Genomic DNA, 46,864 nt, shown 5'->3' on the forward strand with positions numbered 1-46,864 from the left:
CAGCCTTTAAAACATGACCACCGTCAAAGACGGTGGTTTTTTAGACTGAAATAAATAATTACAGTCTCTACATTCCATTTACTTAATTGCGACTAAAGATTAATGTTGTAACATTCTCCCATAAAACTCATCTTTTTACAGAGCAACCTACATTGTTTTGATTCTTAATTCCAAACTTTCTTAAAATAGTTTCAAGTAAGCACCATTTTGTAAATGCCGATTGGATTAAGTTAAGACCAATAAATACTGTAAACCACATCCAATTTGGGTTCACATAAACGGTAAGTACAACGCTCAATAAAACCATTGTACCTACAATAACTCTAAAATACGTGTTTAACATTTTTATTTAATTTAAGATTAGATAAATTTCTCAATAGGAACAACAACTGCCTTTATTGGGTTGTTGGTTTCTAAATTTGAATTGAATTCTTCTATATATTGAAATAACACTTCAATATGATCGTCCTCTGTAAAAGAAAAAAACAATCGTGATTCATTACCAGTCTTCTCGCCTACAAACCAACTTGAAGCCGTTAAAATTGAAGCTCCATTTTTATAACCATCAATATCTGAACTACTAAAGTTTTCAATATTTGCTTTTTTGAACAGTTTTAAAACCTCATTCTGAAACTGTTCTACCGCTGTTACTATTACTAATTTCATTACTTATAATTTTTGCGTTCAATCATATAATACACCAAAGGAACGACCAGTAGGGTTAATACTGTTGACACGATAGTTCCTCCCATCAACGATATGGCCAAACCTTGAAAAATAGGGTCAAATAAAATTACGAATGCACCTATTACCACCGTTCCAGCGGTTAGCAAAATGGGTGTTGTACGTACTGCGCCAGCTTCAATTGCGGCTTGTTTTAGCGGCACACCTTCCGCTGTCCTTAAATTGATGAAATCAATGAGCAGTACAGAGTTTCTTACCATAATTCCTGCTAAAGCGATCATACCAATGAATGATGTCGCTGTAAAGAATGCTCCCATGAGCCAGTGTCCGAGAATAATTCCAATTAAAGATAATGGAATGGCAACCATCATCACTACTGGTGCTTTAAAGTTTTGGAACCAGCCTACAATTAAAATATAAATCAAGATAATAGCGCCTAAAAAGGCGATTCCTAAATCTCTAAATACCTCCAAGGTTATTTGCCATTCACCATCCCATTTCACCGTATAATCATCTTCAAAATCTGGCTGCCCCAAATACATTTCGTTTATTTCATATCCTTGAGGTAGCGGTATGTCTTTTAGCTTCTTCTCCATTCCTAAAATGGCATATGCAGGACTTTCTAAATCACCAGCCATATCAGCCATTACATACACTACACGTTTTTGATTTTTACGGTAAATGCTTTTAGCCGTAATAGTTTCACTAATAGTTACTAAATCCGCTATTGGTACCATATTGCTTTGTTTCGACTTTACTTTTAACTGTGAAATGTCCATAACGGTCGATTTTTCCTTTTCATCTAAAGCCAATACTAATCCTACTTGGTTTACTGCATCTTCATCATACAAATTGGTAATAGCTCTATTGGACAATGCCATATTCATCGTAAAGGCAATTTGCTTTGGTGCTACACCATATAGCATCGCTTTTTCCTTATTAATTTCAAATTGATATTCGGTTTGGTCATCTTCAACCATCCAATCGATATCAACCACATCTTCTGTGTTTTTTAAGATGTCTTGAACATTGTTTGCAATCTTTATCTGCTCACTGTAATCCGGTCCATAAACTTCAGCAACAATTGTTGATAATACTGGTGGTCCTGGCGGCACTTCTACTAATTTTACATTGGCATTATATTTTGCAGCAATCTTTTGAATGTCTGGTCTAAACAATTTGGCAATATCGTGGCTTTGGGCACTACGCTCACCTTTGTCCAATAGATTGACTTGAATATCTGCCATGTTGCTTCCACCACGCAAATCGTAATGACGTACCAAACCGTTAAACGTAATTGGTGCGGACGTACCAATGTAATTCTGGTAATTCACTACTTCTGGTCGTGATGACAAATATTGTGCAATCTCTTGCGTTACAACGCCTGTACGCTCTAAGGTTGTACCTTCTGGCATATCAATAACCACTTGGAATTCATTCTTATTATCAAAAGGCAACATTTTTACAGCAACTGAATTAGTAAAAAACAAAGCCATAGTTCCCATTAAAACAGCGAACGTACCACCTAAAAACAACCAACGCTTTCCTTTACTCTCCAAAAGTGGTCTTTCAAATTTGTTATAAATCTTGTAAATGCGCGTATCCTCAATGGCTTTTTCCGGTTTTTCTTCAACGCCTTTCTTGTCTTTTTCCCTTAAGAAAATATATCCTAAATATGGTGTAATTGTTAAAGCGACGAATAATGAAAGAATCATTGCAATAGATGCACCAATTGGCATTGGCGCCATATACGGCCCCATTAATCCTGAAACAAAAGCCATGGGCAATACCGAAGCAATTACGGTAAATGTGGCGAGTATCGTTGGATTCCCAACTTCGTTAATGGCATAGAGCGCAGCTTGTTTAAAAGGTAAGCGTTTCATCTTAAAATGCCTGTGCATATTCTCTGCGATGATAATCGAGTCATCAACGACGATTCCCGTAACAAAAACCAATGCAAACAATGTGATTCGATTTAAAGTATAATCGAGCATATAATAACTTAAGAGCGTTAATGCAAACGTAATTGGAACTGATAAAAACACAACCAATCCACCTCGCCAACCCATTGCGAGCATTACAACAATTGTAACTGCGATGATAGAACCTATAAGGTGTAATAATAATTCTGATACTTTGTGTGAAGCCGTTTCACCATAATTTCTTGTAATTTCAACGTGTACGTCATCAGGAATTAAGTTTTTTCGTAGATGTTCCACTTTATCGATAATTACTTCCGCTATTTTCATTGCATCAGCACCTTTGCGCTTCGCCACCGAAATGGTTACGGCAGGGTATTCAGATTTATAGGTGGAAGCTTTTTCACTCCCTTTACCAAAACCTAAACTGACATAGTTCTGCGGAACTTCCGGACCATCAATAATGGTTGCTACTTGTTTTAAGTAAATAGGCTGATTTTGTTGTACGCCAACCACTAAATTTTCGACATCAGTTACCGATTCTAAGAACTTTCCTGTATTGACCAAAAATTCGGTATCATTCTTATCAAAACTCCCTGAATTTAACTGTGAGTTATTGGCTTTTATCATTTCAGAAACAGACAAAAAATCCAATCCGCTTGACGCTAGTTTATCTTTATCTAAAACCACACGCAACTGACGGTTTCTTCCACCAATTTTGTGTGTGATTGCAACATCATTCACCTTTTTTATTTCCGCCTCTAACTCTTGAGCCATTTGACTTAATTGGTAATCGTCGTAATTTTCGCTCCATAATGTTAAACCTAGCATTGGCACATCATCAATAGCGCGTGTTTTCACAAGAGGAAACGTAACACCTTGCGGCATTTGATCCATGTGTTTATTGATTTCATTGTAGAGTTTTACAAATGAACGTTCGATATCTTCGCCCACATAAAATTGAACAATGACCATTCCTTGCTCTTTCATCGAAGTAGAATACACATATTCTACACCTTTTATGTTCGAAATTAACTGCTCTAAAGGTTTGATGACTCTTGACTCTACTTCCGTTGGACTTGCACCTGGATAACCTACAAAAATATCTGCCATTGGCACATCTATTTGTGGTTCTTCCTCACGTGGAATTAAAAACGAACTGTAAACACCAACAACCATAAATACAATCATTAAAAGCACCGTAAGCTTCGACTGTATAAAGATTTTTGCAATTTTTCCTGCGATTCCTTCTTTCATTTTGCTATGGTTATTGAATTGCTATTTTTACACCGTTATAAAGTTTTCCATCTGCAGAAACTATATACGTTTCGTCGGCTGATAAACCAGATAATACTTCTACCTGATTCCCGAAGGTTCTGCCTAAACGCAACCAACGTAACAATGCTGTATTGCTCTCGCTTACCGTATAGACACCTGATAGTTGACCATTGTTTATAATGACATTTTTTGGTATCAGAATCATTTCAGTTGTCGTTTTTTTCTCAACAGGAAATTGAACGGATGCAAACATTCCTGATAGGATATTAGCATCAGTTCTATTTAGGGCAATTTTCACTAAATATTGTCCTCCTGTATTTTTTGCAGAAGTGCTAATTTCAGCTACGTTTCCTTTCAATGTTTTATTGATAGATTTTACCAAAATATCAACTTCAACACCCTGCTTTATCTGAGAAATTTCAGTTTCTGGAACCATTGCCATCACTTCAAAGTCTCCTAGGGATTCTATGGATAGTAATGGCTGGCCTGGATTAGCCATACCTCCTTCCTCAACTGTTTTAGCAGTAATAACACCGCTAAATGGTGCTGTAATATTGGTGTAGGCATATTGAGAGTTAACTTCGTTTTTCATCTGCTTTGCCGACTCCAAACGGGCTTTTGCCATTTCATAACGTGCCGTCATATCATCAAGTTCCTTTTGTGAGGCACTATTATCTGCAAAGAGATTTTGAAAACGGTTATAGTCTTTTTGGGCATTGTTAAAGGCTACGGTAGCTTCTGTAATACCAGCATTTACTTGGGCACTTTTGGCCTGTAAATCAGCATTATTAATAGCTACCAACAATTGACCTTTTTTTACTTTGTCTCCAACATTTACGTTCACCTTGTTAACATAACCCATCATTCTGGTGCTTAAATCTGCACTATTTACTGATTGGATTTTACCACTAACAGATAAGAATGGATTATTATTAGATTCTGACACTTTACTAACCTGCACTTTGATTTCAGAAGCATTATCTGCAACAGGTTTTTTGTCATCTCTACCACAACTCGCCAAAAGTAAAGTGACAGATAACGTAAGGATTGTATATGTTTTTTTCATTTTAATGATTATTCTTTGGTTAAAAATTGTAAATAAGCTTTTGCGTAATTGAATTCGAAAATGGTTTGGTAATATTCTAGTTGTTTTTGAGCATATTGTGTTTCTGCCAATAATAAATCGGATGTTTTTTCAAGTCCTTCTTTAAATCTATTGCCTCTAATACGTAAGGATTCTTTTGATTGCTCCATTGCCAAGGCTGTTAAATTCAGTTTGTTTTTAGCATCTAGCAATGCTCGTTTTGCCTTGTTCAATTCTAAATTGCTCTGTGAAACATATTGATCATATTCCAGTTTAGATTTTTCAAATTCAGCCTTACTTTTTTGTGCTTTTCCAAAACGCTTAGAACCTTGAAAAATATCCCAACTTAATTGTGCTCCAAATAAGTACCCATTAGCATTACCTTGAAAAATTTGATCATCATAAAGTTCATAACTTCCAAAGGCATTCAATCTTGGTAAAAACGTCATCTTATCAGCTTTGTTCAATGATTCATAAGCATTGCTAGCCAGTTGCATTGCTTTGATGTCTGCACGGTTTTCCGAAACTTTTTCACTGGTTTCAACATTGATGGTGGTGACCGATAAGCTGTCACTTGGTTGATAGATGGCATAGGTTTTATCATTCATCAAAAATGACAAGTAATTTGACGCATTTTGTACATTGCTTTTTGCAGTCTGCAATTGGTTTTGAACTTCGATAACTCGCACTTCTACAATCAAAACATCTGCACGTTGCAGGTAGCCTTGCTTAAAACTATTGTCTGCCAATTTTTTATTTGCCAAAGCAGTTTGTAAAGCTTTTTCCAAAACTTCAACACCTTTATATGCCAATTGTAATTGCATGTATGCTTTTTCGACTTCCAGCTTTAAATATTCACTTGTTCTTTGCTGCTTCAAAGACATTGCTTCCATTTTTGACTTTGCCGCTTTGCGTTGGTAGATGCCATCGAAGTTGATTAATGGTTGTTGGATTTCGAACTTTGTGGCAAAGTTTTCAATTTGTGAAGGGTTGTTTAATAAAGTAGGATTGAAATCGTTTTGGGTTAAAATTTCTTGATTCAGTTTAGAACCAAAAGCCATTAACGGATTTGTAGTTGCAATACCTGTATGACTTGCTGTGATACTTGGTAGAAATACAGCATTGGTTTGTCTATAATCTGCTTTGGCAGCATTAAATTCTTCTTCAGAAACCCTTATAGAAGTATTATTTTCTGATACTTTGAATAAGGCTTCTGTTTTCGTTATTGGAATAGCTTGTTGGGCTGTGATAATTTTAGACCAAAGCAAAAATGATATAGTAAATAGATAAATTATCTTTTTCATTAATTATTAATTTGTGAGACAAAATTACGTTAGCTAATAACTAATGTCTGTAACATAGGTTACCATAGAGAAAAAGAAATCTGTTTTGATATGGATTAGATTCTAAAGAGGTAAAGCTTCAATGAATTTATTCTATCTTTTAGTAAGATATACTTTGAAGATTTGATTGCTAGCTATGCTTTGAGTGCCGTTGTTTCTAAAAAAAATATTTTCGCTGGAACTTTCAATACCTCCATAGATGTAACCAATTAAAGTTTTCCCCTTTGTAAAGGCATTTAAATCAACAATTTCATTTTCTAAGTAGATCGTCTCGTTAGATGCAGGAATAAATTCGGCACCAGAGCCTAAGAAAGCTGGCATTTTTATTCCCAAATCTTTTTCAATCATTAATCCATCAGGATTTCTAACTACCATACTTATTGTTTTAACAAATGGAACATCATCATCTTTAACGAGCTTTCCATTTTCATCGTAATGATATTGGCTTAGGCCACCAAAAAAAACCGTATTCATTTCTTTTGTTTCAGAATTATAAATTGGGACTTTTGCGCTATGATACTGACTTAAAAGTTGATTAAAGTCGTTATTCACTTGGTAACCAGTTTCGTTCACATCGACGGTATTTAGCCAAGGTATATTTGCATCGTATTGAAATACTCCACTAAACATTGTAAATCCTTTTGTGTCATCTGGAAAGATTTGTGGAACCATATTGTAGTCTCTTCTATGTAAATTTTGTTCATCTTTAATGGCAGAATATTCTTGAATTGATAGATTAGTACCATCATCAACTATTTTGAAGGTTCTAATTTCATTTGTGTACTCTTGAGTAAATCCAGGACCGTGATTTGGACCCATTGGATTATATCTTCCTTCAAAATATTGACCACCGCACAAATAAAAAGTATCGTTCAATAGACCTAGTTGACCTCCTGTTACCGCCAAATTATAATCTGCAATTTGTCTAAAATAGGATGTGATATTTGACTTGTTTATAATCGCATTTACTAACCCATCTATATCTATTGCGGTTAAATTTGGATAAGTAATATGATTTCTTTTTGTATCACTATATCCGTAACCTCCTATTACATATAGTGTATTGTTTCTTTGATGAAATTCTTGGTTTGTAGATTGCAGTTGTTCAAAAATAGTTGCTGGTAAAACGTCTAAATCTGCTTGCCAAGTTTTTTTAGTAACAGGATCTATTACAAAAGCTGAAGTATTATTTTCTTTTTTCAAGAATGCTTCAAAAGGTCTTCGTTTGTGTAAACCGTCTATTCTACCTCCTACAATTAGCCATTTACCATCAGTAGTTTTTCCTAATGAGTATGATTGAATTCCTGGTGCTTCATTTATTGAAAATGGCTCTACTTGTATCGTAAATTGCTCTTGAGCAGAATTATAGCCTACTAAAAAGAATAAAAAAAACAAAGATAGATAAATGTTGTATTTCATATTTTGCACCTTGATTTTACTAGAAATTTTTATTAAAACTAATTACATTGTTCGTGACTATCGTTTGTGATAGAATCAAATTCTTCTTGTGTCAAAAATTGAGGCTCGTAGGTACTGCCAGAATTTTCGATTGCAGATACAAAACTTCTTAAATGATTACGCGAACCACATTGTAGTCTTCCGAAAACAGATATTATTTCTGTATTGTTAGTGGCATTGATATTTGTTTCTAAATCTACAATATCTAAATCTTCAATAGTTGCACCTATTTGTAGTGCATTAGCTTGACTTATCGCTCCATCAATTACAAATTGATTATATAAATTTTGCATATCTTGATTTACGAATTCGCCAAAAGGTAAAATAGTATATTTAATATTATATTGAATTAACAAACCTTCGACTGAATCCATATGGGTCTGTTCACTATTTTTAATATTAGCAAATTGATTCACAGACCATAGATTGTCTAAATAAGCATAAGTGTCTCTAGCCAATTTTTCTTCTTCTAGCATAAACAGCGAAGCAGCTTTATCTGCTTCGGTTAATGTTTGGTTGGTTGTATCATCGTTAATATCGTCATTATTATCACTACATGCCGATAAAAAAGCGAGTGATATAGCTAATATTAGAACAGGAATTGCTCGGATAAATAGTGGCTTTCTCATCTTTTTTTATTTTAAATTAACACCATAAATTTCTGAAATAATAAGGTATAAGTCAGCTACATTTGTTACACAATTGAACAAAAAAAGAGAGCCAACAACTCTCTTTTTTCAAGATATTAATCAAATATCTTACTAACCAACCAAAAAACTAACAATCACATCAGTTAACTTTTCTAGTGCCTCCATGTCCACCAGCAACAACGATCATTATTTTTATACTTAAATAGATAAATTTGAAGAACTGGATGATAGGATTCATCATTTTAAATCTTTGATATTTTGATATTCTTTGTGTCATGATTTTTATATTTTTTATTCAGGAATCAGCCACCAAAAAGGTCGCATTTTAGCCTTGTAAATAAAGGCATAGTGTAAGGCCAATTTTAGCCAATGACCTGCTAAACCAATTTCTCCAAAAGTTTTTCCCAATTGTCTTCCTTGTGTTTTTGGATATTTTTCATAATCTGGAACTATTGGGTATGTCGTTATACTTACACCACTTCCTTTTGTCATTCCAAAACCAGCAGAGGCAATACAGGCTGCTCCCATATTTCCCATAGAACCTTTGTGATTTAAAGATTCTTTTCCATTTTTAATCGTATCAATAATGTTATCGGCTACCAATTTTGCGGTTATTCCGGAAGGCATTCCTGTTCTTGGTGGTGCAGGTGAAATATCTGTTCCGTTTTTACTTTTTCTTGGTTTAGAAATGGCATGAGGTGGCGCAAAAGCAATGCCTGGTGCAAAAATGTTTTTATAACTTGGGTTTTGATAGGTTTCTGGCCAATCTCTAACAGACCATTCTTCATACGGTTTAGGCGTATAATCTGCATCGACTATCATAAAACCTTTAAAGAGTTTTTCTGTAATGTCATTTTTATTTTTATCGTATGCCTTAAAACCGTGACCAGAAAATGATGGGATTAGCATTGCAAAATCATAGGTTTCGGTTTTATATTCACCTTCTAGATTTTCGTAATGAGCTACACCATCTTCAATTTTATTTACACCTGCTCCAAGAATCCACTTAATGTCTCTGTCTTCAAAAATCATCTCTACCATCTCGCTTGATTTCATGGTCATACTACCATAACTCAATAACATACCATCCATCCCAAAATCGCCTAATTTATGTTCGTTAGCAATCCATGTGACTTCAGCCATATCACGTACGTTATGACGGTGTAATTCCTTTTCCACATTTAAAATATACTCAAAAGCTGCGCCTTGGCAGGTAGATTTGGCATGACCTGTGCCAATTAAAATTTTAGCTTTTTTACCTTGTTTCATTTCTTGAATCAGGGCATTTAACCCATCCCACGCATGGTCTGCATGTGTATAGGTACATACTGAATAGGTTTTGTTTTTGCCAGGAATTAATCCTTCGGTTGCTTCAAAATTTAATCTAGGACCAGTCGCGTTAATCAAGTAGTCATAAGTTACCTTTTCTTGTTGTCCTTTGTTTTCTCCAGTAACATATTCTGCCAACACATAAGGCTTTTTTTCCGCTTTATCACCTTCAGGAAAAAATGAAATCGCTTTTGCTTGTTTATAACCTATGTTTTTCTTTTTATATAATGGTGCTAACGGGAACAGAATTTTTTCAGACTTCATTCTACCGATACCAACCCAAATATTGGATGGAATCCATTGGTAATTACTGTTAGGCGACACGACTAAAACTTCGTGTTCTTTAGATAGTTTTCTGCGCAAATGTGCTGCTGCAACATGACCAGATATACCTGCTCCTAAAATGACAATTTTAGACATTTTAAAATTTTCAATAAAGGTAATTTTCTTTTCAAAGCTTCACAGTAACTTTGGTTACACAAGTGGTTCAATTTGTCTTTTTTACATCTCGAAACAACCAAACCCCATATTAGCTTGGGTTAGTATAACACAACTTTTTTACTTAATTAATAACACCTTGTATCCTAACTTCTGACAAACCAATATTTTTCATCTTTTCTTTTCCATCAATCAACTCTTTTACCAAAATAACATCATTCTCTATAAGCTGATGCTTTTCCTTTTTACTTAAAGTCGTTAATGTTGTTACAGGGTACAAGTCTAAAGAGTCTATATTAGCTTTCAATCCATTATTTTTTGGGTAATCCCAACTTAACAATGTTAATCCAACACATTTTGCATAGTTAATGGCGTCTTCTGTAAAACGGGTATTTGTAACCAACCAGCCCTGTTTAAGATGTGTGTTATGTTTTGAATTTGAATTCCATACTTTTTGAATATCTAAAAATCGAGAATTAATATATAATGGTATTTTTACATTGCTCGTGGCTTTGGCATCAGAATGAAATTTACATTCAATAGCATATACATTTCCATCTTTTTCTGCCAATACGTCAATTTCGTGTGTGATGCACTCACCATTTAAAATAACGCTGACTTTGGTATTATATCCTTTTTCCTGTAATAAGGCACCAACCAACCTTTCAAACGGACAACCTGTTGGTCCTAAATCGAAAAGTGCACGTTTTAAACTATAGCGCGAAGCAGAAATCTTATTGTATTGTTTCAATAAGGAAAATGCTCTTTTATAGATTTCGTTTGAAGAAATGCCATCATAGATGTAGGGTTGCATTTTATCTGAGATAATTTTTACTTCATTTTTTAAAGTGCCACAGGATTGAAGTGATTGTTTTAATTTTTGAATGGAAAAAGGCTCGATTTCCTCAGTATTTTTCTTTACTAGTAGTTGCTTCTCTAACATGATTTGATAGTTTTAAAAACGTAATGTTTCGGTCATAACTCCAAAACGGACTATAGATAATTGTCGTTCAAAATAAATATTGTAATAATCTATTCCGTGATGTAATTGAACAAATAACCCAATGTCTTCTAAAAATTTTGGATGGTAATAAAAGGTAAGGCTTCCGTTAAATCTTTTTAAATCAAAAACATCCATATTATTAAAATTGTCCAACAATATTGTTACTTCAGCTTTTAGAGAAAAATTGGCTCTTTTATTTTCATGAGTCGATAATGGAAACTTAAACGCTGTAAATGTATTGTGCCACCTTAAACCGCTATACTGTCCTTTTAATTCTTGTAACATCCAACTTTTTGGGTGAATTTCAATAGAACTTTTGAAGGTTTTTATAGCTTTTATCTTGTTGCTATATTTCGTATTAAGAAAACCTAATTCAAAAAAGTTAGTGGCGAAATTTCCAGATTGCAGATTGATCGTACTGTCTTCATTATAAAAATTACCATCCTGTCCATTGGAATGGTGTGCTAATTTACCAAATAGAACCAAACAGTTAAGCTTATCTGTTTTATTGGCAACATAGTAAAAAGATATCTGTGGAATATAGCTTGGTGTACGAACAGGAAATGACTCTTCATTAAACATCCTGATAATTATTTGGGCTGTTAACACAGCCATTAACTTCGAGTCTTTTCGTTCTCTTACAACAAATGACGGATTGACATTGGCTTCAAACATTAGGGGTTCAATATTTCCAATATCAGTTGGAAAAGTGATATAACTATCGGTTTGATTAATTAAAGCTATTTTGTGCAAATCCAGATGTGGTATTGTGTCCTCATCTTTTTGAGAAAAAGCAAAATGGAACGTGAATAGGGTCAATATATAAATTACGTATCTCATTGAGTCCTTTCACCGAGCCACCATTTTGGCTTGACCTGAGTTTTAACCAATCCAAACTTTTTAATGGAATGTGTTTCAATATGAGCAATTAAATCTTCCACTGAATCGGTTACAAATAGTAGTTTCATGTCTTCTAGACTGATACTCTCATTTTCTGCCATTAATTGAATATGTTGACATAATTCTCTGTGATATTCCGAATCGAAAATAACTACAGGGAAATCTTGAATTACTTTGGTTTGAATTAACGTTAATGCCTCAAACAATTCATCTAAAGTGCCAATCCCTCCCGGCATGATTACAAAAGCATAAGAATACTTTACAAGAATTACTTTTCTTAAAAAGAAGTATGGAATATTAATCCATTTGTGTAAATAAGGATTTGGTTTTTGTTCAAAAGGTAAAATAATATTGCATCCAACCGAGTTTCTACCAGCTTCAAAGGCACCTTTATTGGCAGCTTCCATAATTCCTGGTCCACCACCTGTCATTACCGTAAATCCTATTTTTGCCAAAGCTGCTCCTATTTTTTCGGCATTTATATAATACTCTGAATCTTTTGTAAATCGAGCAGAACCAAATACTGTTACACAAGGCCCAATAAAATGCATTTTTCTAAAGGCTTTAATGAAATTAAAAAAGACTTTAAAAGCAAAGGATAATTCCTTAAATCGAGATAAAGGGCCACGTACAAATAAAGATTCGTCTTTAGATAATTTGATGTTTTTTACTAGTTCCATACCTCATGTGTTAAGTCGTTTTCTTGTAACTCCAAACTGCTAATCCATTCATAATTAATGCATAAAGAAGCGTTTTAGATAGTTGTGGAAGAATATCCATAAAACCAGAGCCTTTAAGCATTACCATTCGCATCACTTGAACAAAGTATTTTATTGGGTTAAATTCGGTAATGATTTGAGCCCATTTTGGCATACTTTCAATTGGTGTAAATAAGCCACTCATCAAAATAAAAATAACGATAAAAAACCAAGCAATGAACATAGCTTGTTGCTGTGTATCTGTGAAATTCGAAATGAATAAGCCAATCCCTAAAACCACAAAAATATAAATGGATGTATAGAAATACATAAGTGCTAAACTACCAACCATTGGAACATCAAAAATGATTTTTGAAATTATTAATCCTATGGTTAATAAACCCATTCCAATTACCCAAAATGGAAATAGCTTTCCTATTATGAACTGACTTTTTTTAATTGGTGTTACATTGATTTGCTCTAAAGTGCCTATTTCCTTTTCACGAACGATATTCATTCCTGAAAGAAACAACGTAATCATTGTAACTAATAAAACCAATATACCTGGAACCATAAAAGTTTTATAATTTAAGGTTTCGTTATACCAGAACAATGGAATTTTGTCGATGTTAGCAGACATTCTTTGACTGTCTGAAGCTTGCAACAAATCAATTTTTAAATGTTGATTAAACCCTTGAACTATCTGGGTTACATATACATTTTCAACACCAGCAGCAGCACCATCAATAGCATTGATGGTAACGCCTAAATTGATGTGTTTTTCTTTTTGTAAATCACGTTGAAAATAGCGTGGAATTTCTAAAACGACATCAACTTCTCCCTTCAGCATAGCAGAACTTGCTAATTCTTCCGAAGGAAAATCTGTTAAAACATCAAAATAGGTTGAGGCATTGAATTTTTCTATCAATGCTCTTGATGTTGACGTATGGTCATTGTCGACATAGGCAAATTTGATGTTCTTGACTTCAAAAGTGGCTGCATTCGATAGAATAACCAGTTGCAATAAAGGCAAAACAAAGATGATGGGAAGCATTCCCTTGTTTCTAAAGATTTGCTTAAACTCTTTTTGTATAATGTATAGGATTGTTTTCATTACTCCAACCTAATTTTATATTTCTTCACGCTCAATGCAATAAAAAACACGGCCATTCCTAATAAAATCAGAGTTTCTTTCCATATATATTGTAATCCTACACCTTTGAGCATTATCCCTTTAATTATAATGATGAACCATTTCGCAGGAATGATATTGCTAATTATTTGAAGTGGTACTGGCATACTCGAAATAGGAAAAATAAAACCAGACAACAATATCACTGGAAGCATTAATCCCATTAATGAAATCATCATTGCGGTTTGCTGTGTCGCAGAAATAGTCGAAATTAAAATCCCTAAAGCCAGAGCACTTATTATAAAAAGGATGCTTTCTAAAGCCAACAGAAATAGACTTCCCTGAACTGGCATTTTGAAAATGAAAATGCTTAACGCAACTATGACAACAGCGTTGATAATGGATAGGAAAATATATGGAAATACCTTGCCAACAATCACTTGAAATGGTTTTAGCGGTGAAACCAATAAAATTTCCATCGTGCCTAATTCTTTTTCCCGTGTTATGGAAATGGATGTCATCATTGCTGAAACCAACATTAAAATAATGGTCATTACACCAGGAACGAACATATAGACACTTTTTAATTCAGGGTTGTAAACCATGCGTGTTTGTGGTACTATCTGATATGTAATTGTAATGTCTTTGTTTAATTTTTTTTGATACTGCTGAAGTATAGCATTTACATAATTGCTTATTGTGTTTGCGGTATTTGGGTCTGTGGCATCCGTTATAATTTGAACGGTTGCTTTGTGCTCTTTTATTAATTTTTGGCTGAAATCTTTTTCAAAATTTAAAACTGCTTTTACCTGTCCTTTTTGAAAAACAGAAGCAATGTCTGCCTCACGAGTAACCATTTGTTTGATACTGAAATATTTTGAAGCAGAAATTTTATTGATGATTTCTGTTGTAGTCGCATCTTTTGAATGGTCTAATATGGCTATATCTACATTATTGATTTCATTGGTAATTGCAAAACCAAACAGCATAATTTGAGCAATTGGCATTCCGAAGAGTATAAACAACGAACGTCTATCTCTAAAGATGTGGTAGAATTCTTTTTTTATGAAGCCAATAAATCGTTTCATCCTCTTGCCAGTTTTAAAAACACATCATTCATATTGTTAGCCTTGAACTGTTCTTTTAGTTTTTTTGGTGTATCCAAAGCTTCAATTTTTCCATTAACCATAATAGAAACACGATCACAATATTCGGCTTCATCCATATAATGTGTGGTTACAAAAATGGTGGTGCCTTGATTGGCTGCTTTGTAAATCATTTCCCAAAACTGACGTCTGGTAATTGGGTCAACACCTCCAGTAGGTTCATCTAAAAAGACAATCTTTGGGTCGTGTAACAAGGCTACAGAAAAAGATATTTTTTGTTTCCACCCTAAAGGCAAAGAACCGACCAACTGTTTGGCTACTTTCTCCAGTCCTAATTCTTCAATTAACGCATCAGACTTCTCTTGTATTCTTTTTCTTGATAGTCCATAAATCCCTCCAAAAAATGTAATATTTTCTCTAACAGTTAGGTCATCATACAAAGCAAATTTTTGACTCATATAGCCAATATTTTTCTTGATGTTCTCTGCATTTGTAAACACATCAAAACCTGCAACAGTAGCATTTCCAGAGGTTGGATTAGAAATACCAATCAGCATTTTCATTGCTGTGGTTTTTCCTGCGCCATTTGCACCTAAAAAACCAAATATCTCGCCTTTTTCAACCTCGAAAGTAATCGCATTTACTGCTGTGAATTCGCCAAATGTTTTGGTTAATCCTTCTACTTGTATAACTTTGTTATTGCTCATTATTTTGCTAACTCCATAAAGGTGTCTTCAATGGTGGCATTCGTTTTTTCAATTTCGATGTTGGATAGATTTTCTGATTCTAAATACATCTTTAATTCCTTTGGATTAAAACCTTCTCTACTGTCTGTATAATGCACAAACTCTCCAAAAGGATATACGCTATGATTAAATTCATACGCATTTAAACTATTGATTAATTGATACATATTATTTGCGCGTACGTTATAAAGTTGCTTTGGAAAATGCTTAACAATAGCTTTAGGCGTATCAATTTCTAAAATTTTACCGTCTTGAATAAGTGCTATCCTATCACATAAAGCCGCCTCGTCCATATACGGTGTGGACACCAAAATAGTAATGTCCTTTTGTTGCAAACGTTTGAGCATTTCCCAAAATTCCTTTCTGGAAACTGGGTCAACTCCTGTTGTTGGTTCGTCCAAAAACAATACTTTGGGTTTATGAATCAGTGCACAGCATAACGCAAGTTTTTGCTTCATTCCACCAGAAAGCTTTCCTGCCCTACGGTCTTTAAATGGTGCTATCTGTACATAGATATCTTTTATTAACTCGTAGTTTTCTTCGATGGTTGTTCCAAAAATGGTTGCGAAAAAATTCAGGTTTTCTTCAACGGTTAAATCTTGATATAATGAAAATTTCCCAGGCATATAACCAACGCTGTTCCTAATCTTTTTATAATCTGAAACCACATCATAACCAGCAACGGTTGCAGTACCTTCATCTGCAAATAAAAGTGTTGTTAAAATCCTAAAAAGTGTGGTTTTGCCAGCACCATCTGGACCAATAAGTCCGAATAGCTCGCCCGGTTTTACTTCAAAGGAAATGTCCTGCAAGGCTTTTACATTTTTATAGGATTTTGATATGTTGGAAATAGAGATACTCATTACTTTATCAAAATAAAATTACTATCAGTTATAGCATTCACTTCGTGCTTAACATCTTTTGCAATCATTACATATTCTCCAGATTTTAATGTAACATCTCCAGATTTCTCTTTATAAATAGCTTTTCCAGAAACGCAAATTAAAATTGCCGGCACATTACTAACGTGTTCTTTTAATTGCTCTCCAGAAGCGATTTGCAATGATATCACCTTTCCTTCTTCAGCGTTAAGTAATAATTTTGTCTGTACATCTTTATCTTCGGTATGTAAATCTTTTAGATTCATTTTTGGATAATTATTTTTAGATTGATTAGTTATGCTTTCTGTGCTTTTACAGCCTGTTAATAATAGTATTCCGAGTAATACAATTAGATCTTTCATATGTGTTTATGTTTAATTATTTGTGTTTATCCATAGTTCTGCCGGCATTCCTATTTTTAGGCTGCCATCGTTAGCTACATCTACTTTTACAGCATATACCAATGCAACACGCTCTTCTTTGGTTTGAATGATTTTTGGTGTAAATTCTGCTTCTGAAGCTATCCAGCTAATTTTACCAACATAAGATTTCATCGCATCTGCATCATCAATTTTTACTGTAACTTCTTGTCCTATTTTTAAGCTTGCCAGTTGGTTTTCAATTATATACACGCGCAATTGCATCGTGCTTAAATCGGCAATTTTATAAAGGGGTTTTCCAAAAGACGTAATTTCGTCAGCCTCTGCGTATTTTGCCAAAACAGTTCCGCTAACTGGATTGATGATTTTACTTTTTTGGATTTGGTCCTCAATTAGTTTTAACTGAACATCGATACCTTTCAATTCGTTGACCACAGGTGCGTTTTGTATTTCTACATTTCTAATCTGGTTATTGAGGACATCGATTTCTCCTAGAACATCATCCAATTGTTTCTGCGTTCCTGCGCTGTCTTTTATAAGGTTTTCAGTTCGTGTTTTGTTAGTGTTGGCAGTTTTTAATTTGGCGTTCAGCACATTTATTTGAGACAATACGCCTTTAGATTTTGAACTAATAACCGCTTTAGAAACCTCTAATTGCTCACGTTTTAGTGACAATGGAATGGTGTCGATATAACCTATGAATTTGTCTTTTTCAATCGTATTGCCTTCATCAATATCAAACTGCATTAATTTCCCATTATTTTCGGCTGAAACTGTTATTTCTGTGGCTTCAAAATTTCCATAACCGTCAGCTTTTTCGTTTCCATTTCCACAGGACGTAAAACTTAAAATGTTGATGATTAATCCTAAAATTGTGCTGTATGTTTTCATGTGTTTATATTTATTATTTTTTTGGTCACATGCTGTTCGCTATTAATCTTTCCTTTGAGTAATAAAACTTTTAACATGCTCGTTTCATCTTAAAATAATTATTGTCCTTTAATTGTATTATAGTTCGCTTTAGCGAGTTGTAACTGTATTTTATGTTGTACCAAGGTGTTTTCATCTTCGTATAAATTTGTTAGTTCTGTAATGTAGGCTGATGATGTGATAACACCCCTTTTCAACTGCGAATCTGCTGATTTGAGAACTTCTTTTCGAAGCTTGATAATCTCTAAATCTGAAGTGATGAACGCTTCAATTTTTTCGATTTCCCTTTGTTGCTGATTTAGTTCTGTATTGGTGTTTAGTTTGAAGGTTTCGGCTTCAGTATCTATAATATCTTTATTGATTGCCAGTGATTCGCGCTGTTTTTTGTTGGAATTCCAGTCGAATACATTCCAGTTCAGTTTCAGGCCAACTATATAAAAGGGCTGGAAGGAATTGTCGAGCATATTCAAACCGGGATTTCCGTAACCACCAGTTGCAAACCCAAGCAATTTGGGTGCATTTTGTTTGGTTATCAAGGCTTCATTATTATCAATTTCTTCTTTTTTAAGTTGAAATAACTCCTGTTCTGGTCGGTTCAATTCAGTTCTTGATAGTGTCTCCACCATAGGATTTTCAAACGTAGTTGAAGTGCTTAACGTTTGACCGATTATGCTTGAAAGTGATTCAATGAGTACTGTTCTATTGTTCTCAACATTTATAAACTGTTGGTTGATTTTCAACAATTCGGCTTCCAGAACTTTATCAGATGATGGTAAAAGAACACCATATTTAATACCTGATTTTACTTCGCTCAATTTGGCTTGTAAATTTGCCTGCCTTGCTTTGAGTAATACATCTGTTTCCTGCGATAATAAAATAGAGAAATAGAGTTGGTTTATTTTCTGTTTTAGCTGATATAGGTTGACTTCAACCTGTTTTTGTTTGGTTTTGAGTTGTGCAGATTTTACATTTAAAGAAGCATCCGTTGCTCCACCATTATAAATAAGTTGATTGACAGATAGCGTTGCACGATATTGGTCTTTATTGAGCGGTTCTATAGTTGAATTGGGAATGGAAATTTCAATCACATCTGACTGATACGTGGCCTGTGCATCGAAACTTAACTGCGGTAATTTTGAGTTGGAAACAACTTGTTTGTCCAATTGATTTTGTGCTTCAAGCAATTGGGTTTGTTTCACCAATGGGTAATTGACAGTTGCCAATTCATAGCATTCCTGAAGTGTTATGGTTTGTTGTCCAAAGATTGGAAATGCAATAAATAAGGCTACTAAAATGATGATAAACCGTTTCATTTTATGAGGGTTTTATTGAATTGATAATAAAATTGGCGACTTCTGTTTTACGACTTTCTACAAATTCTTTATAGCTTTTTTCATCTTTATCTGAAAAAGCTTTTATCAATGGTTTTCCCAGAAAAGGAAAAATATTGAGCGCAAGGATATTAAAGAACAATTGATCTGCATCAATGGGTTCTATTAGTCCTTGATTGATTTCGTCTTTCACTTTTGCTTTAAATTTTTCGAGATTTGGAAACCCTGTATTCTGTTTAAGTTTTACAATGAAATTCTCATTTCTATTGAGCTCTTGGATAATGAAATTCGGTAGATAAGGATGCTTCATCATAAAAGTTGTATAATCTAAGGTGAAGTGTCTAATCTTATCTTCAACCGAGGAATCGTCATTCAAAATTGCATTTAATTGTGGTGCCAAAAGTGAAAATGCTTGTTTGAAAACAGCTTCAAAAAGAAGTTGTTTACTTCGATAATAATAATGAAGCATCGCTTTGTTGATATTGGCCTTATCAGCAATTTCCTGCATTCGTGCGCCATCCATTCCTTTAGATTGAAATACGCTTTTTGCCGCCTCCAATATCTGTTCTTCTGTGTTTTCGTCCTTCTTCTTTTTCATAATTAACTATAAGGTTTAACCAACTGGTTAACAAATTTACAAAAAATAATCGAATGCTTTTCAGTTCGATTATTTTGATACTATAATCTTTCTAATTTATTTGTTCATTCTGTTCTTAATCAGCTTAATAGATATTAATCCGACAATACCTCCAATTGCTGAAACCAATAAATTTATTGTTAATAGAAAACTATTAAAGTTTCCAAACTTCATAATTGACCAAGGGTCAAATCCTACCCGTCCAAAAGTTTTGATTAATAAGATACTTCCAAAAACACCAATGAGCGTGTTTCCTGTTAAACCAAAAGTGTATTTTTTCCTAAAATAACCAAACAGATTTGCTGTTAGAATACCTATAAAAATACTAATTAATGAAATTAATGTTCCTGTCATATTCTTGTGGTTTTTAATTAATGCTCGCCATAGCCTACATCATCCATTTTTCCTCTAAACACACGATATTGAACAAACATATATACACCCACTAAAACAGCTGCAATAGCAAACCAATAGACGCCAACTGAAAGTCCGTATTCATGCGCGGCAACATTATATAGTGTTAAGTCTGGATTTACACTATTTGTTGAAGGCAACACCTTTGGGAAAATGGATGCTACTGTTGATGTTAGCCCTCCAAATAAAAATAGAGATGAAAACAAAAAACCCATACCATGTTTTTTGAAAGTCTTTACTTTAAACAACCCAAACAACCCAGTAAAAGTGATTGCTGGAAAAATCCATAACCAAGGGGTCTTTAAAAAATTATGGAATGGTTGAGGATCAATAATGTGCCAAATTAAAAGAGAAATAACAACCAATACAAGTAATGCAATATTAAAATTGAAAACGACTCTTTTCAGCTTTTCGTTTAAATCTGAATTGGTTTTAAAAATTACCCAATTAGCTCCATGAATGGTTAAAGCTACTACACCAACAACTCCTAATAAAACTGTAAACCAATCTAAAATACCCAAATGCTCTGTCTGTGGACTAAAGGTTGGATTCCATAGTGGTAAAAAGAAATAATGAGGTTCGTGAGTTGAAACCCCGTTTGTAACCATTCCTAAATTGACTCCTCTTACTACGTTCCCTAATGCTACACCAAAAAAGAGTGCTAGTAAAAAACTTGAAATCCCAAAGGCCTTATCCCAGATAGTTTCCCACATTTTATTATGAACTTGACCTCTTAATTCTAAACCAATAGCTCTAAAAATAAGCAACCATAAAATGATAATCAATGGCAAATAAAAACCACTAAAAGACGATGCATATAAGGTAGGAAATGCAAAAAAGAGCACTCCACCCGACGCAATTAGCCAGACTTCGTTAGCATCCCAAAATGGGCCAATAGCATTGGTAATTGCTTTTTTATCCTTTTCGGTTTTTGCAAAAAATAAGTGAATGATTCCTGCTCCAAAATCATAACCATCCAAAATCACATAAATAGTTAACATGGCCATTAAAACGATATACCAAAATAATTCCATAGTTAGTTGAGTTTTGAAGTTTCTGGTCCTTTATTAATTATTTTTCCTGCAAGCATTAAAAATAATAGTCCTAATAAAATATAAAGACCAATAAAACCGAGTAATGTAAATAATGTATTTCCAGATGATACAGTTGGCGAGATACCATCTGCTGTTTTTAATAGATTATAAACCAACCAAGGCTGTCTGCCTAATTCGGCAGTGTACCAACCTGTAGTGTTGGCTATATATGGAAATGGTAGCATGAACATTAACGTCCATAAAATCCATTTCGATTTATATAGTTTTTTTCTAAATAATTGAACGGTTGCCAATAGCATTAAAGCAATAAAAATAGTACCTAAACCTACCATAATATGATAGGCATAATACAGACCAGGAATATTGGTTGGATAGATGCTCTCATCAAATTCGTTTAAACCTTTTATCTGTGCATCCCAACGTTGATAGGTTAAGAAACTCAATACGTTTGGCACTGCTATTTTATTGTCCAATTTTTTATTTTCAGTATCAGGCTGACCAATTAAGATAATTTCTGAACCTGCATCTTCGGTTTCAAAGATACCTTCCATTGCGGCAAAGGTTACGGGTTGATGTTTCACCACATTTTTAGCAGCCCAATCTCCAGTAGGAAAAGCAACTAAAATACTTGAAATCAATCCGAAAATAACACCAGTTTTAACAAAAAGTTTCCCGAACTCACTATGTTTGTTATTCAATAAATAGAAGGCTCCAACTGCTGCAACCACAAAGGAAGACGTAATTATAGAACCCATTTGATTATGTAAAAATGATGGCAATAACCAAGGGTTAGAGAATAGTGCTCCAAAATTATTGAGCACGAACTTTCCGTTTTCTAAAATCTCATAGCCCACTGGATATTGCATCCAAGAATGGGTGGCTATTATTAAATAACCACTTGCCCAAGACCCTAAAAACACCAAAAATCCAGTTAGGAAATGTAATTTTTCCCCAAGTAATTTCTCTCCAAATAAAAAGAGTCCTAAAAAGGACGATTCTAAAAAGAAGGAAAACATACCTTCCATTGCAAGGGTTTGACCAATAATACCTCCTGTAAGTTCAGAAAACTTTGCCCAATTAGTTCCAAATTGGAATTCCATTGGGATTCCAGTAACGACTCCCATGGCGAAATTGAGTGCAAAAATCTTCATCCAGAATTTTGCTGCATCATTGTATTTATCAATTTTTGTTCTGAGGAATTTCCACTTAAAATAAACAATCATTAAAGATAGTCCCATGGTTAATTGCGGAAATAAGTAATGGAAAGTGATAGTAAACGCAAATTGCATTCTATCATAAAAGAGCATATCTTCCATATGAGGTAGCGTATTTTATTTGAACAAAAATAATAAAGTAACTTTGTCTTTTATGTTACTAAGGTTACTTAAACAGATGAAATTTCAACAATTACTCTTCTTTGCCTTACTCCCATCAAGCAGAAATTAGTAAACAAAAATTTGTATGATAAATTAGAAAATTTCAGAAATTCAGAAACCTATCTATAGTTTTTAAGCTTGTTGAATAGACTAGATTAATTAATAAGCCCTTTAACTGAAAAATCTAACCCTTGTAGACTAAAGTATAATGTTGAACAAATATCCTGAAATGATGATACAAAGTGTAACGACAGTAAAAAAGATTGCGATGAGTTTTAAAGTCATTACTTTTTTTAAGAGCATAGCTTCTGGTAATGACAAACCAACAACTCCCATCATAAAGGCGATTGCAGTTCCTAACGGAATTCCCTTAGCAACCAATACCTGAACTACAGGAAGTATGCCTGATGCGTTTGAATACATTGGTAAAGCTAAAATCGTAGCAATAGGAACAGCAAAAAAGTTATCCTTATCCATATATTTTTCAAAAAACTTTTCAGGAATATATCCGTGCATCAGTCCGCCAATTGCAATTCCGATAATTACATAAGGTATGATGCCTTTAAGTATCTTCATTACTTCTGCCCAAATGATTGGTAAGCGTTGTTTAAAGGTTTGTTTTTCTGCTTGAAAGATGTCTTGATCTCTTTGAGCATTTTCTAAAACTTCTTTTACCCAAGGTGTTAAATAGGATTCTAATTTTAATTTTTGAAGTATTAAACCAGAAATAGTTCCTAACAAAACACCACTTATTACATAAATTATGGTTGTTTTTAACCCGAATAGACCAACAAAAAGTCCGATAGCCACTTCATTAACCAAAGGCGAAGTAATTAAAAATGAAAAGGTGACACCTAATGGAATACCACCTCTTACAAAACCAATAAATAAAGGCACTGAAGAACAAGAGCAAAATGGGGTTACCACACCAAAAAGACTTGCCATTAGGTATTCTAATCCGTATAATTTATGTCGCGACAGGTAGTTTTTAACCTTGTCAATTGGAAAGTAGCTGTTGACGATTCCCATAAAAAAGATGACGACAAAAAGAAGTATTAAAATCTTTGTGGTATCATAGATAAAGAAATTTAAGGCTTCTGCAAGATGTTGTCCTTGTTTCATATTCAAGACATCATAAACCAACCAATCTGCTATATTTTGTATCCAATCAAACATTTTCAATCGTGCTAATAGTACCTGAAATTGAACAAGACAATTTTATAGTATTATAGATAGTGCCAAACTTTTCGATATTCTTTTTAAGTAAACCAGAATTCAATTTTTCATCGTTGCTGAAAATTGTGAGGTTGTAAATGATATTTTCCATTCTTGGTGGATTTTCAAGACGTGTTGCATTTACTTCAATAGTGGCTTTTGTATAGATAAATTTCATCATACCTGAAAACCGTTCCACATTTTTCAATATGCAGGAAGCAAAAGAACCCAAGAATAATTCGACAGGATTTGGCAAGATTTCGGCAGTTTTTGAAGTTGTGCCAAAATCTATATTCGATTGTTTTATGTGAACCACCCCATCTTGATTTGAAATGGATGAAGCCTTGATATTATAATTCATAGTATATTTTTGAATTAATTTAAAAGAGCCAAAACCTCATCTTTTGAAGGTACTCTACCTTTTATTGTAATCACATCATCTATTACCAAAGCTGGTGTGATTATTACATTAAATTTCATAATTTCCATTATGTCTTCAACTTTTTCAATTGTTGCATCAATGTTGTTTGCAGAAACAACATCTTTAACTACACCAGTCATTGATTGGCATTTTGGACAACCTGTCCCTAAAATTTTAATTACTTTAGTCATCATATTTATATTTGTTTATCGCCAATAGACGATAGGGTTGTTAAAAAAATATCAATCAAAAAATTGTTCGAATAAAGCTTTTGCTATGTTCCAGTTTTCTTTATTAATACAGTACTTTATTTTTGGAGGTTTTAATTCTCCTTGAATTAAACCGGCATTTTTTAGTTCCTTTAAATGCTGTGACACCGTGGATTGGGAAATCGGTAATATGTCAACCAAATCTCCAGTAAAGCAGCACGATTGATTTTCCAAGTATTTCAAAATAGCAATACGAGTAGGATGTCCTAACGCCTTAGCAAATTTTGCCAATGCTTCGGTATCTTCCTTATATTCTATATGCTCTAAACTTCTATTCATATTTCTTATCGCAAATTTACGATAGATATTTTCAATGCTATGTGACCAAAGTCACTTTTCTTCTAAATAATGCTCATTACTTTTGTAGCGTGAAGTTGATAACTGCTTTTATACTATCCCTTTTGCTCTTAAGTAGCAGTTTGCGGGTATCATTTATATATGAATGGTATATGCTGGATGTGGACAGCTTTATAGAACAACTTTGTGAAAATAAGGACAAGCCCGAAATGCAATGCGATGGTAAGTGCTACCTCACAAAGATAACCAACGATACTTCCAATGAAGATTCCAATAAAACCCCCGAAATCAAATGGGAAGCACAGGTGTACTGCACTATAGACAGTTCCACACCGGATGTCCCTCTTACTATTCCTCACAATAAAAATCGGTTTTGCTATATTTTGCTCCATAACGAAACCGTTGTTTCTTCTATTTTCCATCCGCCTCGGTATTCATAGTTTTTTAGGTTTTTAAGCTATTGCGGGTTCTTGTCTTACAAGTTCCCAGCATCGCTATAGTAAAGAATTATAAATAAATACTTATGAAAATAAAACATATAGTGCTATTAAGCACCCTAATGCCTATGTCTCTATTTGCGCAAAAGACCGAAAAAAGAGCGCAAGATACTACCTCCACTAAGGCGATAGAATTAAACACCGTTATTGTTACTGGAAAAGGAAAGACAGACCCAGTGCTTACGACGGTAAAAACAGAACTGACAAAAAAAGTGGTACAACCGAAAAATGTAGCCGATCTATTTAACGACATCAACGGTTTTTCACTAATAAAACGTGGTAATTATGCCATTGACCCCTCATTTAGAGCTTCTCAATATGAACAACTGAATATTCAATTCGACGGTGGCACTAAGGCAATGCACGCTTGTCCCAATCGAATGGATCCCATCACAACACACGTGGTGCCAGAAGATATTGAGCGTATCGAAGTCATAAAAGGACCGTACACGGTACGTTATGGTGCAACATTTGGTGGTATTGTGAACCTTGTGACCGAAAAACCCCAGCAGCTCGGTAATGGTTTACATGGAAGTGTGAGCAGTGGTTATGAAACCAACGGAAACGCACTGGTTACATCCTTGAAATTATACCAAATTACAGACACCTACGATATCACAGCAAATGGTGGTTATCGCGATTTTGGCAATTATAAGGATGGTGAAGGTACTGAAATTCCTTCAGCATTTAGAAGCTTAGATTACGGCTTACGATTGGGATACAACGTGAGTGATAACCAAAGAGTGCAGGCGCATTGGCGACAGTCCTTTGGACGTGATGTGCTTCACGCAGGTTTGCCTATGGATACCGAAGAGGACAATAGTTCTATACTTTCTTTGGATTATAAATTATCAAATATTAGTGATTTTGTAGAAGAAATAAATGCCAAAGCGTACTATTCTTATGTTGACCATATTATGTCCAATAACAGACGACCTTCTTTTATGATGACGGAAGCACTATCTATTATCGATGCTACAACCACTGGCGGAAAGGTAGAGTTAAAAATGAAACCTACTGAAAAGTGGATTCTTTATGGCGGTTTAGATGCATTGCTTATTGCTAGAGATGGTAGCAGAACGCGATTAGTTAAAAGAAATGCAATGGGAAATCTATTACCAGAACCAATTACTTTTCAGGATAAAATTTGGCAAGATTCTTATGTAAATGATTTTGGATTGTTTGTCGAGAACAAATATGCTTTTTCAGATAAAACATTACTAACTGCTGGATTGCGTTATGATTTGGTGATTTCGGAAACACAAGATCCGGAAAGCGATTTTCAAGAACTGTATCCTAATCTCGAACAGCGTGACGAGCATAATGTTTCAGCAACAGTTTCAATGAAACATAAAATTTCAAAAAAAAACAATATCGAAATTGCGTATGGTCGTGGTGTGCGATCTGCAAATATGATTGAACGTTACATCAATCATTTTACGGTAGGTCAGGACCCATTTGAATATGTTGGAAACCCCAATCTTGACGCCGAAGTAAACAACCAATTTGAAATAGGTTTTAAGGGAACTAAAAATTTCAACACAACGCAATTGAAATATAGCCTCTCTGGATATTATTCAATCTATGAAAATTATATTGTCCCAGTGGTGGACCCCACGTTGGAAAGAAAGTTTATGCCAAATGCCGAACCACAGGAAGTAAAGCGGTTTATCAACATAGACAATGCATATAAAACTGGTTTTGAAGCCAATGCAGCAGTACAATTTGCAGACTATTTCAATTTCAATATTGCTACGGCTTATGTATACACACGTAATAAAGACTTGGACGAGAGTTTACCTTTAACGCCACCACTTACTACACGATTGGGATTAGGTTATGAGCGCAAGAAGTTCTGGGCACAGCTGGATTATACCATCACATCTAGGCAAGATGAGATTTCAAGCAGTTTCAGGGAACAAGAAACGGCTGGTTATGAAACATTAGACGTACGTTTCGGTTTAAGGTCAGTGAAAGAGTTGAACATTGGTCTTGCTGTTCTAAACGTATTTGATGAAACGTATAATAATCACTTGAATTTCTCTTTTGTGAATCAAGCTGACTTTACAAGAGTACCTATTAATGACCCAGGAAGGAATTTTTCAATTTTTGTTCAGTACGGATTTTAATTTAGGAAAGCCCTTTTGAAAATATCAGAAGGGCTTTAAAAGTCTATTGAATGTAATCATTCTACATAGTTGAGTGATTATATAGAAGATTTAAGAGGAATCTTAATTTTCACTAAAACATCTGGCCAAAGTTTAGAAACTCCATCAGTGCCCTTATGAAGATCATAGCATTCTTTATTAAGTGCTTTTACCGCTTCTACCCCATTCCATTTTGATAAATCGAGTGATGAATTTATGGTTAATGTATCATTTTTAGCTACATAAGAATAGTTTACATTTTCTGATATATTATTCATTGTAAGACTCAAAGTACCTTGTTCATTGTAGGCACTTGTTATTTTGCCTTTAATTGTGTTTGTATGAAATGTATTAAAAAAAATATCACGTAATTTTTTATCTCGTATTTCTGAATTAGAATTAACAGATTGCGTGTTGATTGAGATTTCTCCATTTTTCATTAATTCTTCAACTGATTTAGCGTTTTTGCTAACTGTAAGCGTGTAATCTTCAAAAATTCCACTAACGCCAACACGTTCTGTAAATTTAAAAGCAGTCCAATGAACATAAACGCCAGAAGTGTCTATTTTGTAAATTTGCACTTCTTTCGTTTTTCCTTCTTTTGGAATAACATCTGTTTTACCTTTGTCTTCATTCTTACAAGAGACTGTGGTTGCAAGTGCTAGTACAATTACTATAATTTTTTTCATTTTCATTTTGTTTGTTTTTGAACTTTGTTTGAGTTGTTCTTTTTTGCTTTTTTTGCCTTCAAAAAGTCGGAATAGAAACAATGCGTAAGAGGTTTATTTTCAAATTGTTTTATATTCATAATTTAAATAAAAGTAAAAAAGGTTACAGCTAATTGCTGTAACCTTTGATACATAAACTTGAATTTAAATTTAATCCATCACAAATTTAAATCCAGCAGTAATGATACTTGAGCTAAACGTGGTATCTCTATCGTACTGATAGAATTTAAGGTCTATACTTTTTAAACCTAATTTCCATATATGTGCTTTCGCGAAAATGTCTGTATAAGAAACCCCAAAGCCAAATTGATTTGCTGAGTATTCAGAAAGATCATAATCTGAAGTGTAAAACTCATCTGTTGACAAAGCACCTTCATAAGGCCTAAAGTAATCTGCTGCGGTTTGATTATAGAATCGGTACGATGGATAGAGCGTAAACTTATCCGTAATTTTTATTGGGATTTCAATACTTGCCGTATGAGAATTGATTCCCCAATTATCAAAGTAATAGCGATAAAAAGTTCGTACATTAAAAGTCTCATTTAGAAACCAATTAAGGCGACCACCTGCCACAACTTTAAATCTAGAGTCTGGTAAACGTTCTATGGCATCTGCCAATTGAAAATTCTCAATAAAGGAATCTGCAACGTCTCCAAAATACACACGCTGAAATGGGGTAGATAATAAACCATTTTGTTGTACAAAATCTAATGCCAAAGAACCTTGCACATTTTTATGTAGTATTTGTGAAAAACCAAACCCTAACGAATAAGAATTACGGTCTTCATCTACAAATTCTGTAAATATTGGATTGTAGTTTGCATTTCCCGCAATGGTATTTTGAGTAAACAAACGATTGTTCAATCCGTCTCCACCTTCTCCAAAGGGTCTTAATTCAGTTGGATAAATTGCATTCCAAGTGTCTATATATACATTTCCGCTTACGCTTACTTCTGTGTTCTTTTCATTAAAGAGTTTCGTATAACTGCCTCCAAAGCCTACAGAAAAATAGTCATACTCACTAGATATAGATAATTTGGCAGACCAAATATCATTTCGGTCATCAGAACTGTGGCTGTAACTTCCTGTTAAATTTGCCCAAAGGTCACTACTCGATGCTCCGGAAGATGCTTGAAATGGGTCTGCATTTTCGGTATCAAAAGGGCCTACATTACTAGATGATGCAGATGTGTATGCGGAAACTCCTGCATCTATTGTCAGTACGTCATCGTCATTTAACGGTATCGAAACCACAAATGTACCTGTCACATCTGTTAACTCTTCTGTACCTATACCACCGCTTACCGCAGCATTATCCCCATCTTGGGAATAGTAACTTGTTAGAAAATCTACTTCTGTAGTTTCTAATACACGCTTTTTATAGACCTTAGTTGAGTCTTGGGCTGTTTGCGAGTACGTTTTCGCAAAAGCGAATACACATACTACTAAAATTAATTTTTTCAAATCTCTCATTGTATTAGTTACAGCCGCAGCCTCCACCAGTTTTTCCTCCATTTGCTCCTACAGCAGCTTCACGATATGAATGCGCGGTGGTAACATTTCGGTCACATTTTTTTTCTGAAAGCGCCATATCTGGGTCATTAATGTTTACTTTCTCATATTCCTTAACCACAACACAACTGCTAAAAAAGCACGTAACCATTGCGAGAACAACTATTTTCTTTATCATAGTTTATCGATTTTTATATTCTCTGATTTTGCAATATTTCCTTTATCATCGATGATGATGCATTCTATTTTTGGTAATTGGTTTATACGGTCTAAACCAGCTTCTTTTCCCATAACAAAAACTGAAGTAGCAAGTGCATCTGCAAGTTCTGCTTTTGGTGCAAATACGGTAACGCTTATGATTCCGGTAGAGGGATATCCTGTTCTTGGATCAATAATATGTGTGTATCTTTTACCATTGAAGTTCACGTACTTTTCGTAATTACCAGAAGTCACTACGGCTCCATTAGTAATAGGAAGCAATGCAAAAACTTTATTCTTATCCATTGGGTTAGTAATGGCTACTTTCCAATCATCATCATTGGGTTGTTTTCCCCAAGTATTCATATCGCCAGAGGCGTTTATAATTCCTGAAGCTACACCCTCTGAAATCAATAAATCTTTAGCTTTATCGGCTGCATAGCCTTTTCCTATGGCTCCAAATCCTATTTTCATTCCTTCTAGTTTTAAAAAAACCGTACTATTTTCTTTGTCTAGAATAATATTGTGATATCCCACTTTTGATACTGAAGCTACAATTTCATCTTCTGAAGGCATAACGGTCATACTACCGTCAAACTTCCAAATTCTATCCATTGAAGCATAGCTAATATCAAAAGCACCGTCTGTTAATTTTGAAATTCCAATAGCTCTTTCAATTAAATCAAAAAGTTCTTTGTCAACTTTCACAGGTGCAATTCCAGCATTTCTATTAATTTCTGATGTTTGAGAATTAACATCCCAAGATGAAATCAATTTTTCAATTCTTGAAATTTCTGCAACTGCTGTATCAATATATTTGTTTGCCTGTATAGAATCGTCTGCTACAACGGTAATATCAAACCGACTACCCATTAGTTTGAGCGTTCTCTTATAAGGTTCTTGTGCCGAACATACTATTACAAATAGTATTAGGACCGAAGTAATTAATGTTTTCAAATTATTTGATAAATGCATTTAACTCTTTAATGTAATTTTCTGGTGTTGTTTTTTTGTAACTAGTTTCACCCAATACAACACCCTCCGAATCAAGTACTACCACAAATGGAAAGTAGCCCTGTTTATTATATTTTTCAGCAAGGGCTGCGTTTGCTGTAGTTTGCGCTTCAGATAGTGCATTGCCCTTTTTTCTCGGAAAATCTGCCTTCAACATCACATAATGTTCTACTGCATACTTTATAAAGGTTTCTGTACTCCAAACCTCTTTATCTAGTTTTATGCAGGGCGCACACCAGTCTGATCCTTGAAACACAAGAATAATGGGCTTATCTTGTTTTAATGCTATTTCTTTTGCTTTCGAAAAATCTGTCTGCCACTCTTGGGAGGTTATTGTACTCACGGTTACTATCATAAATACAATTACTGTTATTATTTTATTCATTTTGTTATTTGTGTTTTCAACGTCATAGTTTAGATAATACATACCAATATTCACTAACGTTGTAAAAGTTTCTTTGTTATTAATAATAATTCAATATTCGTTTTACTTTTTTTATATTTTCTTGTTTCCCTTGTTCTAATACCTTTCTTCCGTAATCGGATCGAAAATGGTCCTTTTTTAAAAAATCTAAGTTGAAATCGTGCCATTGCTTATCGGTTAGATACATGTCAAGATTAGTTTCCAATTCTCGACGAAGCAGCAACTTCCTATAATAGAAATTTGGCGTACTAATATGAAAAACGTCAGCATCGCAAAGTATTTCTGCAAGTTCGGTTGTTGGGTGCTGTGGCATTTTAGTTGCCTCTATGTAATCAGATATTTGTTCTATGAGCCTTTTATCCATATTAAGATCTGATAGAAATTTTATAGCAATACGCTTACTTTCATCTTCATGCCCTTCGTAAGTTACTGAAAAACCTGTGTCATGGAACCAAGCGGCTATAATTAATATATCTGTGTCTTCTTGAGTAATATCCATTGCTGCACACAAATATTTTACATTTTGTACGACTTCTTTGGTATGCTCAAGATTGTGAAAAGGCAACTCTTTGCATTTTGAAACTGATAATACTTGAGTACAATATTTTTCTACTTCTTCAATCATGTTATGCAATACTTACGTTAAACAAATGCCCTATAAATGCTGTTATACCCATTGCTAACGTTCCCCATAATGTGATACGTAATATGGCTTTTATCGGTCTTGCACCACCAGTTCTCGCAGAGAGCATGCCCAGAAAAGCTAAAAAAATAATAGCAAATGCATACTGTATATATTCCATACTTTCAATAGGGGCAACTAGAGCAACGATTACAGGTAAAAACCCACCGACAGTAAATGACACACCTGAAGACAATGCAGCCTGCAATGGTCTGGCCTCAGTCAATTCATGTATTCCAAGCTCATCTCTGGCATGGGCTTCCAATGCATTGTGAGCTGTTAACTGCTTGGCTACCTCTAATGCGGTTTCTTTAGTAAGTCCACGTTCCTCATAAATTTTTGCTAGTTCAAGAAGCTCTTGCTTTGGCATATCAATGAGTTCTTGCTTTTCACGAGCAAGGTCAGATTTTTCAATATCGGTCTGTGAACTAACAGAAACATATTCTCCTGCCGCCATTGATAATGCTCCAGCAACCAGACCGGCGAATCCTGCCAATAATATTGATTCACGCGTACTACTTGCCGCCGCCACTCCAATTATAATACTGGCGGTTGATAGAATACCATCATTAGCACCTAGAACTCCTGCCCTAAGCCAGCCACTACGATTAATGTAGTGTTTTTCTGTTACTTGATTTTCCATAATTATTCCCCTAACAGATTAAACGTTCCTTTTGTAAGAAACTGAGTATCGTCGTTAAAATTCGATTTACTTTTAATAATAGAATACCCATTATAACTTTCTTTTAATTCTACCTCTTGTTGACTGAAATAATAGGTATCCCCATCTTTATTATCTAAAACAAGTACATAGTTTTTATTATCCACTTCAATAACGGCTGTACTAGGTAATGCCTTCTCCAATAGGGAATCTGTAATTATATGTGCCTCAACAAACATCCCTGTTAGGAAATGATTACTAGACTTATCTACTAGGTGTCCGTGTACCTTTATAGTTCTATTCGCTTCGATGGATGTACCTACGAGATGGACTTCTGCTTTATAAGTTTCGCCCGAAGCTTCAGGTATTTTAAAATCGATGAGCTGCCCTTTTTTTATTTTCATTATGTCCTTCTCAAAAACCGAGAGTTCTAAATGGATATGGTCGTTATCGATGATTTCCAAAATTGCGCTTGCTGGCGACACGTAAGTACCTTTAGACACATTTACTTTTGTAATACTCCCTGAGATAGGTGCATAAATACTCACCACAGAACTAATTTTACCTTCACGAACACTAGAGGGTGAAATGTTAAGCATCCTTAATTGTTTTTCTAAACCTGTGTGTCTGGCAACCGCCGTTTTGTACTCACTTTCTGCTTTTAAGAAACTTTTTTGAGACGTTATGTTCTCGGCTTTCATAATAGCCTGCCTATCATATTCTGCCTTTAGATAAGTAAGTTGTTCGCTTATTTCCATATACTGTTGTTGTATGGTTACAAATTCAGGGTTTTCAATCGTAACAAGTAATTGACCTTTACTAACTTTATCACCTATAAGCAATGGTGTTGTTTTAATATATCCACCCATTGTTGCATTTACTACTGCTCTGTTTTCTGGTGGAACATCTATCATCCCGTTAACTGAAACTACAGTTGGGAAAGCCTTTTCTTTAAATGAGCCCAAAGTCATTTTGCTCTGTTCAAATTGTGCCTGATTTACTTGAATGCGGTCATCCATCATCATCATATCTTTCGAACCATCCACCTCAGTTGTCTGACTATTTTTATTACCACATCCAAATAAAGCAAAGGCAATACTGAATAGTGCTATTATATATAAGTTACGTTTCATAATTATGTGTTATAAGGTTAGATAATTAATGGCAATGCTGATTTGATTGAATTCGTTGAGTTTGTCCAAATAACTCAATTTTATCTCATAAGCACTTTCTAAACTTTGAATGTATTGATAAAAATCAATTTCTCCATTTCTAAAGCTGCCATTAGCTGTTTTTAAAATTTCTTCTGAAAGTTTTCCACCTTCATTTTCATAATAATTCAATGCCTCTTGAAGCTGCACTAACTGAACTTTCAGTGCATTCAATTTTGCATTTAACTGAATTTCATATTCATTAGATTCAGCTATTACAATATCTTCTGCAATTTTTGAAGCCTTTATCCTAGAAGACTGTCCTCCGAAGAGTAATGGTATTTTAACACCCAATTGATACCCATAAAGATTTCCATCTAATTGTGAATTTGTTCCTTGAAAATAATTGAAGCTTATATCGGGAAGTAGTTTTTGTTTTTCGAAACGCCGTTCTGCTTGTAGTAGTGATACTTTATTTTGATGGTATTCCAACTCTGGGCTTTCACCAACAGTCAATACATTCAAGGTCACTTTTAGTTTAGGTTTATTTGCAATGACAACCTCTTCATCTACCTGAATTAATTGCAATAAAACGTTGTAGGCCAGCACAACTTCTTTCTGTGCTTCTGTGTATTTGAGATTGATTTGTTTTTGCTTGGATGCTGCGGTGATTTTCTCAAGATAATTAGTTGCCCCCAATTTAAAACGCCTTGCGGCTACTTGATAAAAGTTAGTATACAAACTGTCTAGCTTTTTATAAATCTGCTCTTTTTCCCTAGCAATTTGATATTTAAAATAAGCAGCGGTTACTTTTCTTTCAATTCCTTTTTTCTGGATATCATAGGTGCTCAATGCAACTCCAAAACGTGCTTTATTTACTTTCCTTTCAGAAAAATATACGGTTGGAAATTTAAAATCTTGCTGAATGCCGAAGACTCTTAGAGGTTCATTATTCATCGCCAAATTGTTTTCATCAAATTCATAGTATAATTGTGTTTTATCAAAACTGAAGGCACTATTAATCAAAGCATCAGATTGCTCCACTTGTAATTCAGTAGCTTTTAATCCCATGTTATTTTCAATAGCAAGAGAAATTAAATCATTTAAGTCCATACTAGAATTTTGTTGGCTAAAAACACTAAATGAAGAAAACACTAAAAGCAGCCCTAATATTTTTTTAGGGCTTATTCGTCCTCTTATTCTTTTTGTATTATACGGACGGTTAAAAAGAGCATATAAGACTGGTAAGACCACAAGCGTAAGTAAAGTAGCTGTCACCAGACCGCCTATGACCACCGTGGCTAACGGACGTTGCACTTCGGCACCAGCGTTTGTGGAAATTGCCATTGGCAAGAACCCTAATGCTGCTGCAGATGCGGTAAGCAGTACTGCTCGCAATCTATCTTTTGTTCCTTGCTTAATAAGCTCATTAATATTATTAAAACGACCTTCTTTTTTTAGTTCCTTGAAATGCTCGATTAATACGATTCCATTTAATACTGCAATACCAAATAGTGCTATGAATCCAACACCTGCCGATATACTAAATGGCAAATTACGTAGCCATAACAATAGAACTCCACCAACTGCAGCAAGCGGTATTGCAGAATAAATCATTAAGGCCTCCTTGACCGACTTAAAAGCAAAATATAACAGTACAAATATTAAAATGAGCGCAATAGGTACTGCAACCATCAATCGAGATTTTGCACTCTGTAAGTTTTCAAACTGTCCTCCGTAGGTAATAGAATATCCTACTGGTAATTTTATATTATCATTTATCAAGTGTTGCACATCATCCACAACCGATTGTAGATCGCGATTACGAACATTAATACCTACGACAATTCTTCGCCTCGTATCGTCACGAGAAATTTTGGCTGCACCTTTTTTATAGCTTATTTCTGCCAATTCACTTAATGGAATTTTTCCGCCAGAAGGTAAATCGACATAAAGGTTTTTAAGATTATCAATATCTTGGCGCTTTTGCTTATCTAACCTCACAACTAAATCAAATCTCTTTTCGCCTTCAAAAACACTTCCTGCAGATTGCCCTGCAAAGCCCATTGATACCATATCATTCAAATCTTGAATATTTAGTCCATATCTGGCAACTTTTGTTCGATTGTATTGTACACTCATTTCTGGTAAGCCCGCAATTTTTTCTACTGAAATATCTGCTGCTCCATGCACATTTTCAATTAATGCACTAATCTCACTTCCTTTTTTAGCAAGTATATCTAAATCATCGCCAAAAATCTTTATTGCAATATCAGCGCGCACACCTGTTATTAATTCATTAAATCGCATCTCAATAGGTTGTGTAAACTCTACTTCCATTCCAGGTATTACCGCAAGAGCCTTCTTGAACTTATCGGCCAGTTCATCTTTGGATGAGGCAGAAGTCCATTCACTTTTCGGATTCAAAACAATGATAACATCACTTTCTTCCATAGACATTGGGTCAGTAGGAACTTCGGCAGCACCAATACGAGTGACCACTTGTTTTACTTCTGGAAATTCTTTCAAAAGTATTTTCTCAATTTCCGTAGTTATCTCTACAGTGTTGCTTAAAGAAGTTCCAGTTTTTAACACAGGTTGAATCACAAAATCACCTTCATCTAAAGTTGGCACAAACTCGCCACCCATAGCAGTGTATAGATAGATTGAAATAGCCAATAGAACCGAAGCAATGATGAGCACTAATCTTTTGCTTTGTAATGCCCAATGAATAACAGGCTCGTACATTTTATTAAGCCATTTCATGAGTCGTACAGAAATATTCTTATCAGTAGCCTTTGAAGGTTTCAAAAATATAGATGCCACTACAGGAACATAAGTAAAGCATAATAACATTGCGCCAATAAGTGCGAAACTGAAGGTAAGTGCCATAGGTTTAAACATCTTTCCTTCAACGCCACTTAGTGATAAAATTGGGATGAAAACGATAAGAATAATGAGCTGTCCAAAGATGGCAGAATTCATCATTTTTGATGCTCCTGAAAACGTAATGTTGTCTTTAAATTCTTGTCTTTCGGCTTTTGCTAAAGCATTTATCTTTACTTTCTTTTGTGTGATTTGGAAAGCAATGAATTCTACGATAATTACTGCTCCATCGATGATAATTCCAAAATCTATAGCTCCCAAACTCATTAAATTAGCATCTACTCCAAAAATGTACATTAAGGACAATGCGAAGAGCAAACACAACGGAATAACCGATGCAACCACTAACCCAGAACGGAAATTTCCCAAAAGCAACACTACAACAAAAATCACAATCAAACATCCAAGGATTAGGTTTTCAGAAACTGTAAAAGTGGTTTTAGCTATAAGTTCACTCCGGTCTAAAAAGGCATTGATATAAACACCTTTGGGTAGTGATTTTGAGATTTCAGAAACACGTTCTTTTACAGCTTCGATTACTTTTTTAGAATTAGCATCTTTAAGCATCATTACTTGACCGAGCACTTTTTCACCTTCACCATTTCCTGTAATCGCTCCAAAGCGCGTAGCGCTTCCGAAGCCTACTTTTGCCACATCCCTTATGTAAATGGGTATGCCATCATCATTTTTGACAACAATATTATTGATATCATCTAAAGATGATATAAGACCTTCTCCTCGTATAAAAAATGCTTGATTGACCTTCTCAATATAGCCGCCACCTGAAACACTATTATTCATCTCCAATACTGTAAAAACATCATTTGCGGTAATATTCATCGCATTTAGTTTTTCAGTATTGATAGCAACTTCATACTGCTTTAAGAATCCACCCCAAGTATTGACTTCAACCACACCGGGAATTCCAGAAAGTTGACGTTTTACAATCCAATCTTGAATGGTTCTTAAATCTTCAGCTGTATATTGATCTTTAAATTCAGGTTTTACATCTAGAATGTATTGATAAATTTCCCCAAGACCGGTCGTTATTGGTCCCATTTCTGGTGTACCGAAACCTTCGGGTATTTTTTCAGATGCTGATTTAATTTTTTCGGCAATAAGTTGTCTAGGCAAATACGTCCCCATTTCATCTTCAAAAACTATGGTCACCACCGATAACCCAAACTTGGAAACAGAACGTATCTCAACCACACCTGGCAAGTTTGCCATTTCCAACTCCACCGGATAGGTTATAAATTGCTCCATATCTTGTGTAGAAAGATTACGAGATGTTGTTATGACCTGTACTTGGTTGTTTGTAACATCGGGTACAGCACCAATTGGGATTTGAAATAATGAATACAATCCAAATCCAATAATAAATGTTGTGAATAATAGAACAATAAACTTGTTCTTTATACTAAAATTTATAATATATGATAACATTTTTCATAAAATAATCAAGATGAAATTCCCAAATCAGTGTATAATTAAGGAACTAAAAAATAGAAAAGCCTGAGATTACTTATGAATGCCGTGGTGGCTGGAAAAGTCCTTCTAAATGAAGTGATGAAGTAGGTGCTTGATAATAAAAATTATGTGTTTTGAATTCAGAAAATTCAACTGTTTTTAATTCTTCTTTCTTGGTGTTTAAGACAAATGCTGTGATTGAAGAGCTATGTATTTGGTGCTGAAAAGGAAGTTGTTCGTGGTCTTCCTTTTCTTCTTGATGATTCCTATCGTGGTCTGCTTTAAGCTCACCGTAATGCTTAGAAATAAAAACAAGCACGTTATCTCCATATTGCTCGCTATGGAACTGCACGTGTTCTATAAATTCATCGATTTGCGCAATATCATTAAAGCCAATCCCAAAACTCTGAATGAGAATAACTAAAGACAACGATATGGAAAACAAAAATTTCAACGCTATAAAAATAATGATTTTTTTAAAATTACCTAAATGACTATCTATTTATTTGATTTTGCAACTATTAATTCCTACAATTCTATATAGCGGACAAAAACTCACCAAACTTGTTAATACAAAAATTGCCGACAACGCCAATAGAATGTAGGCTAAAGTTCCTGTAATTATTCCTTGCCAATAAAGTGCTGCGATAATGACTGCGATTCCTATTCTGATAATTCGGTCAGCAGTGCCCATGTTTGTTTTCATATGATTTGATTTTGAGTGGTTTTGTATTTTTAATTTAATGAACAACTCTTCGCCTATAATCTTCAGTTAAATCCATCAGTCCGTACTAGTTATGATGTTAATAATTTCATCTTTCTGAAGTACACCAGATTGTCTCCAAACTTGTTTTCCATTTTTAAACAATAACATGGTTGGCACACCTTTTACTTGATATTTTGCAGCCAACGCTTGGTTTTTATCGACATCAATTTTTATAATGGATACACGATTGCCCAAATTGTCCTTGACCTGCTTTAAAATAGGCCCCAACATTTTACATGGCCCACACCATTCTGCAAAAAAGTCGACTAAAATGGGTGTGTCTTGATTTATTAATTCTGAAAATTTGCTCATACCTGACATGATTTATTTATCAAAAGTAACACTCCAAATACCTCTTACTTCATCAACACCATATCCAATTGCTTTATCTTTTGGATATAACGTTGCTAATTTTTTTATTATAGCCGGCTCAACTGTTTCTCTAGGATTTCCGTGGCATTGTAAGCACATAGTATTTGTAGTAATAGGATAAAATACTTGTACTTTATCTTCCAATTTAGTTACAATTGGACTCGGTTCTTCACCTTCTGCAACCCGTTGTTTAAACGTTTTAATATATTCCAATTCTTCAGCATTTGCTTGATTCTTCGGATTTCTGGGTTTGTCCGTTACACGTTTAATCCTTGCCTTGTGTACAACAGACATACTATCTGTTAGCGGATATGCCCTTTCATTGCAAAACGATAGTGCTTCCAAGGTTCCATCTTTTTGAATGGCTCCCATTAAATTTTTACCTAAAACCGCTTTTGTGGACAATGCATATTTTAAACCACGCTCGGCATAAGGAAGCTCTTCAAAATTATACTTTGCTTGTTGCTTCTGCATTCCTTTTTGTTTGCTGTTTCCTTGACCATGACCTTTCCCCATCCCTTTTTCTCCATTAAAATGAGCTTCAAACCATTCTGGTTGCTCTATGTTATTATCAAACATGTAATCGGCAATCTGTTTGATAGTCTCTTCTGGAAAAGATTGCTTTGGCATAACTCCAAAACGCTTTACAGATCCAAACATTTTGGCATCTTCGGCATTAGGATTTTTTATCCAAGTTTGCATGGCATTTATAAATTCCTCTTTGGAAGTGTCGGAAGATATATAATGCTTTTTAATGGCAATCATCGGTGGACCAATCCTATCTGCTTCACTGGCAGAAGGACTATGACAATTGTAGCAATTGGTTTCCATAAGTTTTTTGCCTGGATGTGTTTGAGTATGTTCTTTTTCTTCTGCGGAAACGTACTCTGATTTTTTAGCATTATTGCAGCTAAAAATGAAAGCTATATACAAAAAAAGGAAAGTCGAATTTTTCATTTTAAACTATTTTACCATGACAGTTTTCCTGTTGAGCAGCTCACAAATGATCTTGCTTTGGAAGTTAAAGAATTCGATTCCTCAACTGATGGATAACCTAGACCTTTCAGTTTTTCTTTCACCATTAACGCATCATCTGTATTTATATAACTGAAAGATACTTTACTATCTTCCACATCAACTTGTAAATCTGAAATAGTGTTGATGGATGATAGTTTTGAGATAATAGTATTTACGCAACTACCACATTTTAAATTTTGAACTATTATTGATGTTTTCATGTTTTAATTATAATTTAAAATCCCACCTTTTAAGTCGTATATTTCCTTAAACCTCATTGCAGCTAACTTGTTTGCTGTTTGTCTGCTTCGGCTTCCACTTCGGCAATAAATATAGACTGGTTTTTCCTTATCTAATTTATTAAATTCCACATTAAATTTCCTCGAAAAAAAATCAATATTTATGGCATTTTTGATATGTCCGGATTTATACTCTTCTGGTGTTCTCACATCTATTAACTGCACTTTTTTAACAGATATGGTATCTTTATATGTTTGAGCATCTAAAATTTTAATAGAATCATTTTGTTGCGCCTTAGCGCCAAATAGAGTACTAAATAGTGTCATAATTAGAATTATATTTTTCATTAATGATGTTACTTTTTATTGTAAATCTACATATCATACCAGCCATAGTTAGTAACCTATGTTACAGTAGTTCAAAAAAAAAAGCGACGATTACTCGCCGCTTTTCCACCAATCAACCATCGAACTTATTTAAAAACCTTTTCATCTAATTCTTCATAGATTTTCAAACAAGCTCTTACTAAAAACCAACTTTATTATTTACAATGATTTTTTTGCCAAATAGAAATCGACTTTTTCGCAACTATCATCTGCGATACGTGCGTTCATTTCATCTAATGTTTTTGGTGGTGGTACAATTACCTTGTCACCTTTTTTCCAATCCAAGGGCATTGCTACACCATGTTCATCTGAAATCTGTAAGGCTTCCAACGCTCTTAAAATCTCGTCCATATTTCTACCGACATTAAGTGGGTAGTACATAATCAATCTAATTTTCTTTTTTGGATCGATAAAGGATACGGCTCTTACTGCTGCGGTTTCGCTTTCATTGGGTTGCAACATTCCATAAAGCTTTGATACTTTCATGTCGATATCTGCAATGATTGGGAAATCAAAATATACGCCAGTTTTTTCCCTTACATTGTTAACCCATCCTAAATGTGCATGAATACTGTCAATACTCAAACCCAATAATTCAGTATTTAGGGCCGTAAATTCATCTTTTCTTGTTGCAAATCCACTCATTTCTGTGGTGCAGACTGGGGTAAAATCTGCTGGGTGTGAGAACATCACTATCCATTTATCTTTTGCAAATTCCGAAAATTTAATATCTCCTTTAGTCGTTTTCGCTTTAAAATCTGGTGCGTCATCACCTATGCGCGGCATTGAATAATTTGTATTTAATTCTGTATTTTCCATAGTATTAACTTTTATTTTGAGATATAAAATTATGTAGATAATCACACAAAAACAGTAACAAGTGTTACAGAAACAGCAATTAATTGCTTTTATATTGCTGAATAAATTATGAAGCAGATGAGTTACAAAAATACCTTCAATTTAATTGGCAATGTTGATATCTATGTAATAGACTAAATTCTAAAAGAACGTTATAAAAATGGGCAGTCTATTCTGGATGCTGGTTTTGGTAGTGGACGAAATCTAAAATGGTTTTATCCAAATGATTTTGAGATTTTTGGAATAGATGCAGATTCACAATTTTTGGCAAATGCAAAGCTGAAATATCCTGAAGCAGCTTCACATTTTACCGTTGGCACATTAGACGACTTGCCTTTTAACAAAAAAAAAAAATGACCATATACTTTGCTGTGCTGTTTTACATTTTGCGCAAAGCGAAACTCATTTTACAGCAATGCTTGCTGAACTTTTTCGAGTGCTAAAACCCAGTGGTACCTTACTCATTAGAATGGCTTCGGACATTGGACTAGATGGCAACGCACCAGAAATCACATATAAAGAAAATGGTCAAAAAGGCACATATTATCTAACCAGAGAACGGATTGAGAACTTGACCAAAAGTTTTGAGCTAGAACTGATTGAGCCTGTAAAGACTACCAATGTTCAGGATATGAGAGCCATGACGACTTTGGTGTTTCGGAAGAAATTATAAAGACAAAAGTAGCAATCTCTTGCGCTTTTGCTTCTAACTTAACTAACCTTTTATTTTAAAGTTGATGGGCAAACGTAATTCGTGGTTTCAACTCCTGCTGCTTTAATAGCCTCAAAGCCACCCTTTACATCAATCAAATTATGCATGCCACGGCTTTTTAATATGGACGCAGCAATCATACTGCGATAGCCTCCTGCACAATGAACATAAAAGGTTTCATTCTCTGGATATTCTGCCAAATGCTCGTTAATTTCTGAAAGTGATGTATGGTGTGCATTAACTACATGCTCACTTCGGAACTCGTCAAGTTTACGTACATCAAATACTGGAATATCATTTTGTATGTCGTCTTCAATCTGTTTAAACTCAGTTGCAGGAATGGAAGTTACCGTATCGTATTCCTTAGCCGCTTTTTTCCATGCTTCAAAACCACCTTCCAGATAACCCAAGGTATTGTCAAAACCGACTCGTGATAATCTTGTAATAACTTCTTCAATACGGTCATTATCTGCTATCAATAAAATAGGTTGTTTTACATCTTTAATCAAATCGCCCACCCATGGTGCAAAACTTCCATCGATACCGATGAAAATAGAACCTGGAATATGCCCTTTGGCAAAATCGCTTTCGTCTCTTGTATCTAACATTACTGCTCCTGTTTCATTTGCTGCGGCTTCAAAGGCATTTGGTAAAAGGGCGTTTTCACCTTGTGCGATTACTTCATCAATATCTTTGTAGCCTTCCTTATTCATCTTTACATTCATTGGAAAATAGGCAGGTGGTGGCAATAACCCGTCGGTTACTTCTTTAATAAATTCTTCCTTAGTCATATCGGCTCGCAATGCATAATTCATTTCCTTTTGATGCCCAAGAGTATCCACAGTTTCCTTCATCATATTCTTACCACAGGCAGAACCTGCTCCGTGTGCAGGATATACAATCACATCATCAGCAAGCGGCATAATTTTGTTTCTTAGGCTATCATAGAGTATTCCAGCCAATTGTTCTTGTGTCATGTTAGCAGCCTTTTGAGCAAGATCTGGACGACCGACATCTCCTAAAAACAAGGTGTCACCCGTAAACAAAGCATAATCCCTACCGTCCTTGTCTTTAAGAAGATAAGTGGTACTTTCCATTGTGTGACCTGGTGTGTGCAGGACTACAAACGTTACCTCGCCCAACTTAAATTCCTGACCATCTTTTGCCGTTATGGAATCGAAATTTGGATTTGCGTTTGGACCATAAATGATAGGTGCTCCTGTTTTTTCTGAAAGGGTAACGTGACCTGAAACAAAATCGGCGTGAAAATGTGTTTCAAAAATATATTTTATTTTTGCCTTATCAGCTTCAGCCTTTTCTATATAAGGCTTTACTTCACGAAGTGGATCGATAATGGCTACTTCACCCTTGCTTTTAATATAGTAGGCTCCTTGTGCTAAACATCCAGTATAGATCTGTTCTATTTTCATACTATTTCGATTTTTAAGCTTTTATACTTCGACTGCACTCAGCCAAAGGTACAGCGAAATTATTGATAAAATTAAAGTGTCTTATTCTATTTTACGGTAACCAAAGTTACATAGCTAGCTCTTTGTAAATAATGTAGATTCCCATTATCAAAACGAACCAGCCAAATGCTTTTTTGAGCTTTTTGCCATCGATAAACTTGTTAAGCCAAATCCCAATAAATATTCCAACTACAGAAATTGCTGTAAATAACAATAAGAAAGACCAATCTATTTCAAGGTTCTGTACGTCCCCAAGAAAACCTATCAAAGATTTTATGGCAATAATTAGAAGGGAAGTAGCTACGGCTGTTTTCATGGGTAATTTTGCCAATAGCACCAAAGCTGGGATAATTAAGAAGCCGCCACCAGCACCCACAATACCTGTAATGGTTCCTACTACTAAACCTTCAATAATTATAAGGGGATAATTGTATTTTATTTCTGAATTTTCATCTGTTTCCTTACCATTACTGCGTATCATCGATACAGATGCAAGTAGCATTATTATCGCAAAAAATAGCATAATCGCTAAGTTCTTCGTAACCATAAAATCGCTAATTTTAAAAAGCTCGTCTGGAACTGCTGGGATTAAAAATGCTCTAGTAAGATATACTGCGATAAATGCCGGAATTGCAAAAATAATAGCGGTTTTAACATCCACCATTCCTTTAATCATATTCTTTATTGCACCTACAAGTGATGTAGTACCAACTACAAATAATGAATATGCTGTACCAATTACAGGGTTGAGTGAAAGTGCATACACCAAGATTGGTACCGTAAGGATAGAGCCTCCACCTCCTATCAAACCTAAAACAACACCAATTAAGAGTGCTCCAACATATCCAAAAATTTCTGTTACCTCCATTCTTTGTTTATCTAAATGATAAACAAATGTAAAGGTCTTGATAATAAAGTTTGGTAACCGATGTTACAGGGCTTCAATAAAACTGCGATGTAATTTTATTTTTTGGTCGTTTTCCATTTTTTTGAGTAATCTGGAAACAACTACACGACTTGTATGAAGGTCTGCCGCAATTTCCTTGTGAGTATTGTAGATATGTTTGCTGTTTAGAATTTTGATTTTGTCATCTAGGTAATTTTCTAAACGCTCGTGCATATTATTGAAAGCTATGTTATCCACGCTTTCCAAAAGTTCCATCATACGTGAGTGGTAGCTTGAGAAAACGAAGTTACGCCAAGATTTGTATTTTCTGGACCATTCTTCCATCTTGCCAACGGGAATCATTAATAACTTTGAGTGGGTTTCGGCTACTGCATGAATTTCGCTCTTGGTACTTCCTAAACAGCAAGTCATAGTCATTGCACAGGTATCCCCCTTTTCTAAATGGTAAAGCAATAATTCTTCGCCATCATTATCAGGACGCATAATTTTAATGCTTCCAGACAATAATAAAGGCATGGATTTTATGTATTGCCCAGGTTTCATTAAATCTTGACCTTCAGACACTTCCATAAAAGTAGCTACATTATTGATTTCTTCAATAAGTGACGGCTCAAATAGTGAGCCATAGTATTGCTTAAGTTCTTGAATCATCTCTTATTTTTTTAGCTATTTCTGGATTGTATTTTAAAAAGAAGTGCGCCCAAATCGACTTTGACACTGCGCCTATATATGGTGATGTAACAACCAAAGCAGCTACAATACTCAACATAATTCCTGTTGGCCCAAAATCCAGACCAAAGATAAGTGTAAGCACATAAGCAGCAACTGCAACTGCAATACCCACTCCGTAAGAAACATACATTGAACCTGTATAAAAACTGGGTTCAATATGGTAATTCAGTTTACATTTTGGACAATGATCCTTAACCTTATTCATACTTAAAAGTTTATATGGATTAGCTTCCAGAAATTTACCTTGTCGGCATTGCGGGCATTTTAAAAATAAGATGCTATATAATTTTGTCCTTTTCAAGTTTCTCTCAATTTTATACAAAAATACAAGGAATTGAATTGAGTGTTGGTAACTGATGTTACACAAAAAAATGGAAGATAAACTAAATTAGATGCTGTAAAATCAATTAATATATTTCAATCGTGTGAAAAGTTGGGCTATACTGCCTCTGGCATAACTTAATTCTACAGCTTTTTTCTTAAAGTCTGTTGTGTAATTTCTTTTGCGTTTTGACATAATTCAAAGGTAAATTATGTAACTGTTATTCCCTCAATTTAATGTCCAGTCAAATATAGTAAGTCCATAAAAACATAGTACAGTACATAAAACAACTAATTGAAACAATAGAAAAAGAAATTAATTATGATATTTGAAGAACCTTAACAATTAATCAATAGTCATTCCATTTTCAATTTCAGTATAGGTCAAAAAAAATCCTCAACAAATTAATGTTGAGGATTTACAATTCTAAATCAAGTTTAGAATAAAAAAGGCAACGACCTACTCTCCCACAAATGCAGTACCATCGGCGCTAATGGGCTTAACTTCTCTGTTCGGAATGGTAAGAGGTGAGCCCCATCGCTATAACCACCTTAAGTTATAGCTGCTCGCTATTGGTTTTGAACCTTTAGCATACAGCGTTCATCTATTGATGAACAAATATCTTAACATATTGAAAAGTCTCTAAGAGACACTAGACACATAATAAATATAAATAAATATGTATTGAACTTTATAAAAAAACAGGCGTACAATAAGCCTATGGGTTATTAGTACTACT

Annotated in this window: 49 protein-coding genes, 1 rRNA gene and 2 pseudogenes; 5 read left to right on the forward strand and 47 right to left on the reverse strand. The window is 34.5% G+C overall.

Going from position 1 to position 46,864, the window contains the following annotated elements:
- Window positions 1–127 precede the first annotated feature (127 nt).
- The 26 genes from AADI82_RS00740 to AADI82_RS00865 all read right to left on the reverse strand — a co-directional run bounded on the left by AADI82_RS00740 (window position 128) and on the right by AADI82_RS00865 (window position 24,956).
- Window positions 128–343 carry a DUF2892 domain-containing protein gene (locus AADI82_RS00740; RefSeq protein ID WP_341214556.1) on the reverse strand — a complete coding sequence of 72 codons (216 nt, stop codon included), beginning with the start codon at window positions 341–343 and terminating at the stop codon, window positions 128–130.
- Between the two features lie 17 nt (window positions 344–360).
- A complete protein-coding gene (locus AADI82_RS00745; protein ID WP_341214557.1) occupies window positions 361–666 on the reverse strand; it encodes a hypothetical protein in 306 nt (101 codons plus the stop codon).
- Window positions 666–3,860, reverse strand: coding sequence for an efflux RND transporter permease subunit (locus AADI82_RS00750; RefSeq protein ID WP_341214558.1), 3,195 nt, complete (start codon window positions 3,858–3,860; stop codon window positions 666–668). The genes AADI82_RS00745 and AADI82_RS00750 overlap by 1 nt, the downstream gene beginning before the upstream one ends.
- A 10-nt stretch (window positions 3,861–3,870) precedes the next feature.
- Complete coding sequence (locus AADI82_RS00755; protein ID WP_341214559.1) at window positions 3,871–4,947, reverse strand: efflux RND transporter periplasmic adaptor subunit; 1,077 nt, start codon at window positions 4,945–4,947, stop codon at window positions 3,871–3,873.
- A gap of 8 nt (window positions 4,948–4,955) precedes the next feature.
- Window positions 4,956–6,269, reverse strand: coding sequence for a TolC family protein (locus AADI82_RS00760; RefSeq protein ID WP_341214560.1), 1,314 nt, complete (start codon window positions 6,267–6,269; stop codon window positions 4,956–4,958).
- A 132-nt stretch (window positions 6,270–6,401) separates the two neighbouring features.
- Window positions 6,402–7,727, reverse strand: a complete 1,326-nt coding sequence (locus AADI82_RS00765) for a hypothetical protein (protein WP_341214561.1) — start codon at window positions 7,725–7,727, stop codon at window positions 6,402–6,404.
- A gap of 38 nt (window positions 7,728–7,765) precedes the next feature.
- Window positions 7,766–8,395 carry a DUF2202 domain-containing protein gene (locus AADI82_RS00770; protein WP_341214562.1) on the reverse strand — a complete coding sequence of 210 codons (630 nt, stop codon included), beginning with the start codon at window positions 8,393–8,395 and terminating at the stop codon, window positions 7,766–7,768.
- Between the two features lie 312 nt (window positions 8,396–8,707).
- Window positions 8,708–10,165, reverse strand: a complete 1,458-nt coding sequence (locus tag AADI82_RS00775; protein WP_341214563.1) for an FAD/NAD(P)-binding oxidoreductase — start codon at window positions 10,163–10,165, stop codon at window positions 8,708–8,710.
- Between the two features lie 142 nt (window positions 10,166–10,307).
- Complete coding sequence (locus AADI82_RS00780; protein ID WP_341214564.1) at window positions 10,308–11,126, reverse strand: restriction endonuclease; 819 nt, start codon at window positions 11,124–11,126, stop codon at window positions 10,308–10,310.
- 12 nt (window positions 11,127–11,138) lie between these two features.
- The gene (locus AADI82_RS00785; protein ID WP_341214565.1) at window positions 11,139–12,026 is read right to left on the reverse strand and encodes a hypothetical protein; all 888 of its coding nucleotides are present in this window, start codon (window positions 12,024–12,026) and stop codon (window positions 11,139–11,141) included.
- A complete protein-coding gene (locus tag AADI82_RS00790; protein ID WP_341214566.1) occupies window positions 12,023–12,766 on the reverse strand; it encodes a TIGR00730 family Rossman fold protein in 744 nt (247 codons plus the stop codon). Before AADI82_RS00790 ends, AADI82_RS00785 begins: the two co-directional genes overlap by 4 nt.
- A gap of 10 nt (window positions 12,767–12,776) precedes the next feature.
- Window positions 12,777–13,898 (reverse strand): ABC transporter permease, encoded by a 1,122-nt coding sequence (locus AADI82_RS00795; protein ID WP_341214567.1) that lies wholly within the window; start codon window positions 13,896–13,898, stop codon window positions 12,777–12,779.
- Window positions 13,898–15,004: an ABC transporter permease gene (locus tag AADI82_RS00800; protein WP_341214568.1), complete on the reverse strand. Its 1,107-nt coding sequence runs from the start codon at window positions 15,002–15,004 to the stop codon at window positions 13,898–13,900. Before AADI82_RS00800 ends, AADI82_RS00795 begins: the two co-directional genes overlap by 1 nt.
- Entirely contained in the window at window positions 15,001–15,729 is a 729-nt protein-coding gene (locus tag AADI82_RS00805; RefSeq protein ID WP_341214569.1) for an ABC transporter ATP-binding protein, read from the reverse strand. The genes AADI82_RS00800 and AADI82_RS00805 overlap by 4 nt, the downstream gene beginning before the upstream one ends.
- Window positions 15,729–16,631 carry an ABC transporter ATP-binding protein gene (locus AADI82_RS00810; protein WP_341214570.1) on the reverse strand — a complete coding sequence of 301 codons (903 nt, stop codon included), beginning with the start codon at window positions 16,629–16,631 and terminating at the stop codon, window positions 15,729–15,731. Before AADI82_RS00810 ends, AADI82_RS00805 begins: the two co-directional genes overlap by 1 nt.
- Complete coding sequence (locus tag AADI82_RS00815) at window positions 16,631–17,011, reverse strand: hypothetical protein (protein ID WP_341214571.1); 381 nt, start codon at window positions 17,009–17,011, stop codon at window positions 16,631–16,633. Before AADI82_RS00815 ends, AADI82_RS00810 begins: the two co-directional genes overlap by 1 nt.
- Before the next feature lie 12 nt (window positions 17,012–17,023).
- Window positions 17,024–17,920, reverse strand: coding sequence for an HlyD family efflux transporter periplasmic adaptor subunit (locus AADI82_RS00820; RefSeq protein WP_341214572.1), 897 nt, complete (start codon window positions 17,918–17,920; stop codon window positions 17,024–17,026).
- A 98-nt stretch (window positions 17,921–18,018) separates the two neighbouring features.
- Window positions 18,019–19,272 (reverse strand): TolC family protein, encoded by a 1,254-nt coding sequence (locus AADI82_RS00825; protein WP_341214573.1) that lies wholly within the window; start codon window positions 19,270–19,272, stop codon window positions 18,019–18,021.
- A 1-nt stretch (window position 19,273) separates the two neighbouring features.
- Window positions 19,274–19,888, reverse strand: a complete 615-nt coding sequence (locus AADI82_RS00830) for a TetR/AcrR family transcriptional regulator (protein WP_341214574.1) — start codon at window positions 19,886–19,888, stop codon at window positions 19,274–19,276.
- 96 nt (window positions 19,889–19,984) lie between these two features.
- Complete coding sequence (locus AADI82_RS00835; protein ID WP_341214575.1) at window positions 19,985–20,281, reverse strand: hypothetical protein; 297 nt, start codon at window positions 20,279–20,281, stop codon at window positions 19,985–19,987.
- 17 nt (window positions 20,282–20,298) lie between these two features.
- Window positions 20,299–21,375: a cytochrome d ubiquinol oxidase subunit II gene (cydB, locus tag AADI82_RS00840; protein WP_341214576.1), complete on the reverse strand. Its 1,077-nt coding sequence runs from the start codon at window positions 21,373–21,375 to the stop codon at window positions 20,299–20,301.
- Window positions 21,376–21,377: 2 nt separating this feature from the next.
- The gene (locus tag AADI82_RS00845) at window positions 21,378–22,712 is read right to left on the reverse strand and encodes a cytochrome ubiquinol oxidase subunit I (protein ID WP_341214577.1); all 1,335 of its coding nucleotides are present in this window, start codon (window positions 22,710–22,712) and stop codon (window positions 21,378–21,380) included.
- A gap of 258 nt (window positions 22,713–22,970) precedes the next feature.
- Window positions 22,971–23,948, reverse strand: coding sequence for a permease (locus AADI82_RS00850; RefSeq protein ID WP_341214578.1), 978 nt, complete (start codon window positions 23,946–23,948; stop codon window positions 22,971–22,973).
- A complete protein-coding gene (locus AADI82_RS00855) occupies window positions 23,941–24,348 on the reverse strand; it encodes an OsmC family protein (RefSeq protein ID WP_341214579.1) in 408 nt (135 codons plus the stop codon). The genes AADI82_RS00850 and AADI82_RS00855 overlap by 8 nt, the downstream gene beginning before the upstream one ends.
- Before the next feature lie 14 nt (window positions 24,349–24,362).
- The gene (locus AADI82_RS00860) at window positions 24,363–24,602 is read right to left on the reverse strand and encodes a thioredoxin family protein (protein ID WP_341214580.1); all 240 of its coding nucleotides are present in this window, start codon (window positions 24,600–24,602) and stop codon (window positions 24,363–24,365) included.
- A 48-nt stretch (window positions 24,603–24,650) separates the two neighbouring features.
- The gene (locus AADI82_RS00865) at window positions 24,651–24,956 is read right to left on the reverse strand and encodes a metalloregulator ArsR/SmtB family transcription factor (RefSeq protein WP_341214581.1); all 306 of its coding nucleotides are present in this window, start codon (window positions 24,954–24,956) and stop codon (window positions 24,651–24,653) included.
- A 583-nt stretch (window positions 24,957–25,539) separates the two neighbouring features.
- Between AADI82_RS00865 and AADI82_RS00870 the strand changes: the two are divergent.
- Window positions 25,540–25,935 (forward strand): annotated as a pseudogene (locus tag AADI82_RS00870) (TonB-dependent receptor plug domain-containing protein); the annotation flags it as partial.
- A gap of 27 nt (window positions 25,936–25,962) precedes the next feature.
- On the forward strand, window positions 25,963–27,600 hold the full coding sequence (locus tag AADI82_RS00875) for a TonB-dependent receptor (RefSeq protein WP_341214602.1): 1,638 nt from the start codon (window positions 25,963–25,965) through the stop codon (window positions 27,598–27,600).
- Between the two features lie 77 nt (window positions 27,601–27,677).
- On the opposite strand, the gene AADI82_RS00880 is transcribed toward AADI82_RS00875, so the two are convergent.
- The 16 genes from AADI82_RS00880 to AADI82_RS00955 all read right to left on the reverse strand — a co-directional run bounded on the left by AADI82_RS00880 (window position 27,678) and on the right by AADI82_RS00955 (window position 41,944).
- A complete protein-coding gene (locus AADI82_RS00880) occupies window positions 27,678–28,307 on the reverse strand; it encodes a YceI family protein (protein WP_341214582.1) in 630 nt (209 codons plus the stop codon).
- Between the two features lie 189 nt (window positions 28,308–28,496).
- Complete coding sequence (locus AADI82_RS00885) at window positions 28,497–29,819, reverse strand: DUF3570 domain-containing protein (RefSeq protein WP_341214583.1); 1,323 nt, start codon at window positions 29,817–29,819, stop codon at window positions 28,497–28,499.
- A gap of 4 nt (window positions 29,820–29,823) precedes the next feature.
- Window positions 29,824–30,036, reverse strand: coding sequence for a DUF4266 domain-containing protein (locus AADI82_RS00890; RefSeq protein WP_341214584.1), 213 nt, complete (start codon window positions 30,034–30,036; stop codon window positions 29,824–29,826).
- Window positions 30,033–31,031, reverse strand: a complete 999-nt coding sequence (locus AADI82_RS00895; protein ID WP_341214585.1) for an FAD:protein FMN transferase — start codon at window positions 31,029–31,031, stop codon at window positions 30,033–30,035. The genes AADI82_RS00890 and AADI82_RS00895 overlap by 4 nt, the downstream gene beginning before the upstream one ends.
- Window positions 31,015–31,455, reverse strand: coding sequence for a thioredoxin family protein (locus AADI82_RS00900; RefSeq protein ID WP_341214586.1), 441 nt, complete (start codon window positions 31,453–31,455; stop codon window positions 31,015–31,017). The genes AADI82_RS00895 and AADI82_RS00900 overlap by 17 nt, the downstream gene beginning before the upstream one ends.
- 79 nt (window positions 31,456–31,534) lie before the next feature.
- Window positions 31,535–32,119 (reverse strand): HD domain-containing protein, encoded by a 585-nt coding sequence (locus tag AADI82_RS00905; RefSeq protein WP_341214587.1) that lies wholly within the window; start codon window positions 32,117–32,119, stop codon window positions 31,535–31,537.
- 1 nt (window position 32,120) lies between these two features.
- Entirely contained in the window at window positions 32,121–32,819 is a 699-nt protein-coding gene (locus AADI82_RS00910; protein WP_341214588.1) for a VIT family protein, read from the reverse strand.
- Between the two features lie 2 nt (window positions 32,820–32,821).
- Entirely contained in the window at window positions 32,822–33,970 is a 1,149-nt protein-coding gene (locus AADI82_RS00915) for an efflux RND transporter periplasmic adaptor subunit (RefSeq protein ID WP_341214589.1), read from the reverse strand.
- A 9-nt stretch (window positions 33,971–33,979) separates the two neighbouring features.
- Entirely contained in the window at window positions 33,980–38,320 is a 4,341-nt protein-coding gene (locus AADI82_RS00920; protein ID WP_341214590.1) for a CusA/CzcA family heavy metal efflux RND transporter, read from the reverse strand.
- Window positions 38,321–38,399: 79 nt separating this feature from the next.
- Window positions 38,400–38,789 carry a hypothetical protein gene (locus tag AADI82_RS00925; protein WP_341214591.1) on the reverse strand — a complete coding sequence of 130 codons (390 nt, stop codon included), beginning with the start codon at window positions 38,787–38,789 and terminating at the stop codon, window positions 38,400–38,402.
- A gap of 57 nt (window positions 38,790–38,846) precedes the next feature.
- Window positions 38,847–39,050, reverse strand: a complete 204-nt coding sequence (locus AADI82_RS00930) for a DUF2892 domain-containing protein (RefSeq protein ID WP_341214592.1) — start codon at window positions 39,048–39,050, stop codon at window positions 38,847–38,849.
- A 75-nt stretch (window positions 39,051–39,125) separates the two neighbouring features.
- The gene (gene trxA, locus AADI82_RS00935; RefSeq protein ID WP_341214593.1) at window positions 39,126–39,422 is read right to left on the reverse strand and encodes a thioredoxin; all 297 of its coding nucleotides are present in this window, start codon (window positions 39,420–39,422) and stop codon (window positions 39,126–39,128) included.
- Window positions 39,423–39,434: 12 nt separating this feature from the next.
- Window positions 39,435–40,439, reverse strand: coding sequence for a DUF3365 domain-containing protein (locus AADI82_RS00940; protein ID WP_341214594.1), 1,005 nt, complete (start codon window positions 40,437–40,439; stop codon window positions 39,435–39,437).
- 11 nt (window positions 40,440–40,450) lie between these two features.
- Window positions 40,451–40,720, reverse strand: a complete 270-nt coding sequence (locus AADI82_RS00945; RefSeq protein WP_341214595.1) for a heavy-metal-associated domain-containing protein — start codon at window positions 40,718–40,720, stop codon at window positions 40,451–40,453.
- Window positions 40,721–40,723: 3 nt separating this feature from the next.
- Complete coding sequence (locus tag AADI82_RS00950) at window positions 40,724–41,065, reverse strand: rhodanese-like domain-containing protein (RefSeq protein WP_341214596.1); 342 nt, start codon at window positions 41,063–41,065, stop codon at window positions 40,724–40,726.
- A gap of 219 nt (window positions 41,066–41,284) precedes the next feature.
- Window positions 41,285–41,944: a peroxiredoxin gene (locus AADI82_RS00955; protein WP_341214603.1), complete on the reverse strand. Its 660-nt coding sequence runs from the start codon at window positions 41,942–41,944 to the stop codon at window positions 41,285–41,287.
- A 213-nt stretch (window positions 41,945–42,157) separates the two neighbouring features.
- Here AADI82_RS00955 and AADI82_RS00960 point away from each other — a divergent pair, with 213 nt between their 5' ends.
- From AADI82_RS00960 to AADI82_RS00970, 3 genes and pseudogenes are all read left to right on the forward strand, one after another.
- The gene (locus AADI82_RS00960; RefSeq protein WP_341214604.1) at window positions 42,158–42,340 is read left to right on the forward strand and encodes a methyltransferase domain-containing protein; all 183 of its coding nucleotides are present in this window, start codon (window positions 42,158–42,160) and stop codon (window positions 42,338–42,340) included.
- Between the two features lie 4 nt (window positions 42,341–42,344).
- Window positions 42,345–42,397 (forward strand): annotated as a pseudogene (locus tag AADI82_RS00965) (hypothetical protein); the annotation flags it as partial.
- A 1-nt stretch (window position 42,398) separates the two neighbouring features.
- Window positions 42,399–42,656: a hypothetical protein gene (locus AADI82_RS00970; protein WP_341214597.1), complete on the forward strand. Its 258-nt coding sequence runs from the start codon at window positions 42,399–42,401 to the stop codon at window positions 42,654–42,656.
- Window positions 42,657–42,706: 50 nt separating this feature from the next.
- Here AADI82_RS00970 and AADI82_RS00975 read toward each other — a convergent pair whose 3' ends face one another.
- The 5 genes from AADI82_RS00975 to rrf form a co-directional block, all read right to left on the reverse strand.
- Complete coding sequence (locus AADI82_RS00975) at window positions 42,707–44,125, reverse strand: MBL fold metallo-hydrolase (protein WP_341214598.1); 1,419 nt, start codon at window positions 44,123–44,125, stop codon at window positions 42,707–42,709.
- A gap of 106 nt (window positions 44,126–44,231) precedes the next feature.
- A complete protein-coding gene (locus tag AADI82_RS00980; RefSeq protein WP_341214599.1) occupies window positions 44,232–45,032 on the reverse strand; it encodes a sulfite exporter TauE/SafE family protein in 801 nt (266 codons plus the stop codon).
- A 63-nt stretch (window positions 45,033–45,095) separates the two neighbouring features.
- Entirely contained in the window at window positions 45,096–45,722 is a 627-nt protein-coding gene (locus tag AADI82_RS00985; protein ID WP_341214600.1) for a Crp/Fnr family transcriptional regulator, read from the reverse strand.
- The gene (locus AADI82_RS00990) at window positions 45,706–46,008 is read right to left on the reverse strand and encodes a DUF983 domain-containing protein (RefSeq protein ID WP_341214601.1); all 303 of its coding nucleotides are present in this window, start codon (window positions 46,006–46,008) and stop codon (window positions 45,706–45,708) included. Before AADI82_RS00990 ends, AADI82_RS00985 begins: the two co-directional genes overlap by 17 nt.
- Window positions 46,009–46,571: 563 nt before the next feature.
- Window positions 46,572–46,679: ribosomal RNA gene (rrf, locus tag AADI82_RS00995) — 5S ribosomal RNA — on the reverse strand.
- Window positions 46,680–46,864 lie beyond the last annotated feature (185 nt).

The sequence above is a fragment of the uncultured Wocania sp. genome, assembly GCF_964021735.1.
In the GTDB taxonomy this organism is placed as follows: Bacteria; Bacteroidota; Bacteroidia; order Flavobacteriales; family Flavobacteriaceae; genus Wocania_A.

Excerpts from the sequence above, each read along its gene's own strand:
- AADI82_RS00740 (WP_341214556.1), bottom strand. The coding sequence starts at position 343 with ATGTTAAACACGTATTTTAGAGTTATTGTAGGTACAATGGTTTTATTG.
- AADI82_RS00745 (WP_341214557.1), bottom strand. The coding sequence starts at position 666 with ATGAAATTAGTAATAGTAACAGCGGTAGAACAGTTTCAGAATGAGGTT.
- AADI82_RS00750 (WP_341214558.1), bottom strand. The coding sequence starts at position 3,860 with ATGAAAGAAGGAATCGCAGGAAAAATTGCAAAAATCTTTATACAGTCG.
- AADI82_RS00755 (WP_341214559.1), bottom strand. The coding sequence starts at position 4,947 with ATGAAAAAAACATATACAATCCTTACGTTATCTGTCACTTTACTTTTG.
- AADI82_RS00760 (WP_341214560.1), bottom strand. The coding sequence starts at position 6,269 with ATGAAAAAGATAATTTATCTATTTACTATATCATTTTTGCTTTGGTCT.
- AADI82_RS00765 (WP_341214561.1), bottom strand. The coding sequence starts at position 7,727 with ATGAAATACAACATTTATCTATCTTTGTTTTTTTTATTCTTTTTAGTA.
- AADI82_RS00770 (WP_341214562.1), bottom strand. The coding sequence starts at position 8,395 with ATGAGAAAGCCACTATTTATCCGAGCAATTCCTGTTCTAATATTAGCT.
- AADI82_RS00775 (WP_341214563.1), bottom strand. The coding sequence starts at position 10,165 with ATGTCTAAAATTGTCATTTTAGGAGCAGGTATATCTGGTCATGTTGCA.
- AADI82_RS00780 (WP_341214564.1), bottom strand. The coding sequence starts at position 11,126 with ATGTTAGAGAAGCAACTACTAGTAAAGAAAAATACTGAGGAAATCGAG.
- AADI82_RS00785 (WP_341214565.1), bottom strand. The coding sequence starts at position 12,026 with ATGAGATACGTAATTTATATATTGACCCTATTCACGTTCCATTTTGCT.
- AADI82_RS00790 (WP_341214566.1), bottom strand. The coding sequence starts at position 12,766 with ATGGAACTAGTAAAAAACATCAAATTATCTAAAGACGAATCTTTATTT.
- AADI82_RS00795 (WP_341214567.1), bottom strand. The coding sequence starts at position 13,898 with ATGAAAACAATCCTATACATTATACAAAAAGAGTTTAAGCAAATCTTT.
- AADI82_RS00800 (WP_341214568.1), bottom strand. The coding sequence starts at position 15,004 with ATGAAACGATTTATTGGCTTCATAAAAAAAGAATTCTACCACATCTTT.
- AADI82_RS00805 (WP_341214569.1), bottom strand. The coding sequence starts at position 15,729 with ATGAGCAATAACAAAGTTATACAAGTAGAAGGATTAACCAAAACATTT.
- AADI82_RS00810 (WP_341214570.1), bottom strand. The coding sequence starts at position 16,631 with ATGAGTATCTCTATTTCCAACATATCAAAATCCTATAAAAATGTAAAA.
- AADI82_RS00815 (WP_341214571.1), bottom strand. The coding sequence starts at position 17,011 with ATGAAAGATCTAATTGTATTACTCGGAATACTATTATTAACAGGCTGT.
- AADI82_RS00820 (WP_341214572.1), bottom strand. The coding sequence starts at position 17,920 with ATGAAAACATACAGCACAATTTTAGGATTAATCATCAACATTTTAAGT.
- AADI82_RS00825 (WP_341214573.1), bottom strand. The coding sequence starts at position 19,272 with ATGAAACGGTTTATCATCATTTTAGTAGCCTTATTTATTGCATTTCCA.
- AADI82_RS00830 (WP_341214574.1), bottom strand. The coding sequence starts at position 19,888 with ATGAAAAAGAAGAAGGACGAAAACACAGAAGAACAGATATTGGAGGCG.
- AADI82_RS00835 (WP_341214575.1), bottom strand. The coding sequence starts at position 20,281 with ATGACAGGAACATTAATTTCATTAATTAGTATTTTTATAGGTATTCTA.
- cydB (WP_341214576.1), bottom strand. The coding sequence starts at position 21,375 with ATGGAATTATTTTGGTATATCGTTTTAATGGCCATGTTAACTATTTAT.
- AADI82_RS00845 (WP_341214577.1), bottom strand. The coding sequence starts at position 22,712 with ATGGAAGATATGCTCTTTTATGATAGAATGCAATTTGCGTTTACTATC.
- AADI82_RS00850 (WP_341214578.1), bottom strand. The coding sequence starts at position 23,948 with ATGTTTGATTGGATACAAAATATAGCAGATTGGTTGGTTTATGATGTC.
- AADI82_RS00855 (WP_341214579.1), bottom strand. The coding sequence starts at position 24,348 with ATGAATTATAATATCAAGGCTTCATCCATTTCAAATCAAGATGGGGTG.
- AADI82_RS00860 (WP_341214580.1), bottom strand. The coding sequence starts at position 24,602 with ATGATGACTAAAGTAATTAAAATTTTAGGGACAGGTTGTCCAAAATGC.
- AADI82_RS00865 (WP_341214581.1), bottom strand. The coding sequence starts at position 24,956 with ATGAATAGAAGTTTAGAGCATATAGAATATAAGGAAGATACCGAAGCA.
- AADI82_RS00880 (WP_341214582.1), bottom strand. The coding sequence starts at position 28,307 with ATGAAAAAAATTATAGTAATTGTACTAGCACTTGCAACCACAGTCTCT.
- AADI82_RS00885 (WP_341214583.1), bottom strand. The coding sequence starts at position 29,819 with ATGAGAGATTTGAAAAAATTAATTTTAGTAGTATGTGTATTCGCTTTT.
- AADI82_RS00890 (WP_341214584.1), bottom strand. The coding sequence starts at position 30,036 with ATGATAAAGAAAATAGTTGTTCTCGCAATGGTTACGTGCTTTTTTAGC.
- AADI82_RS00895 (WP_341214585.1), bottom strand. The coding sequence starts at position 31,031 with ATGCATTTATCAAATAATTTGAAAACATTAATTACTTCGGTCCTAATA.
- AADI82_RS00900 (WP_341214586.1), bottom strand. The coding sequence starts at position 31,455 with ATGAATAAAATAATAACAGTAATTGTATTTATGATAGTAACCGTGAGT.
- AADI82_RS00905 (WP_341214587.1), bottom strand. The coding sequence starts at position 32,119 with ATGATTGAAGAAGTAGAAAAATATTGTACTCAAGTATTATCAGTTTCA.
- AADI82_RS00910 (WP_341214588.1), bottom strand. The coding sequence starts at position 32,819 with ATGGAAAATCAAGTAACAGAAAAACACTACATTAATCGTAGTGGCTGG.
- AADI82_RS00915 (WP_341214589.1), bottom strand. The coding sequence starts at position 33,970 with ATGAAACGTAACTTATATATAATAGCACTATTCAGTATTGCCTTTGCT.
- AADI82_RS00920 (WP_341214590.1), bottom strand. The coding sequence starts at position 38,320 with ATGTTATCATATATTATAAATTTTAGTATAAAGAACAAGTTTATTGTT.
- AADI82_RS00930 (WP_341214592.1), bottom strand. The coding sequence starts at position 39,050 with ATGAAAACAAACATGGGCACTGCTGACCGAATTATCAGAATAGGAATC.
- trxA (WP_341214593.1), bottom strand. The coding sequence starts at position 39,422 with ATGAGCAAATTTTCAGAATTAATAAATCAAGACACACCCATTTTAGTC.
- AADI82_RS00940 (WP_341214594.1), bottom strand. The coding sequence starts at position 40,439 with ATGAAAAATTCGACTTTCCTTTTTTTGTATATAGCTTTCATTTTTAGC.
- AADI82_RS00945 (WP_341214595.1), bottom strand. The coding sequence starts at position 40,720 with ATGAAAACATCAATAATAGTTCAAAATTTAAAATGTGGTAGTTGCGTA.
- AADI82_RS00950 (WP_341214596.1), bottom strand. The coding sequence starts at position 41,065 with ATGACACTATTTAGTACTCTATTTGGCGCTAAGGCGCAACAAAATGAT.
- AADI82_RS00955 (WP_341214603.1), bottom strand. The coding sequence starts at position 41,944 with ATGGAAAATACAGAATTAAATACAAATTATTCAATGCCGCGCATAGGT.
- AADI82_RS00970 (WP_341214597.1), top strand. The coding sequence starts at position 42,399 with ATGCTTGCTGAACTTTTTCGAGTGCTAAAACCCAGTGGTACCTTACTC.
- AADI82_RS00975 (WP_341214598.1), bottom strand. The coding sequence starts at position 44,125 with ATGAAAATAGAACAGATCTATACTGGATGTTTAGCACAAGGAGCCTAC.
- AADI82_RS00980 (WP_341214599.1), bottom strand. The coding sequence starts at position 45,032 with ATGGAGGTAACAGAAATTTTTGGATATGTTGGAGCACTCTTAATTGGT.
- AADI82_RS00985 (WP_341214600.1), bottom strand. The coding sequence starts at position 45,722 with ATGATTCAAGAACTTAAGCAATACTATGGCTCACTATTTGAGCCGTCA.
- AADI82_RS00990 (WP_341214601.1), bottom strand. The coding sequence starts at position 46,008 with ATGAATAAGGTTAAGGATCATTGTCCAAAATGTAAACTGAATTACCAT.